Origin of the sequence: Streptomyces sp. NPDC059256 (assembly GCF_042753785.1) — a bacterium.
Taxonomy (GTDB): Bacteria; Actinomycetota; Actinomycetes; order Streptomycetales; family Streptomycetaceae; genus Streptomyces.
Genome location: NZ_JBHYZO010000010.1, coordinates 115,344 through 173,014, shown reverse-complemented (window position 1 = coordinate 173,014; position 57,671 = coordinate 115,344). Strand labels below are relative to the sequence as shown.

46 protein-coding genes (2 of these 46 cut by a window edge) are annotated in these 57,671 nt (G+C 68.1%); 27 read left to right on the top strand and 19 right to left on the bottom strand.

Annotated features, from left to right (window positions below):
• On the top strand, positions 1-419 hold the 3' end of the coding sequence (locus tag ACFXJL_RS22405; RefSeq protein WP_384695045.1) for a lipase maturation factor family protein. It extends 991 nt beyond the left edge of the window; only the last 419 of its 1,410 coding nucleotides appear in the window; its start codon lies beyond the left edge, outside the window; it ends in the stop codon at positions 417-419.
• A gap of 74 nt (positions 420-493) precedes the next feature.
• Here the strand turns inward: ACFXJL_RS22405 and ACFXJL_RS22400 are convergent, their stop codons facing one another.
• The 3 genes from ACFXJL_RS22400 to ACFXJL_RS22390 all read right to left on the bottom strand — a co-directional run bounded on the left by ACFXJL_RS22400 (position 494) and on the right by ACFXJL_RS22390 (position 3,458).
• On the bottom strand, positions 494-676 hold the full coding sequence (locus ACFXJL_RS22400) for a hypothetical protein (protein ID WP_329025473.1): 183 nt from the start codon (positions 674-676) through the stop codon (positions 494-496).
• Positions 677-1,131: 455 nt separating this feature from the next.
• On the bottom strand, positions 1,132-2,595 hold the full coding sequence (locus tag ACFXJL_RS22395) for an SDR family NAD(P)-dependent oxidoreductase (RefSeq protein ID WP_384695041.1): 1,464 nt from the start codon (positions 2,593-2,595) through the stop codon (positions 1,132-1,134).
• A 116-nt stretch (positions 2,596-2,711) separates the two neighbouring features.
• Complete coding sequence (locus tag ACFXJL_RS22390) at positions 2,712-3,458, bottom strand: (2Fe-2S)-binding protein (protein WP_384695038.1); 747 nt, start codon at positions 3,456-3,458, stop codon at positions 2,712-2,714.
• A gap of 208 nt (positions 3,459-3,666) precedes the next feature.
• Here ACFXJL_RS22390 and ACFXJL_RS22385 point away from each other — a divergent pair, with 208 nt between their 5' ends.
• On the top strand, positions 3,667-4,749 hold the full coding sequence (locus ACFXJL_RS22385) for a DMT family transporter (RefSeq protein ID WP_384695035.1): 1,083 nt from the start codon (positions 3,667-3,669) through the stop codon (positions 4,747-4,749).
• On the opposite strand, the gene ACFXJL_RS22380 is transcribed toward ACFXJL_RS22385, so the two are convergent.
• Complete coding sequence (locus ACFXJL_RS22380) at positions 4,630-5,952, bottom strand: transglycosylase family protein (RefSeq protein ID WP_384695032.1); 1,323 nt, start codon at positions 5,950-5,952, stop codon at positions 4,630-4,632. The genes ACFXJL_RS22385 and ACFXJL_RS22380 overlap by 120 nt on opposite strands.
• A gap of 526 nt (positions 5,953-6,478) precedes the next feature.
• On the opposite strand from ACFXJL_RS22380, the gene gndA reads away from it, so the two are divergent.
• A complete protein-coding gene (gndA, locus tag ACFXJL_RS22375) occupies positions 6,479-7,921 on the top strand; it encodes an NADP-dependent phosphogluconate dehydrogenase (RefSeq protein ID WP_384695028.1) in 1,443 nt (480 codons plus the stop codon).
• Between the two features lie 418 nt (positions 7,922-8,339).
• On the opposite strand, the gene ACFXJL_RS22370 is transcribed toward gndA, so the two are convergent.
• The 8 genes from ACFXJL_RS22370 to ACFXJL_RS22335 all read right to left on the bottom strand — a co-directional run bounded on the left by ACFXJL_RS22370 (position 8,340) and on the right by ACFXJL_RS22335 (position 21,460).
• Complete coding sequence (locus ACFXJL_RS22370) at positions 8,340-9,029, bottom strand: aspartate/glutamate racemase family protein (protein WP_384695025.1); 690 nt, start codon at positions 9,027-9,029, stop codon at positions 8,340-8,342.
• A 158-nt stretch (positions 9,030-9,187) separates the two neighbouring features.
• A complete protein-coding gene (locus ACFXJL_RS22365) occupies positions 9,188-9,550 on the bottom strand; it encodes a GNAT family N-acetyltransferase (protein ID WP_358881224.1) in 363 nt (120 codons plus the stop codon).
• Positions 9,551-9,638: 88 nt separating this feature from the next.
• Entirely contained in the window at positions 9,639-10,055 is a 417-nt protein-coding gene (gene panD, locus ACFXJL_RS22360) for an aspartate 1-decarboxylase (protein WP_384638194.1), read from the bottom strand.
• 1,302 nt (positions 10,056-11,357) lie between these two features.
• Positions 11,358-12,068, bottom strand: coding sequence for a hypothetical protein (locus ACFXJL_RS22355; protein ID WP_384695021.1), 711 nt, complete (start codon positions 12,066-12,068; stop codon positions 11,358-11,360).
• The gene (locus ACFXJL_RS22350) at positions 12,040-18,330 is read right to left on the bottom strand and encodes a hypothetical protein (protein ID WP_384695018.1); all 6,291 of its coding nucleotides are present in this window, start codon (positions 18,328-18,330) and stop codon (positions 12,040-12,042) included. Before ACFXJL_RS22350 ends, ACFXJL_RS22355 begins: the two co-directional genes overlap by 29 nt.
• 563 nt (positions 18,331-18,893) lie before the next feature.
• Positions 18,894-19,592, bottom strand: a complete 699-nt coding sequence (locus ACFXJL_RS22345) for a tyrosine-type recombinase/integrase (protein WP_384695015.1) — start codon at positions 19,590-19,592, stop codon at positions 18,894-18,896.
• Positions 19,589-20,029, bottom strand: a complete 441-nt coding sequence (locus ACFXJL_RS22340; protein ID WP_384695012.1) for a hypothetical protein — start codon at positions 20,027-20,029, stop codon at positions 19,589-19,591. Before ACFXJL_RS22340 ends, ACFXJL_RS22345 begins: the two co-directional genes overlap by 4 nt.
• 825 nt (positions 20,030-20,854) lie before the next feature.
• Positions 20,855-21,460 carry a dihydrofolate reductase family protein gene (locus ACFXJL_RS22335; protein WP_384695009.1) on the bottom strand — a complete coding sequence of 202 codons (606 nt, stop codon included), beginning with the start codon at positions 21,458-21,460 and terminating at the stop codon, positions 20,855-20,857.
• Between the two features lie 320 nt (positions 21,461-21,780).
• Here ACFXJL_RS22335 and ACFXJL_RS22330 point away from each other — a divergent pair, with 320 nt between their 5' ends.
• From ACFXJL_RS22330 to dmpG, 16 genes are all read left to right on the top strand, one after another.
• Positions 21,781-22,044 (top strand): hypothetical protein, encoded by a 264-nt coding sequence (locus ACFXJL_RS22330; RefSeq protein WP_384695006.1) that lies wholly within the window; start codon positions 21,781-21,783, stop codon positions 22,042-22,044.
• Between the two features lie 565 nt (positions 22,045-22,609).
• On the top strand, positions 22,610-24,739 hold the full coding sequence (locus ACFXJL_RS22325) for a hydantoinase/oxoprolinase family protein (protein WP_384695003.1): 2,130 nt from the start codon (positions 22,610-22,612) through the stop codon (positions 24,737-24,739).
• Positions 24,736-26,949, top strand: a complete 2,214-nt coding sequence (locus ACFXJL_RS22320; protein WP_384695000.1) for a hydantoinase B/oxoprolinase family protein — start codon at positions 24,736-24,738, stop codon at positions 26,947-26,949. Before ACFXJL_RS22325 ends, ACFXJL_RS22320 begins: the two co-directional genes overlap by 4 nt.
• The gene (locus ACFXJL_RS22315; protein WP_384638209.1) at positions 26,949-27,773 is read left to right on the top strand and encodes a hypothetical protein; all 825 of its coding nucleotides are present in this window, start codon (positions 26,949-26,951) and stop codon (positions 27,771-27,773) included. The genes ACFXJL_RS22320 and ACFXJL_RS22315 overlap by 1 nt, the downstream gene beginning before the upstream one ends.
• Positions 27,770-28,027, top strand: coding sequence for a hypothetical protein (locus ACFXJL_RS22310; RefSeq protein WP_384638212.1), 258 nt, complete (start codon positions 27,770-27,772; stop codon positions 28,025-28,027). Before ACFXJL_RS22315 ends, ACFXJL_RS22310 begins: the two co-directional genes overlap by 4 nt.
• Positions 28,024-29,538, top strand: coding sequence for a sugar ABC transporter ATP-binding protein (locus ACFXJL_RS22305; protein WP_384694996.1), 1,515 nt, complete (start codon positions 28,024-28,026; stop codon positions 29,536-29,538). Before ACFXJL_RS22310 ends, ACFXJL_RS22305 begins: the two co-directional genes overlap by 4 nt.
• Positions 29,535-30,509 carry an ABC transporter permease gene (locus ACFXJL_RS22300; protein WP_384638218.1) on the top strand — a complete coding sequence of 325 codons (975 nt, stop codon included), beginning with the start codon at positions 29,535-29,537 and terminating at the stop codon, positions 30,507-30,509. The genes ACFXJL_RS22305 and ACFXJL_RS22300 overlap by 4 nt, the downstream gene beginning before the upstream one ends.
• Positions 30,510-30,542: 33 nt before the next feature.
• Complete coding sequence (locus ACFXJL_RS22295) at positions 30,543-31,517, top strand: sugar ABC transporter substrate-binding protein (RefSeq protein ID WP_384694993.1); 975 nt, start codon at positions 30,543-30,545, stop codon at positions 31,515-31,517.
• Positions 31,518-31,530: 13 nt separating this feature from the next.
• Positions 31,531-32,325 (top strand): IclR family transcriptional regulator, encoded by a 795-nt coding sequence (locus tag ACFXJL_RS22290; RefSeq protein WP_384694991.1) that lies wholly within the window; start codon positions 31,531-31,533, stop codon positions 32,323-32,325.
• 18 nt (positions 32,326-32,343) lie between these two features.
• The gene (locus tag ACFXJL_RS22285; RefSeq protein ID WP_384694988.1) at positions 32,344-33,090 is read left to right on the top strand and encodes a dienelactone hydrolase family protein; all 747 of its coding nucleotides are present in this window, start codon (positions 32,344-32,346) and stop codon (positions 33,088-33,090) included.
• Positions 33,087-33,953, top strand: a complete 867-nt coding sequence (locus tag ACFXJL_RS22280; protein WP_384694986.1) for an alpha/beta fold hydrolase — start codon at positions 33,087-33,089, stop codon at positions 33,951-33,953. The genes ACFXJL_RS22285 and ACFXJL_RS22280 overlap by 4 nt, the downstream gene beginning before the upstream one ends.
• Positions 33,937-34,812, top strand: a complete 876-nt coding sequence (locus ACFXJL_RS22275) for an alpha/beta fold hydrolase (RefSeq protein ID WP_384694983.1) — start codon at positions 33,937-33,939, stop codon at positions 34,810-34,812. Before ACFXJL_RS22280 ends, ACFXJL_RS22275 begins: the two co-directional genes overlap by 17 nt.
• Positions 34,809-35,567 carry a class II aldolase/adducin family protein gene (locus tag ACFXJL_RS22270; RefSeq protein WP_384694980.1) on the top strand — a complete coding sequence of 253 codons (759 nt, stop codon included), beginning with the start codon at positions 34,809-34,811 and terminating at the stop codon, positions 35,565-35,567. Before ACFXJL_RS22275 ends, ACFXJL_RS22270 begins: the two co-directional genes overlap by 4 nt.
• 85 nt (positions 35,568-35,652) lie before the next feature.
• Positions 35,653-36,465, top strand: coding sequence for a 2-keto-4-pentenoate hydratase (locus ACFXJL_RS22265; protein WP_384694977.1), 813 nt, complete (start codon positions 35,653-35,655; stop codon positions 36,463-36,465).
• A complete protein-coding gene (locus ACFXJL_RS22260; protein WP_384694974.1) occupies positions 36,459-37,349 on the top strand; it encodes an acetaldehyde dehydrogenase (acetylating) in 891 nt (296 codons plus the stop codon). Before ACFXJL_RS22265 ends, ACFXJL_RS22260 begins: the two co-directional genes overlap by 7 nt.
• Positions 37,346-38,392 carry a 4-hydroxy-2-oxovalerate aldolase gene (gene dmpG, locus ACFXJL_RS22255; protein ID WP_384694972.1) on the top strand — a complete coding sequence of 349 codons (1,047 nt, stop codon included), beginning with the start codon at positions 37,346-37,348 and terminating at the stop codon, positions 38,390-38,392. Before ACFXJL_RS22260 ends, dmpG begins: the two co-directional genes overlap by 4 nt.
• 294 nt (positions 38,393-38,686) lie before the next feature.
• On the opposite strand, the gene ACFXJL_RS22250 is transcribed toward dmpG, so the two are convergent.
• On the bottom strand, positions 38,687-40,957 hold the full coding sequence (locus ACFXJL_RS22250) for an MMPL family transporter (RefSeq protein ID WP_384694969.1): 2,271 nt from the start codon (positions 40,955-40,957) through the stop codon (positions 38,687-38,689).
• A 176-nt stretch (positions 40,958-41,133) separates the two neighbouring features.
• Here ACFXJL_RS22250 and ACFXJL_RS22245 point away from each other — a divergent pair, with 176 nt between their 5' ends.
• Both ACFXJL_RS22245 and ACFXJL_RS22240 read left to right on the top strand, forming a co-directional pair.
• Positions 41,134-42,303 carry a sensor histidine kinase gene (locus tag ACFXJL_RS22245; RefSeq protein ID WP_384694966.1) on the top strand — a complete coding sequence of 390 codons (1,170 nt, stop codon included), beginning with the start codon at positions 41,134-41,136 and terminating at the stop codon, positions 42,301-42,303.
• Positions 42,278-42,940 (top strand): response regulator transcription factor, encoded by a 663-nt coding sequence (locus ACFXJL_RS22240; protein ID WP_358879595.1) that lies wholly within the window; start codon positions 42,278-42,280, stop codon positions 42,938-42,940. Before ACFXJL_RS22245 ends, ACFXJL_RS22240 begins: the two co-directional genes overlap by 26 nt.
• A gap of 609 nt (positions 42,941-43,549) precedes the next feature.
• On the opposite strand, the gene ACFXJL_RS22235 is transcribed toward ACFXJL_RS22240, so the two are convergent.
• Complete coding sequence (locus ACFXJL_RS22235) at positions 43,550-44,290, bottom strand: SDR family oxidoreductase (RefSeq protein ID WP_384694962.1); 741 nt, start codon at positions 44,288-44,290, stop codon at positions 43,550-43,552.
• 213 nt (positions 44,291-44,503) lie between these two features.
• Here ACFXJL_RS22235 and ACFXJL_RS22230 point away from each other — a divergent pair, with 213 nt between their 5' ends.
• Positions 44,504-45,100 (top strand): HD domain-containing protein, encoded by a 597-nt coding sequence (locus tag ACFXJL_RS22230; protein WP_384694960.1) that lies wholly within the window; start codon positions 44,504-44,506, stop codon positions 45,098-45,100.
• 156 nt (positions 45,101-45,256) lie between these two features.
• Here the strand turns inward: ACFXJL_RS22230 and ACFXJL_RS22225 are convergent, their stop codons facing one another.
• From ACFXJL_RS22225 to ACFXJL_RS22205, 5 genes are read right to left on the bottom strand one after another with little or no spacing between them, the layout of a single operon-like run.
• Complete coding sequence (locus ACFXJL_RS22225) at positions 45,257-45,967, bottom strand: hypothetical protein (RefSeq protein WP_384694957.1); 711 nt, start codon at positions 45,965-45,967, stop codon at positions 45,257-45,259.
• Entirely contained in the window at positions 45,955-47,541 is a 1,587-nt protein-coding gene (locus ACFXJL_RS22220) for an ABC transporter permease (RefSeq protein WP_384694954.1), read from the bottom strand. The genes ACFXJL_RS22225 and ACFXJL_RS22220 overlap by 13 nt, the downstream gene beginning before the upstream one ends.
• Positions 47,538-48,437, bottom strand: a complete 900-nt coding sequence (locus tag ACFXJL_RS22215) for an ABC transporter ATP-binding protein (RefSeq protein ID WP_384694951.1) — start codon at positions 48,435-48,437, stop codon at positions 47,538-47,540. The genes ACFXJL_RS22220 and ACFXJL_RS22215 overlap by 4 nt, the downstream gene beginning before the upstream one ends.
• Positions 48,434-49,261: a zf-HC2 domain-containing protein gene (locus ACFXJL_RS22210; RefSeq protein WP_358879600.1), complete on the bottom strand. Its 828-nt coding sequence runs from the start codon at positions 49,259-49,261 to the stop codon at positions 48,434-48,436. The genes ACFXJL_RS22215 and ACFXJL_RS22210 overlap by 4 nt, the downstream gene beginning before the upstream one ends.
• Positions 49,261-49,902 (bottom strand): RNA polymerase sigma factor, encoded by a 642-nt coding sequence (locus ACFXJL_RS22205; protein ID WP_384694947.1) that lies wholly within the window; start codon positions 49,900-49,902, stop codon positions 49,261-49,263. Before ACFXJL_RS22205 ends, ACFXJL_RS22210 begins: the two co-directional genes overlap by 1 nt.
• 159 nt (positions 49,903-50,061) lie before the next feature.
• Here ACFXJL_RS22205 and ACFXJL_RS22200 point away from each other — a divergent pair, with 159 nt between their 5' ends.
• From ACFXJL_RS22200 to ACFXJL_RS22180, 5 genes are all read left to right on the top strand, one after another.
• On the top strand, positions 50,062-50,400 hold the full coding sequence (locus tag ACFXJL_RS22200; protein WP_384638266.1) for a PadR family transcriptional regulator: 339 nt from the start codon (positions 50,062-50,064) through the stop codon (positions 50,398-50,400).
• Positions 50,397-51,275: a hypothetical protein gene (locus ACFXJL_RS22195; RefSeq protein ID WP_384694944.1), complete on the top strand. Its 879-nt coding sequence runs from the start codon at positions 50,397-50,399 to the stop codon at positions 51,273-51,275. The genes ACFXJL_RS22200 and ACFXJL_RS22195 overlap by 4 nt, the downstream gene beginning before the upstream one ends.
• 264 nt (positions 51,276-51,539) lie before the next feature.
• Complete coding sequence (locus ACFXJL_RS22190) at positions 51,540-52,514, top strand: DUF4184 family protein (protein ID WP_384694941.1); 975 nt, start codon at positions 51,540-51,542, stop codon at positions 52,512-52,514.
• 309 nt (positions 52,515-52,823) lie between these two features.
• Positions 52,824-56,201: a S8 family serine peptidase gene (locus ACFXJL_RS22185; RefSeq protein ID WP_384694938.1), complete on the top strand. Its 3,378-nt coding sequence runs from the start codon at positions 52,824-52,826 to the stop codon at positions 56,199-56,201.
• 354 nt (positions 56,202-56,555) lie between these two features.
• A protein-coding gene (locus ACFXJL_RS22180; RefSeq protein ID WP_384694935.1) for a SpaA isopeptide-forming pilin-related protein crosses the window boundary here: on the top strand, positions 56,556-57,671 show its beginning. 2,436 nt of this gene lie beyond the right edge of the window; only the first 1,116 of its 3,552 coding nucleotides appear in the window; its start codon is at positions 56,556-56,558; its stop codon lies beyond the right edge, outside the window.

The following is a 57,671-nucleotide window of genomic DNA, read 5'->3' as shown; positions in this document are numbered from 1 at the left end:
TCGGCTCCGTGAGCCGGGTGCGCCACGAGGTGGTGGTGGAGGGAACGGACGAGACGGTCCTGCACCACGGCACGCGGTGGCGGGAGTACGGCTTCCGCGGCAAGCCCACGGACGTGTACCGACTACCGCGGCAGTTCGCCCCGTACCATCTGCGCCTCGACTGGCTGATGTGGTTCGCCGCGCTCTCCCCCGCCTACGCCCGGCCCTGGTTCGGCCCCTTCGTCGAACGGCTGCTGGCCGGCGACCGGGACGCCCTGCGCCTGCTCGGGCACGACCCCTTTCCCACCACCCGGCCGGCATGGGTACGGGCGCGCCTGTACCGCTACCGACTGACGACCGGGGCTGAGCGCAGGGAGACGGGCGCGTGGTGGCACCGGGACTTCGTCCGGGAGTACCTGCCGCCGACGCGCCTGGAATGAGTCACCACAAGGGTCCCGACACCAGCGTGCCCCCCTGCCCGATCGGGCAGGGGGGCACGCTATGGGCGATTCGATCAGTCGATGCCCTGGAGGATGTGCGGCTCCGCGAGGTCTTCCTCGTAGCCAGCGAGCCGGATCGGGGCGGATCGCGCCCACACTTCGAGATTGCCGAGCTCGTCGGGCCGCACTGCCCGACCGGCCGCTCGTTCCGGCGGACGCTTGTCGTAATTCTTAGGGGGTTTGAGATCAGATGTCACCGCGCACTCCTCTGTGTCGCGTAACTGGGACGGGGGCGGTTCGGTCGCGGTGGCGCCGGCACGAGGGCGGGACCGCGGCCTGGTTGCAGACCTGTCCCAGGACGGTCAAGGGGCTTTTGTGAGCCCTTTGGTGGCGTCCGTGCCCATCAGACTAACCAAATGAGCGAAACGCCGCTCGATGGGGCTCACTCAACTCCTTATTTCAGGCCAACAAACCACATGGCTATGGAACTTGCGGCCATGGTGACGTGCGCCACTAAAACCCGGATGGAGTAATCGGGATCGGCATCGGCCAACCCAGCGCTGGGCCGTGGTCCACGCCGGCGCCGGGTCCGGGGCATCCGCCAGTGGAGTGAAAAGCCCGGCCCCTCCCACAAGGGGACGGACCGGGCTTCACAGGAGTGGTCGACAGGATCCGGAGTGGACTCCTCCGAAGAGCGGTGGCGGCGATCCGGCTACCAGTTGGCGGGCGCGTAGTCCTTGAGGAAGCAGCCGTAGAGCTCCTCGCCCGCCTCGCCACGAACGATCGGGTCGTAGACCCGGGCAGCACCGTCGATCAGATCGAGGGGGGCGTGGAAGCCCTCGTCGGCCAGCCGCATCTTGTCGGGGTGCGGGCGCTCATCAGTGATCCAGCCGGTGTCCACGGCGGTCATCAGAATGCCGTCGGACTCGAACATCTCCTGGGCGCTGGTGCGCGTCAGCATGTTCAGGGCCGCCTTGGCCATGTTGGTGTGCGGATGACCTGCACCCTTGTAGCCGCGGCTGAAGACGCCTTCCATCGCGGAGACGTTCACGACGTACGTCCGTGGGGCGGCTGCCGCAGCCATGGCCGACCGCAGCCGGCTGATCAGGATGAACGGCGCGGTCGAATTGCAGAGCTGGACCTCCAGCAGCTCGACCGGGTCGACCTCGGAGACCGTCTGCACCCAACTGTTGGTGTCATGGAGATCGGGGACGAGACCGCCCGCGTCGATCGCGGTGCCCGCCTCGATCCTGGCCGGCGTCGCGGACCCGGACACGAGGGCGAGCCCGGTGACATCGGCGGCGGTCAGCCCCTCACCGCCAGCGGAGGGGAGCGCCGCCACGGACTCCACCGCACCGCTGCCGAAGGTGCCGATCACCTCGGCCGGCGGGAGGACGCCGGCAGGCAGCGGGGCGCTCTCCGCGACCACGAGCTCCCGGTACGCCTGCGGCGAGCGGCGCACGGTCTGCGCGGCGTTGTTGATCAGGATGTCCAGCGGGCCTTCGGCGGCCACCGAATCGGCGAGCGCCACGACCTGCGCCGGGTCACGGAGATCGATGCCGACGATCTTGAGGCGCTGGATCCACTCGTCGCTGTCCGGCATGGCCTTGAAGCGGCGGATGGCGTCGTTCGGGAAGCGGGTGGTGATGGTGGTGTGGGCGCCGTCCCGCAGCAGGCGCAGCGCGATGTACATGCCGATCTTGGCTCGACCACCGGTGAGCAGGGCGCGCTTGCCGCTCAGATCCGTCCGGGCATCGCGACGGGCGCGGTTCTCGGTCGCGCACGCCTGGCACAACTGGTGGTAGAAGGCATCGACCTCGGTGTAGCGGGTCTTGCAGATGTAACAGGAACGGGGGCGCTGGAGTATCCCCGCGATCTCGCCCGTGGTGGACGACGAGGGCAGCAGACCCTCGGTCTCGTCGTCGATGCGGTCGGCGGAACCGGTGGCGGTGGCCTCGGTCACCGCCTTGTCGTGAGCGGTCTTGGCGGCGCGGCGTTCCTGACGGCGGCGCTGCTTGACCGTGCGGTAGATGCCGGCCGTGGCGCGCCGAACGATGATCGCGTCCGGGTGGTCGACGTCTAGTTTGTCCAGCTCATCGAGCACGCTGAGGCAGACGGCAAGCCGCTCGGGGTCGATGCCCGGTCCGTACACCAAGCTGTCCTCTGTCACCGTCATGACCGCAGTCGTTCCTCAATCGCTCAATACGCTGGGGGTTTCAAAAGCGCAACTTTACTGAGCAAAAGGGTGACGGCAAAATGCGCTTCCGGCTCGGACCCGGGGGCCAGCCGGAGTCAGCGCACCGCCCGGGCGGGCGGGTGGTCGAAGACACAGTCACCGCAGAGCCCACCACCTGGAACCCGGTAGTAGAGGCAGCACGTGGCTCGCCGCAGCGCGGGCCCGCGGACCGTGCCGACGAGCGGGGGTTCGCGCAGCAGTTCGCGGACCAGGACGGCGGCCCGTTCGGCGACGTCGATCCGGCCTGCGTTGCGGGCCCAGGTGTCGAGTTGGCGCCCGGCTCCGGCGAGCGCCGAGCCCGCGTTGCCCCACAGGAGCCCGCGGGCGACGGACGTGTCCCGGCAGATCGCGTCGGCGAGCGGTTCGAGATGGGCGACGCGGACGGTGGCCTGGATCAGGGCCGGGGTGCCCGGCACGGTCCTGACGGTCGCGGGGGCGCTCGGGGTGTGCAGCCAGAGGTCGTCGGGGGTACCGCGGTCCGGTGCCCAGTACAGCTGGTCGGGGTCCAGTACGGGTAGTTCGCCGAACAGTGCGGCAGAGCCCACGGCGATGGACCACAGTCGGGCCGCCAGACCCAGTTGCGCAATAGAGACCGCGATCCGGCGCTCGGGCGTACGCAGTGCGCGTTCGACCGTGTCGACACGGCCGGCCAGGAGGTGATCGTCCCCGGCATAGAGCCTGGCCAGCGGGGTTCCGGGCCCCTCGGGAGCCGAGGTCGGCACTCCGTGCGCCCCGGACGTCGACGCATCGAAGGTCCGCAGGGCGAAGAATCCACCGATCGAACTGAGTTCCCCGAGATCCATGCGCCCCGTATGCAATCCGTCACCCCTTAGTGGTTACCCGTGGTCATGCTCAGCGCGGGAGGATTGTCTGACATTTCCCCACCCCCTCTGACCTGCTCAACCATCGCACATGGGACTTTTGGCCTACGCTCGTACTCCGTCGGCAGTACGTCCAATTGCCTGCTCAAGGACGACGCGGTGAGCGCCGAACAGAGAGATCGTGGTCTCTATGAGTTCCCTCATGCTGGCCGTGCTCCTCTCGCTGGTCTCCGCGGTCGCCTATGCGGCCGGGGCGATCATGCAGGAGCATGTCGCCGCAGCCACACCTGCCCGGCCGTACGCCCCCCTGCACCACGCAGGGTGGTGGTTCGCCGTCGCTCTGAACGGGTTCGGGGCGTTGTTGCACGTGGTGGCGCTGGCCTACGGTCCGCTGAGCCTGGTGCAGCCCCTGGGCGCCCTGACGATCGTCTTCGCCCTTCCGATGGCCGCCCTCTTCGTCCGGCGCAAGGCGGGGGCCACCGCCTGGCGTGGCGCCCTGATGGCGACGGTCGGACTCGCCGGCCTCCTGGCCCTGGCCGGAGACGCCGGATCGCACACCCTCGGCACCGGTCAGCGCGGGGTTCTCGCCGCCGCCACCCTCGGGGCCATCGCCCTGATCTTCCTGGTCGCCCAGACCATCCACCGGCCCGTGCTGCGCAGCGTGCTGCTGGCCGCGGCGGCCGGCGTGGCCTTCGGAATCGCCTCGGTGTTCACCAAGACGGTCGCGATGAGTTGGGAGTGGGCCAGACCGCTGGTCCAATGGCCGACCCTGGCGCTGATCGGCCTGCTGGCCATCGGTGGCCTGCTGCTGTCGCAGGCGTCCTATCGGGGTGCGGGGCTCGCCGCCCCGCTGGCCACGGTGACGGTCGTCAACCCGGTGGTGGCAGCCGCCGTGGGCATCACCATGTTCGGCGAGGGCTTCCGTTACGGCGCACTGGGTACGGTCCTGGCGCTCGGCTTCGGCGCGTTGGCCACCAGCGGTCTGATCCTGCTGACGACGGAACGGCTGTCCGCTGGGCGCAAGGGCGACCCCTCGGCCGAGTCAGCGGCACCTCAGGAGCTTCTTGCGGAACTCGATCCCGACGCGGGCCCGGTCGAGCAGACCGTGGTGTTCGGTCCGCCCACCGGGCCCCAGCCCCGTACGCCGCTGGTCTCAGAGCGAGACGCCGCCCGACCTGAGGTAGGCGAGGGGGTCGATGTCGGAACCGTACCCAGGACCCGTGCGAACCTCGAAGTGGAGATGCGGTCCCGAGCTGTTGCCGGTGGATCCTGAGCGGGCGATCCGCTGGCCGCTGCCGACCTCCTGCCCCGCACGCACGCTGAGGGCGGACAGGTGCGCGTACTGGCTGTACTTGCCGTCGTGGTGCCGGATGACGACCTGGTAGCCGTAGGAGCCGGCCCAGCCCGCCGAGATGACCCGGCCCGATGCGACCGCCTTCACCGAAGTGCCGGTGGCGACGGGGAAGTCCACTCCCGTGTGGTAGCCGCTCGACCAGGCGGAACCCGACTTCCGGTAGGGCGTACCGGTCGGTGCGTCGATGGGCGAGCTCAAGGTGGAGGTGCGGGCCGGCTTGCTGGCGCTCGCCGGCCGGGTCTCCTGCTTCTTGACCTTCACCGCCTGCTTCTTCGGCGGTTGCTGCTTGGGCGTCTGCTGCTTCGGCGCAGGACGCGGGGTGGTCTGCCGCTTCTCCGTCTTGTCGGGGGCCCTGTCGGGGGTCTTGTCGAGCCCCGGGGACTGCTGGCGCTCCTTGGTCGGAGCCTGGATGCGGAGGATGAGGCGCTGCCCGGGGTGGATCATGTCCGGATCCGAGCCGATGACGGGCCGGTTCTGGCTGTACAGCCGCTGCCAGCCGCCTCTGACCTCTTCCTTCTTCGCGATCTTGGACAGCGAGTCACCCTGGGTGACGGTGTAGCCCTCGCGCTGGGTGGGAACCGTCGTCGGAGTGGCCTTGGGCTGCGCCGCGGGCGTCGACGCCCGCTTGGGCGTGGCCTGCTTGGGTGTGCCCTGCTTGGGCGAGGTGCGCTCGCTCTGCGACCCCGCGCGTTCGCTGCGCTCAGTCGACTCACGGCGCTCGGGCGTCGTCTGCGGGGCCTCGCCACCGCGGGTGAGACCGGCGCGCACCGAGCAGGTGGGCCATGCCCCAGGACCCTGTCCCTTGAGGACCCGTTCGGCGACGACGATCTGCTGGGCCTTGCTGGCGAGGTCGGCACGCGGGGCGTACTCGCGACCGCCGTACGCCTCCCAGGTCGACTGGGAGAACTGAAGACCGCCGTAGTAGCCGTTGCCCGTGTTGATCGTCCACTGGTTGGTGGACTCACACGCCGCGACCTTCTCCCAGACATCCACGGAGGCGGCCTCGGCGGTGCCCGCTCCCATCAGGGGAATGGCCATTCCCGCACCGCTCGCGGTCACGGTGAGGGAGGCTCGGTTGATACGGCTCGGCTGATATCGGCGGTGCCGACCGGTTGCGGCCATGGACAGGACTCCCCCACTGAACAGTTGGTCAGGTCACAAAAGGATCACGTTCAAATGGTCAACTTAAGTGCTCCATATGGGTGATGACAAGGGCTCAGTCCGGGCGCACCGAGGCAGAGGGGGCGGGAGAGCATCAAGCGCCCGCACGGAACGGGCCCGGACAAGATGCCGACGAGCAGCGTCCCCATGAGCTGCCGCCTCGCACAAAGGGATGCTGGTCAGGGCAGTTTCCCTACCCGAAAGGTGGCTGCCGCGGTCCGTCTCTACGGGTCCGAGGTGGTCTGCCAGAGGTCTCGGCCGTGGCTGCACAGACCAGTTGGGACGGCGGGCGTACGCCCCCGCCAGGCGAAACCATCGCGGTGAGCGGGCCCAGGCGCCTTGTCCCATCCCCCCTTGCGGCCGAGTGGCAACGGTGCATCGCCACCCGTCCGGCCTCCGGGCCGGAGTGCGGCCACCGCCCGAGTCCCGCAGGATCGGTGCGTGACCGAAGTCACGGACGGGATCTCCGAGATCGAGGAGCGCACAGATGAGTGGAACGGCCCAGATCGGCGTCACCGGGCTCGCGGTGATGGGACGCAACCTCGCCCGGAACTTCGCCCGCAACGGCCTGACCGTCGCCGTTCACAACAGGACGGCAGCCAGAACCCGTGAGTTGGTCGACTCATTCGGCACTGAGGGCACCTTCGTCGCAGCCGAGTCACCCGAGGACTTCGTCGCGGCCCTGGAACGCCCGCGACGACTCGTCATCATGGTCAAGGCGGGTGAGCCCACGGACGCGGTGATCGAGGAGTTCGCCCCACTGCTGGAGGAGGGCGACGTCATCATCGACGGTGGCAACGCCCACTTCGCCGACACCCGACGCAGGGAGCAGGAGTTGCGGCGGCGCGGGATCCACTTCGTCGGCACCGGAATCTCCGGTGGAGAAGAGGGTGCCCTGCACGGCCCCAGCATCATGCCGGGCGGATCGGTCGAGTCGTACGCCTCGCTCGGACCGCTACTGGAGTTGATCGCGGCCAAGGCACCCGACGGTGCGCCCACGGTCGCGCACATCGGGCCGGACGGCGCGGGCCACTTCGTGAAGATGGTCCACAACGGCATCGAGTACGCGGACATGCAACTGATCGGGGAGGCGTACCACCTGTTGCGCTCGGTCGCGGGCTACTCCCCCGCACGTATCGCCGAGACATTCCGGTCCTGGAACACCGGCCGGCTCGACTCCTACCTCATCGAGATCACCGCGGAGGTCCTCGCCCACACGGACGCCGCAACGGGCAGGCCATTCGTCGACGTCGTCCTCGACCAGGCCGAGCAGAAGGGCACCGGCCGCTGGACCGTGCAGATCGCCCTGGACCTCGGTGTCCCCGTCTCGGGCATCGCGGAAGCCGTCTTCGCCCGGTCGCTCTCCGGCCACGCGGAGCTCAGATCGGCGTCGCAGGAGCTACCGGGGCCCACACCGAAGGCGCTGGGCGGCAGCGACGCCGAACGGTTCGCCGAACGCGTCGAGCAGGCTCTGTACGCCTCGAAGGTCGTCTCGTACACGCAAGGGTTCCAGCAGATCAGAGCGGGCAGCGACACCTACGGGTGGAATGTCGACCTCGGTACGGTCGCCTCCATCTGGCGTGCGGGCTGCATCATCAGGGCCGCTTTCCTCGACCGGATCCGCATCGCCTACGACGGACGGCCCGATCTGCCGAGCCTGCTGTCCGACCGTGAGTTCGCCGCCGAGATCGGGGCCGCGCAGGGCGACTGGCGCGAGGTGGTGGCGACGGCCGCACGGGATGGTGTGCCCACTCCCGGATTCTCCGCCGCGCTCGCCTACTACGACGCGCTGCGGGCGGACCGTCTGCCCGCCGCCCTGACCCAGGGACAGCGTGACTTCTTCGGGGCCCACACCTATCGACGGACCGATCGGGAAGGGGTCTATCACACGCTGTGGGGCGGCGATCGCTCGGAAGTCGCAGTGCAGTGATGCGAAAGGGTGGTGTCCAGACCTCCCGGTCCGGGACACCACCCTCAGGAATCCGCAGCTCAGATGGGCCCCGGAGCGGGTTCCGGCTCGGGTGGCCGGGGCTCAGGGCTAGGGGTGGGAGGCCCCGGAATGGGGTCGGGCGCGGGTCCGGGTGGTGGCGTCGGACGGGGGACGGGACCGGGCAGCGGCCCCGGGTCCGGCCCGGGCGGCCCCGGACTGGGCACAGGTGAAGGCGGTACGGGTGGTTGGGTCATGCCAGACCTCCATGGTGCAAAAGTCATGCGTTCCCACTGTCTCCCCATCCGCGTTCCCCCGCCTGCGGGGCGCACACCCCTCGCCCGCTGGGGCCCCGGCCGATCGCGTACGGTCACGGCCAGCAGATCGGGCCCGAAGCGCCCCACGGGTCACCATCCTCCGCTCAGGTCGAGGAGCCTCGATGCGCCCGAGCGGCCTCCACTGCGCCCCGAAGACCGGACCGGGGGCTGGAGAGCACGGGAACGGCCGTCCGGACCCGTCCGCCGGCGTCCGCCATGGACGCCTGGGCCAGTACAACGACATCGACATCGGCGTCGGCATCGGCATCGGGGGCGCACAGGGCATCGACAGCAGCCGCCACGGAATCGAGATAGCCCTCGCGGTCCCCGTCCAGGAACCGTTCCCAAGCCCCTTCGACCACAACGGAACACACATCAGGGTCCCGGCCGCCCCGCCCTACAGGCAGGGCTCGGGCCTCCTCCTGGATCAGCGCCACGGTGGGTTCGACGGTGCTGGCCAAGGCGGCGACCACAGCCACACGAGGCATCCTCGCCGCAGCGGCTGCCATCGGTCGATCGACCCGCACCACTGGCACACCCACCGCTGCGGCGCTTGCTTCCGCGACCGCGCCCAACGTCGAGCAGGTGCACAGCACCGAGGTCGCCCCCTGGCCTACGGCCTCGGTGAGCGCTTCGACCAACGCAGGCGCCACGGCGTCGGGCCCTTCCTTGACCGCCCGGTCCAACAGATCAACCCGAACGATGTGGAGCAGTTGCACACCTGGGTGGTCACGGTCGCGTAGTGCGTCGAAGACCGGGACGTGGACCGGGGAGGTGTGCAGCAGGGCGATCATGGTTCGCAGCGTAACCACTCCCGTCCCGGCGCAACGAAGCGGTTGTCACGGGCACACCGATGACGACGACACCGTGCAGCGATGGGCCGCCCCTGACAGCGGCCCACGGCGAACGCCCGAGGCTGTCAGCCCCCTGAGGGCTCATCCCGTCTCCGGACTCACCACATCTGCGGATTGGACCGCAGTTGCTCCTTGGCCGCGGTGACGAGTTCCACCGGCGCCTCGGGGGCCTCGTCGGGATGGCGCAGTGCCCACTTGGCCGCGTACGGACACAGCGGCACGACCGGGACGCCTTCCCGAGCCGCGATCGCATAGAACTCGCGCACCAGGGCGCCCGCGATCCCCCGCCCTTCGAACTCGGGCTCGACCACGGTGTGCACGGCGACCAGCGCGGCGGGCGCCCCGGCCAGGGTGAAGTACGCGATACGGCCGGCTACCCGGTCCGTGTCGTACGCCTCCAACAGGCCCCGGCTCCTGTTGTCACGGATGTCGATCTTCTGTTCCGGGCGCTGTTCTGACATGGTGGGCGCTCCTCGCTCCGATACATGGACACAGCAGGACGACTCCATCCTCATCCATGAACGCCACCAGGGCGATCACCGGGCGGGGTCAGACGAGGACGTGGGGCCCGCGTCGGGTGTCACTGCCGGGTACGGGTGCAGAAGCGTCCGTACCCAGTTCCACGATTCTGTTGTCGGCATCGACATGGACGACCCGGGGAACCAGCGCCCGCGCCTCGGTGTCGTCGACCTGGGCGTAGCTGATGAGGATCACCAGATCTCCCGGCTGCACCAGATGGGCTGCCGCGCCGTTGATACCGATGACCCCGGACCCCGGCTCGCCCTCGATGACGTAGGTCTCCAACCGCGCACCGTTGGTGATGTCGACGATGTGCACCAACTCGCCGGGCAGTAGATCGGCCGCAGCCATCAGCTCGGCATCGATGGTGACAGATCCGACATAGTGCAGATCGGCCTGGGTAACGGTGGCACGATGAATCTTGGACTTGAACATGGTGCGCAGCACTGTGAACTCCTCTGAGACGGCTCCCTGCCTGCTTTGTGCAGGTCAAGGGCGGTCTCGACTGTACACCGGCACGCTCGAACGATGTTTGTGAGGAACATCGCTCCGGCCTGACTCGACGGCTTCCCGCCTGAGGTTTCCCTTCGCATCGGCGCCTGTTGGGGCGACCGTCCCGGAACGCGAGGGGACTCATGCTGACCGGATGCTGACTTACCTGATGATCTATCAGGTAAGCGGGAGGCCACTCTGCACACACGGACGACGCACGCACATCACCGCCCTGTCGAGCACGGCATCGCTCCGGTTCACGGAACACGGCTCCTTCGGCTATCAGCCGGTCGACGCTCGGCCGCTCAAAAGCCAGCTCGCTGCCTGCCACCCGCCCGAGGCCCCTCGGCAGCGCGGAACTCACAAGGCGGGCCCAAGGCGCCCACGCCAGCCCGCCCGGCACGAAGCCAAAGTCACATGCCCCTGCGCACTCGCGTGCGCCGCTCCTCCCTTCCGTAGGGTCTAGCCCGATGGCGAACCGCCCGCGCACCGTGAAGGAGAGCTGTTGAAGCCGACCGAGGAAGTGCTCCAGGACCTGACTCAGCCCTCGAACGTCTCCGTGCACTCCGATGACGCGCTCGTCGGAAAGGTGAAGGCCGCCATCGCAGCGGACGACGAGAGGCGGAAGGAGAACGAGAACGGGCCGCTCCGCCGGAAGCCCGCCCTCGTCCCGATCCTGCCGACGGAGCTGTCCCGGCAGTTCGAAATGACCCTCTGGGACGTGCTCCACTCCCTCGCCCGGGCCACCGCTCTGTCATGGCGGGGTGCGGGTCGGGGACTAGCGGAGCACTGGGGCGCACTCAAGTACACCCAGGCCCTGGCAGGCGGTCGCGACTCCCTTCTCGCCCTCACCGACGAGGGCTACCGCATCGGCCGAGTTCAACCACGGCGCCATCGCGATCGTGGAGCGGGTGTCCGATCAGCTCAAGACGAGCGTCTACAGCCGCGAGAACGTGATCTTCGGTCTGGGCACCCATTTGAACCGACATCCGAACGACGAGACACGCAGGGTGGGCGTCCAAGCCCTCATCCAGCGACGCAGTCGCACAGTCTGGATGGACCTCCCCGACGCCGGCTATCACGAAGCAGTCCGCTGCCACGACTCCGGCATCCCGTGCGCGTCCGCAGGGTGCTCAACAGCCCGCCCGGTGGATCCGCCACCATGCAGGTCGCCGACTTCGGACCGGATCCGTCCTTGGGGCAGTAGCGGCGTTTACGCCTCTCGGCGCCTCTTTGGCGTCAAAAAGGCCCCTACCCTCACACCGACCCGTCGGGTTCACCCTCCGACGGCATCGCGGGCAGAGCGTCTTCGAGGGCCCGCCGAGCTTCTGCGAGCTGCGACTCGGCACGTTGCAGAGCAGCGATCAGCTTCGGGAGCCCTGTGCGTGCGGCGGGATCGCCATCTTCACCATCGGTGTACGCCTTGAGGGTGTGCGCCAGCCGAAGGAAGGCGTCCCGCGCCGCTCGTTGTTCGTCCGGTTCGAGATGCTCCGAGAGCTTCAACCACTTGGCCTCCTTATCGTCGGCCTCTTGGGCAGCAAGCGCGACAATCTCACCTACCACCCCACGGACGGTCTCCTCAAGGCTCAGCGCCACCCGAAGCAGTGGTGCTCCGGCCATGTCGTCCTCACTGGGTTCACTCCCATACGGGAACATCCGGTAAAAGCTCCAGCGGTCCTGGGGCTCGCCCAGTCGTTCCAATGCCCTGAACACGGACTCGAACGCGCGCAGCGGTGGAGTTTGGGATGGGAATACCGTCCGGTGGTCCCAGAGTGCGAGGATGACGGTCGTCGCTTCGCGACGAACGCCATCCGCCTCTGCTCCCGTGGCGTCCTCCGCCTGCACGATCAAGTCACCGATGCGGTGGGCCATCCAGCGGCCCAGGACATCACTCTCAGAGAGACTGTCGGCGATCTCCTTGCCAAGTTCGAGGGTCCGCTCAAAGCTCGCCGCATCTTCCGGAGTCATCGAAGAGGTAAATCTTGTAGGACCGTTCGTGTGGGGGGAGGGATTCGTCATCGCTTTGGCGGGACCTCGTCGTGTAGCTCTGCTTGTGGTCTTTGTGTGTGCGGTCGATCATCACTTCGACGATCATGCTCTGTTCGGCCAGAGCCAGCAATTCTTGAAGGGCGTCCCGCTGAATTTCCAGCCGCCGTCCCTGAGTACCCGTCACACGGTCCGAACCGGTCGTAGAAGTATCGTCCCAGCAGGTGCTACGAAGAGCGATATCATCAGCCCGAGTCCATTCGCGCATATCTGCGTCCGCTTCCAGCCCTAGCAGATCGATGACTTCATCAGAAGGTGTATAGGGCGGGTACTTGATCCCTGCGGCCAGCGGATCCTTACTATCCATCCCCTCACGCCCGTCAGGATCGACGACCCAACCGGTGAGCCGGAAACCTTGGACGTCGAACTGGTAGTCGCTGTCATTGGCATCGGGAATGCGGTAGCCCATGTACGAAGGGGCTGTCTGCAGGGCAAGTACCAGTGCCCTGGCCCTCTCGGGAGTGACGAGGGCACTACGGATCAACACGCTCTGCTCAGCTTCATATCCCGCGTCATCGGAGCTTTCCCAGACTGTGACCCATCCGCCACCCGCCACGAGACGCTCACTGAAGTGCCTGCTGTTCAGCCGCCAGACCCAGTCGGCGTCCGGGGATTCGTTCTTTCCTCTCAAAACGCTCTGCGGAGAGGGGTCCCGTCGGTCGGCAAGCCACCTGCCGTCGTCTCGAGTGACGCGGAAATCACGAAGCCAGTCAGTAAACAGGTCCATGTCCGCCTCGCTCTCCCGGTACACGGGATGTACCTTGAGCAACTCCCCGGCCACGGTCCACAGGGCGTGAGTCGTGAGGTAGAAGTCCAGGTCGTCGGCGTCCGGCCGGGTCGTACGGTAGGCGAAGGTGCTCCCGTCCTTGTACAGCCTGAGGGTGTGGCGCGGGTCGTCCTCGTGGGTGCCGCGGTAGGGGAGCCGCCAGGTGTCCGTGATCGTGCGCCCAGCGAGACCTATGACGGTCTCCTCGGAGACCCCGAAGGCTTCGCCGAGGGGCTTGCACCAGTCATCCTTGAAATCCCAGAAGAAGCGAAAGTCGCTCGGTTCGGATTCGTGGGCTTCGTCCTCCATACGGCTTCGATTTCTTGCTGCTCGTTCCTCCCACGACTCAGTGAGGATTTCCGTCGGGATGTTGATCTCGCGTACGGTGGCGAACTCCTCTGCGCTCAGGATCTCAGGGCGGGACGAGGCGAGGGCCAGACAGATCCTTTTCGCGCTCTCCTGCATCACAACGTGCGGTCCGTCGTCGAAGAGCACTCTCCGCAGCAAGGGCTCGAACTCTGCAAGTGTCCGATGCGTCGCGGGGTTCTGAGCGGCCCGCGCGAGGGCGAAGAGCAGCCATTGACGGGCGTGCCGATCGTAGAAAGGCAGACGGGTATCATGAAACGGAGTCACATCGATCGTGCCGAGCGCGAATCGTAGGAGGGCGTCAAGTTCTTCTTGGCAGTTGAGTTCGGCCAGGAGCCTGACACAGTGTGCGGCCCGCCACCTGACGTCCTGCTCGGGGTCACCCAGGAGTGCCCACAGATAGCCTGCGAAGCACTCCACAACTCCGGTCGGCCCAGTGGGAAGGTCGGCGAACCCACCGTCGCCCGAATCCTCGGGGCAGAGGTCAGCCAGCATGGTGCCGAAGTCGTCGAGGACGGCCTGCGCCTGCTGACCGGTAAGGCGTGGGGCAAGTCGAGCTGCCAGGTGATAGCACTCCTCGGGGGGAAGCACGGCCGACTGCGAACCGAGTTCTCGAAGAGCCGTCGAGAGCAGATCCGCATCGCGCTCGTCGGCCAGACGAGCGAGTTCGGACAGGCCGATGGGGTCGTAGACCTTGGTGGTCAGCTCCCGACTGAACCGGGTCGCGGCCGTGTTCGCGAGATGCCTCAATTGCTGGCGCGCCGCTCGTGGCAGCAGCGGCAGAGCAGCCAGCCTCTTGACCATCTGCGCGTAGGCGAAAGCGTCGAGGTTGGGATGGGACTGGAACGCGGCCAGCATGTCGTCAAGTTCACGCAGGGGCACCCTTACTGCGTGGGCTATGACCTGCTCCATATACAGCAGGTGGTCGGACGTGCGAACGAGGTGGCGGGCCTGCTCCCAGCCTTCGGCGGTGGAGAAGTCGCACTCTGCCAGAGCGTCCTCAGCCTGCCGTGCACGAGCCGCTCGCGCTGCGTCCTGCTCATTGTCCGGGGTCCATCGGCCCGAGCTGTAACCGCCCGATGCGGAGAAGGCGATGTGGCGCTTGCCAGGGGCGAACACTGTTCCGGAGATGTCGACGTCCAGTTCGGCGGCGGTCCGGTCGAGGTGTTCGAAGGATGCGCTGCTGAAGCGTCGTGGCCGTAGGAATTGTCCCAACGTTCCAGCGATACGCTCACCGTCTCGCGGAGTCTCGCGCAGTGCTCGTTCGACGAGACGGAGTTCATCGACGCGGTGCTCGTCGAACGGCACCAGCGCTGCGGCGGCAACGGCGGACGGAGCGAGCGGGCCGGCCTCTGCGTCGAGCAGTGCCTGGATGAATGAGCCCACGGAGCAGAAGCGGCGGTCGCGCCAGCGGGAGGCGACGGTCGTCGCGGTCGCGGCGCTCAAGCGGCCCATGGCGGCCAGTACCTCGGAGTGATTCGTTGCGTCCCCAAGGTAGGGTTCCAGGCTTTCGGTGAGTTGGGCGACGCGATAGGCACGACGGTCGTCGTCGTGATTGCCGTCGGATGCTCGGCGGGCGACGGAGAGGAAGGCCCGCCACAACGCGTGTACGTCGTCGCCCACGCGGTCGGTCAGATCGATCGCCTGGGTGAAGTAAGCGTGAGCTTCGCTTCTGTCGAATCGCTGGACGGCGCGAGTAAGTTTCACCATCTGCTCCGCCTTGTACTCGGCACTCTCCTTAGCCGCGTCGAGCGAAGCGGCCACGGATTCAGCGAGCTCGACGGCGATGTGCTGCAACTCATCGACAGGAGCCGCTGCTCGGACAGCGTCGATGAGGACCCCATCAGGAAGGTGCCGCTGCGCGCTTCGGTACCAGTCGAGCAATTGCTGGCGCGTTCCCTCGGACGAGCCGAAGGCTAGGATCCGGACGCCGAGCCCGGCAATGCCTCTGTGCAGGAAGTGGGGCACCTCCTCAAGGGTCCGGTGGGACGGGGTAGGGGGTACGAGTTCCGGGAAAAGACTTTCCGTGTCGCTGGCGGTTCCGACGAGGCAGTCGATCCACAGGCTCGCCCAGGCGCCGAGGGGCACGACATTCCGCTTGTGGTCGTTTGCGGTACTTGAGTACGTGTGCGGCTTCTTTCGCGCTTCCCGGACGTCTTCGCCGGCGAACTCGTCCGCGTCGAAGGGCTGTCTCCGGATCTTCGACAGCAACGCGAAGCCGCACAGCAGCGTGATCGTGTCGGTGCCGCGCCCCCAGCGGCTTCCGGCTCCCCTACCCAGGTCGCCCGGGAGATTCAGCCGCAGGATCCGCTCGGCTTCCCCGTCCGAGAGAAGTCCGTGGCGCAGGCCCATCGCGACGATCCAACCGACCGCTGGAAGCTCCTTGTTCTCTGCGGAGTATCCCGGGTGCCGACGAACGGAGACGGATCGGCGCTGGCGCTTCAGCATTCTCACCAAGCGCCGCGCAAGGGGCGCCTGGCAGACGAAGTTGGCCTGCCAGGCGGCAGAAGCGACCGCGAGCTGAAGGTATTTCAAGGACACGGCCGCAAGGCCGAGAGCCTCCAGATCCTCGGTGCGACCCGAGTCGGCAAGCCGGGTGGCGATGATCAGTCCGGCCTCGAAGGCCACCCAGTTGGGGCTCCACCGAGCAAGATGGCTAACACATGCTTCTACACCGTCGGTGTTGAGAAGCCCGAAGGCGACCTCGGCAATATCCGTCGCGGTGACTCTGTGCCGGTTCGCATCGTTGTCGTCCGACTGCTGCACCCATGCCCCGAGCCATTCCGAGGCGCTGCGCAGCCGACTGCGGGCGAAGTCGGTCTGGCCGGCAGCGAACGAGAGAAGGGCGCCCTCGCAGTGAAGATTGGAACCGGGCCAGTCGCCAACGAGGCTGCGGTTCGCGACGATGTCCTCGATCGTGACGGCATCCAGGAACTGCCCCGCCAGATCGGTGTTGGACCGCAGCAGTTGAAGGCGGCGGGAGTGGCCGGCGGCCAGGCCGCCGGCCTTGACGGCCAGCCGGGTTGCCTCCCACTCCTTTCCCACGCGCAGTGTGGCTTTGAGAGCGAACTGGGCCCGTTGCTGGGCGATCTCCCGTTGTTCCAGGTCATCGCCCTCGGGTAGGGCGCCGTCGGTCATCGCGAGTTCGACGAGGGTGTCGACCTGGCCGGCCTCCCAGAGCAGTTGGGGCAAACTGGCAGCCACGTACGGTTCGTTGGCGGCGAGCGGGGTCAGTCGGTCGATGAAATCGATCAGGGAGCTGCCGGTGGGACGGTACTTCGTCCGGAACCAGGTCTCGGTCGGTTCGTCACGGAACTGCAACGTGTCACCGTCGACGAGGAGCGGGCGTCCGAGATCGGCCGCGAAGCTGTGCACGAGGGCGGCCGGTACTCCGCACAGCTCGGTCAGAACCTTGACGGGCAACCTCGGCCGTAGCGCAGCCAGGGCCTCGCACAGACGGTCGATCTCCGCGCTCAGGTGGTGGGCGTCTTTGCATCGGTCCACCATGTCATGGAGGAGTTCGTCGAAGAGGGAGCCGTCGGGGTGCTGCCTCGCCTCCCCGAGAGAGACCAGACAGGACTCGATGTCCGAGGCCATACCCAGAACGAGGGCCTGGATCCGAGGGTTGCCGCCGGTACGCCGATGGAACTCGGCCGCCTGTGCCTCCGAGACCGGCCCGAGTACCGACTCAAGATGCTGCTTGGACTCGGCCACGCCGAAGCCCTCGAGCTCGATTCTGTGCACGTTGGGCGGCGGTTTCAACAGATCGATGCGTTCGCTGCGGCACAACATCACGAGCCGCACGTTGTCCGGCAGCGTCTCGCGCAGCACGTCCGTGACGAAGGTCCGCTCCCCGCAGTCGTTCGCGATGAGCGCCGCGTTGTCAGCCGCGTCCACGACAAGAACCAGAAGCGCCCCGGGAGCGGAGGCCGTGACAGCCTCCGCAGCGCCCCGGACCCTGGCCATGAACGCCCTCGCGTAGTCGGCCGGCTGAGCTGTGCCCACCGGGATCAGCGGATCGCAAAGGGCATGCGCAGCAAGCTCGTTCGCCAACTGCACCAAACCTTGGCGATGTTGATGGCGCGGTGAACTGGAACGCCGGTACCCACCGTTTCCGAAGCAGTCGTAGACGAGTGCGACCGAGCCGGAAGGCAGATTCGGTTCGATCTGTGTCGTGAGCACCGACTTGCCCACGCCACCGGCCGCGTGAACGACGACGGGCCGCCCGATGAGTCCGACGATGTCGTCGACGACCGCGCGAGTCTGGTCCGTCACGATGACATGCCCGGGTTGGTCGATGAGCTTGGGCGCGGGCAGCACATGCTCAGGTGGAACTCCGAGAGCGGCAAGTACCGTGGAGCGTTCAACGACGTGGTTCGCCTCGAGCGAGGTCGCGCGTCTGGTGATCATCTCCTTCAGCAGCAGGGGCTGCACATCCGGCGCACCGGGAAGAAGACCGGTCAAGTCCAGCCGGAACAGCCCTTCGAGCCGCAGAAGGCCCGGGGCCGTGGCATCCACCTCCAGGCGACTGAAGAACGCGGCTTCACCGGCTACATCGTCGGAGAAGTCCGCATACTGCCTGAGGTACTTGACTTCGTGCGCATACTTACCGGGCTCTCCACGGGCAGCCAGGACCTCGATCGCTCGAAGCACGGACTCGCGGACCGGTCGGTTGGAAAGGAACTCGAAGGTCACCTTCTCTTCGAGCCCCGGGGACTCCTGACGAATCTGCCTGAACTTCTCCGCGAACCCCTTGACCGTCTTCGAGAGACCCGACACAGTCCACTCTTCCGCGGCCTGTACGGTCGAGTGCTTCAGCTGCCGGTACACCACACGGTTGGCCTCGTGAAGGCCGGTCGCACCGTAGTACTCGGCGATGTCGACTACGTCCTCGCCAGCTTCGCCCTGGGTGTCGTCGGGCGACACACCCTCGACAGCGATCGCGGTCAGATCGGCGTCGGGAAGCAGTAGTTTCAGCGCCTGGCGAGCCGCCCAGTGGTAATGGAACTGATCACCATCCCGGCTGGCACGCAGAAGATCGGTGTCAGGCATACCCACTCCCGACAGTCTTCACAGCGATGGAAGGGGGCAAGGGACTCCTCACATCACAGCAGACCAAGACGGTGTAAGCGCACATACAATACCCACCCCTCTCGGACTCGGGCAACGCATCCACTGGCGCACCCTGCCTTCGGCTCCAGGCGGGCGGAGTAAGCCAGGGCCAGATACCCCGACCCCCGACCCCGTCCTCCAGACCGTGCTGATCGCCCTCAGCACGGACGATGCCGGCAGACGACGAACCTTTAGACAGGCTCCTGCCCTGCCTACGGCAGCCACTCAGCGTGCACACGGCCGCGCCCGAGTTGGACTGGCTCCCCCCTCGCCTGTGGCCGCAGCTCGGGTCATCTCTGGGGAGAATTTGGGGAGCACGAGCAGCTCTGGGGAGAGCGTGGGGAGAATCGACTACCCAAGCGGGTACGAGCCTGAAAGAACGCGAAAGAAGGATCAACGCAGGCCAGGTACCTGATCGCTCACATTCCTGCAGGTCAGGGCCACCTGGATGACTTTAAGAAGACCTCCTCGCCCTTGTAGACCATGCGGCACGTACGCGCTCGTCAGGCTGCTTCCCAGAGGCCGGCGTCGAGGATCCGGGCGGCCTTGGTGATGCTGCCCGGCATCAGGTGCCGGTAGGTGCGGTACGTCTCCTCGATGGACTTGTGGCCCATCCACTCCGCCACGTCGGTGATGGGAATGCCGTTGCCGAGGGCGTTCGAGGCGAAGTAGTGCCGGAACCCGTACATGCCCACACCCTCCTCCGGTGGAAGGTTCGCGAAGAACTTCCTCACCCGACGTCGCTCCATGCCCTCGGTGAAGTAGCCGCCGGGGCCGCGCAGCAGGTAGCCGTCCTTCGTGGTGCCATGCTTGGTCTCATACCGCTCCATCGCCTCCCGCACCGACCGGGGCAGCGGCACTTCCCGGAACTCCCCCGTCTTGCGGTGCTTCCGCTTCGCCGGCCTCAGCGTGTTGGAGTGGATCTGCTCGCGCACCCGGTACCCGTCCTGGGCCACGACATTGTGGACGTTCACCGCCCGCGCCTCGCCGTTGCGCAGGCCGCATCCCGCCATCATGACAATCTCCAACGCGAGGTCCTCGTCGGCGACCAGCAGCGCCTGCTTCACGTAGGCGAGGGCCGGGATCGCCACCTGCTCGCGCACGTACTCCGGCTCCTGGACCCCCTTCACCGGGTCGTCCGCCATGGCCCCCTTGGTGTACGCGTCCCGCAGGATCGTCTTGAGGACGCGCAATATGCTCACCTGGTTTCCCGACCGACTCCGTCGCCCTCCATCTCGTCCAGGAACCGTTCGACCACGATCCGTGTGACCGAGTTCAGCTTCCGCGATCCCAGACGCGGGACAATGTGCACGTTGATCGAGCTGTCGACGTGCTCTCCCGTGGAGTAGTCCGTCATCTTGAGCTGTCGGGGACGCCACTGCTTCGCGTACTCCTCGACCGTCAACTGACCCAGTTCACGGCGGGCCGCCGCCACGGAGGGCGCCGTGGTCTTCTTCACCGCGTAAAGCTGCGTAAGGCGTTCGATCGCATCATCCTGCGTGGCGTATCCGGACTCCTCGCGCTGCTTGCCCAGCGCGTCGCGGAAGCGGATCGAGTACGGGTGGGGGCAGCGGGTTGGCTTCGCGCAGCCGCAGCCCTTGAAGAAGGAACCCATACCGCGGGCGAGCTGTCGGGCCATGTGTCGTGCACCATCCGTTCCGGCCTAAGAAGCATGCTCAGGCGCCGCACTGCAGGTCGCAGGTCAGCAAGCAGGGACACGTCCGGGACGCATACTGACCGGTTGCTGACCTGAGGGGGGAACATGATGCTGCTGACCTGCGGCAACGCCAAATAGCTAGATCTTGGACTTGAACATCGTGCGCAGCATCGAGGTACTCCCAGAACTAGGCTCCCTGCCTGCGTTTTTGCAGGTCAAGGGCGGTTTGAATACCTTACAGCGAGTCGCACGTTCAGGCATCATTCCCTAGGTTCTTCAGGACTCATGCTGACCGATTGCCGACTTTCCTGACGCACCACCAAGGGCCTGGAGCGGCCGACCGCCCTCAACGCCGAGCACCGCCAGCGAACGAGAACGGCGCCCGATGGTGCCGCGGGCCTTGGCTATGGCGGACGTCCGACACGTGCCCTGTGAGGAGGTCGTGGGTGTTCAGCCGACGGGGGTGCGCACCCGAGGTACTTGACGAGTCCCTGGGCACAGGGCCAATGACCCTCCTGGAAGGTGCTGTTGGGGAGTCGGTAGCTCGGGAGGTTCGTGGCGGACCTGGAAGGGTGACGACCGTTTGCGCCGAGACCCGCCACGGCCTCCTCCGGCCCGGCCCGCTTTGAGGTCATCGGTTGGTAGGGCTGCACGGAGCGGCTTGAATCGCTCTGTTTGGTGGAGGAGGGCCGGATGCGGTTGCTCCTTGTAGCCGCTCGATAACGCCTCCTGTGGGAGGTGCGGTACTGGAGATCGACCGGATCGTCGGTGGCCGCTGGGAGAAGGCGCGGCACCGTCGGGGCGATATCACGCAGGGGTGCCGAGCGGTGGATGGTCGAGCACGCGGGGCTTGTACTCGACCAACTGGATGCGGCCGTCGAAGGTGTGGTGCTCGATCATCTCCAGGGCGACGTCCGGATAGCCGTCGTAGATGCGTTCTTCGCCCGTGGCTCCAGTGATCACCGGGAACATGACGACACGGAAGCGGTCGACAAGTCCGGCTCGCAGCAGGGACCGGCACAGGCTGAGGCTGCCGATCGTGCTCAGGAGCCCCGAGCCACTCGATTTCATGGCGCGGACCGACTCGACGGCGTCGTCGCGGACGAGTGTGGAGTTGGCCCACGTCAGTGGCTCCTTGAGTGAGGAGGAGAACACCACCTTGGACGCTTGTGTGAGTTCGTCGACGGATGCCTCCTCTTCGGGCCTGAACTCGTCCTGGCCCTGCGGGACCTCGCCCGCGGCGAAGCCCGACATCAGGCGGTAGGTGTTCGCTCCCATCAGGTAGGTGGGCTCGGGCTGCTTGCCGAGCCATGCGAGGTACTCCGGGCCTTCGAGGCCCCAGAACCCGGGCCATCCCTCTCCCGACGCATGGCCGTCGAGGGAGGTGATGAAGTCGACGAGAAGCTCCGACATGGCGGTGTCCCTTCCTTGGGTGTCACAAATGTGGACCGGCCTCACGTCACAGATTCATCGGTCACGCTCAGTTCGGCTGAGTGCACCGCCCAGGGGCCAGCCGAATCCTGGCAACCGGCGCAAGTCCACGGACTCCTCCGAGTGAGCTCGACGTCACACCGCGCTGGGTTGCGTGTCCATCTTCCGCGTACCTTCCAGCTCTTCCACCGCGAGCACCGCACCAAAGGCGGGGTGGAAGGAAGTGGTCGCGGGTGCGGCTTCAAGGCTGGTGGCTGAGACCGACTCGACGTTGCCGGACGGTCGCCCTGCACCGTCACGGCATGCCGATGTGCTCCACTCGCCCTCTGAACTCCTGCGACGCCGTGCCCCAGTCCCTCGGGGCGGGGGACGGGCAGCAGTCGGTGCTGCTGGCGATGGATGCGGTCGTCGGGCGTCGTGACGTCGAGCTTCATCCGGCTGTGGTCCTCGATGAGGAGCATCTCGACGGCCTGCGCTGCGGTCTGCAAGGCGGCGCCTGGTCGGAGATCGCAAGGCGCCGCCCGGGCCCGGCGGCCAGACGTCCGATCGGATCTGGGACTCCGTAGGCGCACGGGTCAGCCGCGCGTCACGGTCTGGTCGTCGGCCGTCTCTGCCTTGGGCGTAGCCGGCCGTTGACCTTCGGCCATTCGGGCGGTGCCGTCATAGCGGTCCTCTGCCCGGTCGTCATAGCGGTCCTCTGGGCGATCGTCTCAGCGGGCCGGCCCAGTGAGGTCGGCCGCAAGGCGAGTGGGTGAGACGGTGTCGGGCATGTCGGGCATTCGGACTCGGGGCCTCGGCGAGCAGGTACCAGCGCCAGAATCCATACCGCCCCTCACATCCACCGTCACGAAGTCGTGGATGAAGACCTAGGCGACGGAAACGAGCAGCCGCGCTCTTGCATCGCAGAGCCATCCGATCGCTGCGCCATGGCTTGATTTCACGTGTTCCAACTCACTTCTCACTAAATGATCAAGGTTCTAGCTGCGGCGTTTCGCCATGCGGACTGAGGCATTGATCCGATACGGCCATCGGCTCACAGTAATCCCGGGATGCAGCGCATATGCCGGACTTCGTTGCTTGCCCGACTTCTCAGTAGTTCTCGCGTCATATTTCCTTTTCTTGTGAGGCAGCGTGGAAAGAAAGCATGGTGCCGCGACGGGCTTCTTCGTGGGCACGGACGTCGGTGGGACCTTCACCGATCTCGTCGTCCTCCAGGACCAGTGCGCGCCACGGATCTTCAAGTCTCCGACCACTCCGCACGATCGCTCGGAGGGAGTCCTCAACGCCCTGCGGTTGGCTGCCGAGTCCTACGGTCTGGATCTGCGGTCCTTCTGCGCCGACATCGTCTACTTCGCCCACGGCACCACGGCGGCGACGAACGCTCTGATCGAGCGGAAGGGCGCCGTGACCGCTCTGCTCACCACGCGCGGCTTCACGGACACGATGCTGATCCAGCGTTCGATGACCTCGTGGGTGGGCATGGGGGCGGCGACCGGTCACTACAGCCGCCGCCGCAACCCCGGGCAGATCGTCCCCCGGTCCCGTCTCGCCGGTATCACCGAGCGTATCGACGCCTCGGGCGCGGAAGTCGTCCCGATCGATGAGCAGGAAGTACGGGCGACGCTGCGTCTGCTGCGCGACGACGGCGTTGAAGCACTCGCGGTGTCGTTCCTGTGGTCCTTCGTCAACAGCGACCACGAAGCGGCGGTGGCCCGGATCGTGCGGGACGAGTGGCCCGAGGCGTATCTGACGCTGTCGCACGAGGTCGCCCCCGTCATCGGGGAGTACGAGCGTTCGGCGACGACCGTCGTCAACAGCTACCTCGGTCCGGTGATCCGCGACTACGTCGCCAACCTGGAGAACCGACTGCGGGGCTCGGGGTTCACCGGAGACTTCTCGATCATGGACTCCGGCGGTGGCGTCATGCGGGCGGAGGACGCCGCACGGCGCTCCGCTTCCATGCTCACCTCGGGCCCGGCGGGCGGGGTGCTGGCGTCGACCGCCCTCTCGCGCCGTCTGGGCCACCCTCATGTGATCACCTCCGACATGGGTGGGACCAGCTTCGACGTCGGTCTGATCATCGATGGGGAGCCGGTTGTCGAGCGCGTCAGTGAGGTTGGCGACCTCCATCTGGCCCTGCCCCGTATCAAGGTCACCGCCATCGGCGCGGGTGGCGGCTCCATCGCGGGAGTCGACGAGTCCGGCGTCCTGGTCGTCGGCCCACAGAGCGCTGGATCGGTGCCGGGGCCCGCCTGTTACGCCCGGGGCGGCGACCGCCCCACGGTCACCGACGCAGATGTGGTCCTCGGGATCATCGACCCTTCCCGCTTCCTCGGCGGCCGGATGCCACTGGACCGGTCACTCGCCGAGAAGGCCATCCGCGAACACGTTGCCGATCCGCTCGGCCTCACCGTCGAGGAGGCGGCGGCCGGCATCAAGCGTGTTGCCGACAACCAGATGGCCGACCTGCTGCGCAAGGTCACCGTCGAGCAGGGTCACGACCCGCGTGACTTCGCCGTCTACGCGTACGGCGGCGCAGGCCCGACCCATGCGTACGCCTACACCGAGGCAGCTGGCATCGCGACGCTGGTCGTGCCGCCCACCTCCACCGTTCACTCGGCCTACGGCACGGTCACGTCGGACCGCTACCGCGCGGTGCAGACCACGGAGGTCCACCGCACCCCGCCCGGCGTGACGGACCCTGCGGTCCACCTGGACGCGGAGAGGATCGACGGCACCCTGAACGAGTTGGCCGCGCGGTGCCGCGACGACCTCGACGGGGACGCGCGGATCAGGCTGAGTCGCATCGCCTACCTGAAGTTCCGCAGACAGTCCCATGAACTGCCCATCGCCGTCCCTGAGGGCGAGGTGACCACCGAGGTCCTGCGGAGCCTGATCAATGAGTTCCGCACGGTCTACGAGCGCATCTACGGCGCCGGAACAGCTCTGCTGGGAGCCGGTGTGGAGATCCATACGCTGCGGGTCGAAGGCCGGGTCGGTGTCACCGAGGTCTCCGAAGGCGGTTACCCCGGCGTCCCGGACGTCGCGGCGGCCTGGCTCTGCGAGCGCGATGTCCACTTTCCCGGTATCGGAAGCCACCCCACCAGTGTCTACCGCGGCGAGGACCTAGGCGCCGGAGCCGCCCTGCGGGGCCCGGCGATCCTGGAGTTCGCCGGCACCACCGTGGTGGTCGGCCCCTCCCAGTCGCTCGTTGTCGACCGTCACAGCAATCTCGTCATCGACTGCAAGGGGGACGCGTGACCGCCACCGACACGCCCACCAGGCCCATCGACCCCGTTACCTTCGAGGTCATCCGCCACCGACTGCTGGCCATCACCGACGAGCAGGGCGCGACCCTGGCCGCGATCTCCGGCTCCACGCACGTTGTCGAGGCCAGCGACTACAACGTGGGGCTCTACCTCCCCGACGGCTCCGTCGCTGCGATGGGCCGCACGATCCTCTCGCACTCCTCCTCCATGGCCGCCATCACCCGCTCCGTCATCGAGGACTGCACCGAAGACCCCGGCATCAACCCCGGCGACATGTTCATCGTCAACGACCCCTGGAAGGGCACGGTCCATGCACAGGACGTCGGGCTCATAGCGCCGATCTTCCACGACGGCGAACTCCTCGCGTGGACCGGCGCCATGTGTCACATGGTCGACGTCGGCGGCATGACACCCGGCAGCTTCTGCATCGACGCCACCGACTCGTACCAGGAAGGGCTACAGATGCCGCCGACCAAACTGGTCGACGGCGGACGGGTCCGCACCGACGTGTGGAACCTGATCCTGGCCCACACCCGGATGGCTCCCACCGTCAACCTCGATCTGCGGGCCCTGATCGGTGCCAACAACACGGCGATCCGCGCCATGACCGCGCTCGCTGAGAAGTACGGAGCCGATACCGTCCGCACGGTGATGAGCAACCTCATCACCCTCTCGGAGCGACGGCTGCGCAACCGGCTGGCCAAGCTGCCGGACGCACGGGTCCACTCCCGGGCCTTTCTGGACAACGACGGCGGTCTGGCCCTGTCGACCGAGAGTGCCACCTATGAGGTCGACCTGGTCGTCACCAAACGGGGTGAGACCCTGGAGTTCGACTTCTCCGCCTCGTCGCCGCAGGCCAAGGGCTACATCAACTGTGCCTACTCAGGCATGATGGCCGGCATCGCGGCGGCCCTGCTGCCGACGCTGGCCTTTGACGCGCCCTGGAACGAGGGCCTGTTCAAGCCGGTCGAGGTCATCTGTCCCGAGGGCCTGATCTGCAACGCGACCCGCCCGGCCGCCGTCAGCGGCGGCGCGCTGGAGGCCGGCTGGCTGGTGGAGATGACTGCCATCGAATGCCTGTCCAAGCTCGCCGCCTGCTCCGACGAACTGCTCTGCGAAGCCCAGGCCGTCCCGGCCGGCGGACCCGACAAGTTCGTTCTCACCGGGGCCGGTGAGAACAGGGCCCGCCAGACATACGTGATCATGGACTGCTTGGCCACCGGCGGCGGCGCCTACGCACACCGGGACGGAGCCTGGACCCAGGGACAACACAACATCGAACGGCAACGGATCTCCAACGTCGAGGCGGTGGAGATGGATTCGCCGCTGCTGTACGTGTGGCGTGGCCTGGTCGCCGACTCCGGTGGAGCCGGACGCCGCCGTGGCGGTATGAGCATGGGCGCCGTCTACACCGTACGCGGCGGGCGGGACGTCACCGCGCTGAACTCGGCGCACGGCTGGGAGGTACCCAACTCGACCGGCATCTTCGGCGGATACCCGGGAGCGCAGAACACCCGTACCGTCCTGCATGACACGGATCTGGCCGACCGGTTCGCCGCGGGGAGGATTCCCACGGTCTCCGAACTGTCCGGCGACCAACCGGCAATGCGCGGCCGACAGGGCCTCTACCACCTCAACGACTACGACGTCCTCGCCACCGTCCCCCAGGCAGGTGGCGGCTGGGGCGACCCGCTGGAGCGCCCCGCCGAGGAGGTACAGGCCGACCTCGACTTCGGGGCGGTCACCCCCGATGCCGCTCGACGGATCTACCGGGCGGTGCTCGGCGAGGACGGCCGGGTGGACCCCCAGGCCACCGCCCGGCAACGCGAGAAGATCCGCGAGGAGCGCAGGGCCTGGCCCGCATCCCGGTCCCAGCCACAGGTTCCGGACGGACCCGCCACCCGTGTCCACCCCCTCGGCGACGTCCTCCACATCGTGGAGATCGCCGGCAGCCGCTTCACCGCGTGTACCTGCTCGCGGGTGCTCGCACCGGCAGGCGAACCCTGGCGACTGTACGCGGCGACCCGGGCCACCAGAGCAATTCACGAACTGAGCCACGCCACCCGCCTGGACCAGGGCCTTGAGCTGCGCCAGTACGCCTGCCCCGGCTGTGGAGTGCTGCACTCCACCGATGTTGTACGGCGGGACGCCCCGCACCCCGACGACGTCCGGCTCACCGCAGACGGCGGAGGTGGGCGCTGATGGGACGCGTCGTACTCGCCGCCGCCACTTCCCACGTCGGCGCCATCGTGAAGAACCCGGACGCCGACCCCGAGCGCTCCGCGGTACTCCACGCGGCCTGGGAGCGGCTCGACCGCGAGATCGCCGAGGCAGAGCTCGACGCGGTGATCGTCGTGGCCACCGACCACTACGAGACGTTCGGTCTGGAGAACTACCCGGCTTTCTGCATCGGGCTGGCCGATGAGCACCAGGGCTGGGCCGAGTTCGGCAATCCGGGCGGAACGGTGCCCGGCAGGCCGGTCCTCGCCGAGTATCTCCTGAAGGGGCTCACCGAGCGGGGCTTCGAGATATCGCGCTCCCACACCATGCACCTGGACCACAGCTTCATGGTGCCGTTGACCAAGCTGCCTTCGGCCCGAGCAGCCGGCGTCGTCCCGCTCTTCGTCAACTGCAACACCGAACCCCTGCCCGTCCTGGGGCGCTGCCTGGAACTGGGGAAGGCGATCGCCGCAGCCGCGGGGGGCCTGCCCGGCGGCGCCCGGATCGGTGTTGTCGCCACCGGGGGGCTCTCCCACTGGGTGGGCCTGCCGCGGTTCGGGGAGATCAACGAGGAGTTCGACCGCGACTTCCTCGCCCTGCTCACCGAGGGACGGGCGGACGAAGCGGCCTCCTGGAGCGATGAGCGGATTCAGGACGAGGCGGGCAACGGCGCGCTGGAGGTGCGGACCTGGCTGATCGCCGCTGCCGCCGCTGGCGGTCCGGCCCGTGTCCTCGCCTACGAGGCCATGCCCTCCTGGACCGTCGGCATCGGCATCTGCGGATTCGACGTCCAGGAGGCGCCATGAGCATCGTCGGCCTCAACCGGCTCGCCCGCGAACTGGAACACGACCCCGCGCTCCTGGAGCGGTTCCACCGATCCCCGTCGTCGGTGCTCGGCGCCTACACCCTGAGCGAGGCCGAGAAACGGGCGGTCGGCAACACGGACGCCACCTGGCTGCTCGCCCACGGCATGAACCCGGTGGCGCTGCGCAACCTCATGGTCGTCCTGGGCATCGCCCACCACGCGATGTACCCCTCGCAACGGAGGAGGGACAGATGACGACCGGGCGCCAAGAAGCGGCCACCGTCGAGCCCGCGCTCGAACTGCGCGGGGTCAGCAAGTCCTTCGGTGGCGCGCACGCCCTGCGGGAGGTGGACTTCACCCTCCTCCCCGGCGAGGTACATGCCCTCGCCGGCATGAACGGAGCGGGCAAGTCGACACTCGTTGAGGTCGTCTGCGGGGCGCTGGCCCCCGATGACGGCGAGATCCTGGTCGGCGGCGCGAGCTGTCCGACGCTCACCCCCCGGCGAGCGCGGGCCCTCGGGGTGAGCATCGTTCACCAGCGGCGCACTCTGGTGCCCGATCTGACGGTGGCGGAGAACCTGCTGCTGGGGAGGCTCCCCCATCGGGCGGGCCGGGTGGACTGGTCCACCGTACGCAACGAGGCGGCAAGCGCCCTTGACGATCTGGGTGTCGAGGTTCCCGTGCAGGCCGCTGTCGGCGATCTGACCCCCGCGCAGCAGACGCTCGTCGAGATCGCGCGGGAGGTGCACGTGGGCGGGCGGATCCTCATCCTGGACGAGCCGACCGCCGCGCTCGGCGGCGCGGACGCCGCCCGTATCCACGACCTGGTCCGTGAACTGCGTTCCCGCGGCACAGCGGTCGTCTACATCTCCCATCACCTGGACGAGGTCTTGGCCCTCGCCGACCGGATCACGGTGATGCGGGACGGTCGGACCGCGCTGACCGAGGCGATCGAGAACGTAGATCTCCCCGCCCTGGTCCGAGCCATGATCGGCGACCGACTGGTCGCCGAACCGGTGGTGAGGAAGAGGACCTTTGGGGTGGCCGCCCTCGAACTGGACCAGCTCGGCGGGGACCGGTTGCGGGACTTCGACCTCACGATCAGGGCGGGCGAGATCGTGGCTGTGCTCGGCCCTGCAGGGGACGCGCAGCGCGAACTCTTCCCGCTGCTCAGCGGGGTGCGACAACCCTCGACCGGCACCGTCCGGGTGGGCGGGAACCGGTTGCGGACCGGCAGCATCCGCGCATCGCTGTCCGCGGGGCTGCGCTGTGTCACCGGCGACCGGCTGGTGAACGGGTTGGTCCCCGGCCTGAGCGTCGACGAGAACCTGGCCTTGGCCGACCGGGGCATGAAACGGCCCTGGTTGGTGCGGTGGGCAGTGCTGCACCGCAGGGCCGCTGATACCCGCCGGCGCTACGGAGTCATCACCCTGGCGGCCGACCCCGCCGTCGACTCCCTGTCCGGCGGCAACCAGCAGAAGGTACTGCTGGCGAAGTGGCTCGACACCGAGACGACGGTCTGCCTGCTGGAGGAGCCCACCAGCGGCGTGGACGTGGCGGCCAAGGCCGATATTCACCAGATGGTTGACGAACTCGCCGACCGAGGTGCGGCCGTACTCCTGACCTCGGCCGACGTCGACGAGGTCAGACGACTGGCCGACCGGGTGGTCGTCATCCGCGGCGGACGCGCCGTCGCCGAACTACACCGGGGCGAGCTGTCCCGGGACGATCTCGTCTCGCTCACCGTAGGAGGACACGTCTCATGAGCGCCGCATCCGCCTTCCGCGACCGGACCGGCCTGAGCCTGCCGCCCGGTGTCGCCCGCCACTTCGGACTGCTCAGCGTCCTGCTGCTGATCGGCATGTTCACCTCACTCAACAGCGATGTCTTCCTGACCACGCCCAATCTGGTCAATGTCTCACAGCAGATCGCGGTCGTCGCCGTACTGGCCGCCGGGCTCACCTTGCTGATGACCGCGGGCGGCATCGACTTCTCGCTCGGAGCGATCGCGGCCGTCTCCCATGCCGTTGTCGCCAAGCTCATCCAGAGCGGTGTGAACGAATGGGTTGCGGTCCTGATCGCCCTGGTGTTGGGTACCGCCATCGGCCTGGTCAACGGGGGCGTCGTCACGGTTTTCTCCGTCGCTCCCTTCGTGGCGACCCTGGCCTCCTCCACCATCCTGACCGGGTTTGCGCTGCTGCTCCTCGACGGCATGAGCGTCAGCATCGGCGACCACCTCTCCGTCCTCGGCTTCGGTGAACTGTTCGGCGCAATTCCCTCATTGGTGGTCCTGGCCGTACTGGTGTGCGTGGCGGTGGGACTGCTCATGCGCTGGTCCGCGTTCGGCCGCAACGCCTTCGCCATCGGCGGCAACGAGAGCGCCGCGCGCCTCTCCGGCATCCCGGTGGTGCGCAGCAAGCTGCTCCTGTACGCACTCGGCGGCTTTCTGGCGGCTCTCGGCGGTGTGATGCTCGTCGCGCGACTCGGCGCGGCCAGCCCCGGCACGGGCGGCCTGCCACTGGAACTCACCGTCGTCGCCGCCGTCGTCATCGGAGGCACCTCGCTGCACGGCGGCAGCGGAACACTGGTCGGCACGGTCCTGGGTGTCCTGCTGCTCGGCCTGGTCGCCAACTCGCTCAATCTCCTCCAGATCGACCCCGTCTACCAGGACATCGCCGTCGGCACCGTTTTGATGATCGCCGCGATTGTGAACCACCAGCGCGGCCGTCGCACCTGAGCCACCCCCCTTCCCCCGGTGAAAGGAAACGTCATGAGCCGCACCACCACCCGACGCCTCACCGCACCACTGGCCCTCACCGCAGCCCTCGCACTTCTGGTCGGCGCCTGCTCCGTGGACAAGGGCAAGGGCACGAACGCAGCTCCGGTCGACAAGGAAAAGAAGCTCACGATCGGCTTCGTCAACGGAAACAACATCGAGTTCCACACCTGTCTGCTCAGAGCGATGCAGGCGCGTGCCGACAAGGACAAGGTGGAACTGCTCACCGCCAACTCGGCGATGGACCCGGCCAAAGAGCTGTCCAACATCGACGACATGATCGCCAAACAGGTTGATGTGATCATCGTTCAGACGGTGAACATGGACGCGCTGGAGGGCGGTATCACCCGTGCCAACCGGGCGAACATCCCCATCTTCCTCACCTCGGTCGCCGCCGTTGACCAGTCCAAAATCCTCGGCGCCGTCGTCACCGACGTCGCGGGTGTGGGCAAACAACTCGGCGAATGGCTCGGCAAGGACCGCGCGGGCAAGCCCGTCGAGGTCGGAGTCATCGGCGGGGCGCCCGGGGCCGCGGCCGACCTGATGGACGCCGCGTTCAAGAAGGCGCTGCCGAAGCAGGCCCGTGTCGTCTTCGACCAGCCCGCGTTCTGGCAGCGGGCCAAGGCACAGGACGTGGCCGAGAACATGCTCCAGGCCAGCCCCAAGGTGCAGTACATCTTCGTCCACAACGAGGACATGGCGATCGGCGTCCTCGCAGCACTCAAGGCGGCCAAGCGCCACGACATCAAGGTCGTCACCAACGGCGGCAGCCCCGAGGGCATCGAGGGAATCCGGGACGGCGAGATCGCCGCGACCGTCAGTAACACCCCGAGGTCCGTCGGCGAGATGGCCATCGACAACGTGGTGGGGCTCATGCACCGACAGGAAGGGGTACAAAAGATCTCCACCGTGCCGAACCTGCTGATCACCCAGGCCAACGTCAGCGAGGCACCCCCCTACTGCGCATAAGGCGGACTCCCCGATGGCACACCACAGCACCGGTCCGCGTCGCCGCGGCGTCCAATCGGTCGACCGAGCACTGGACATCCTCAGCGCCCTGAGCGCGGCCTACCCCCGTCTGCAGCTCTCCGAGCTCGCCGAGGTCGCCGGACTGCCCAAGACCAGCACCCATCGCATCGCGGTGACTCTGGTCGCACGGGGATTCCTGCGGCAGGAGGACGACGGAGCCTATGTGCTGGGCACCCGGCTGCTCGAACTGGGCAGCCTGGTGTCGACCACGACGGCCCTGGCCCACCTCACGCAAGGCGTCGCCGCGGAACTGGCCCGTGCCACCGGGGAGACCGTACTGATCGCCGAGGTCGACTGGCGGGACCGCTCGCTGATCATCACCGGCAGACGTGAGTTGGGTCCCAGCCCCGAGGCACTCTCCTCGATCGGTCAGCGCTCCGTCCTCGCCAACGGCTGCATCAGCGGCGCGATCCTCAGCGCCCTGCCCCCGGAGGAGACGAAGAGGATCGTCCCGCAACTGCGGCTGGCCCAGCGCACCCCCCTGAGCATCACCGATCCCGGCGCACTCCTCCAAGAGATCGAAGCGAGCCGAACCAGGGGCTACGCAATAGAGAACGACCAGTTCATCGAAGGCATCGCGGGAGTGGCCGTCCCCATCCTCGTCGCGGGACGCCCCGCGGGCGCGGTCGCTGTCTGCGGCCCCACCGTCCGGATGCCCCGTCGGCGCCTTGAAAGCATCGCCGCCCTGATACAGGAGCTGCGAAGCCGCGCCGCCCACTCAACGGTCCCACCCAGGACCGGAACCTGACAGCGTTAAGGAGAGACCATGGATGCAGTCACCGCGGACTGGGTGACCTTCCGCAGCGGGGACACAGAGATCCGCGGCTATCTGGCCCTGCCAACGCTGGGCGCCGAACGCCCCCCAGCGGTGATCATGGTGCACGAGAACCTCGGGGTCATTCCCCACCGACAGCGCGTCACCGAACAACTCGCCGCCGAAGGCTACGCCGTCCTGACCGTCGATCTGTTCAGCCGGATCGGTGGCAGGCCGCCCCAGGACTACACGACTCAAGAAGAACGCCGGGCCAAGGCGTTCCTGGCCGCCCGCGACGAACAGGCGATCCCCGACCTGGACGCCGCACTCGACTACCTCGCCGCCCGCGCCGACGTCGACGCAGACCGCGCTGCAGTCGTCGGTTTCTGCCTCGGGGGCGGTCTTGCCATCGTCTGGGCCACCCAGTCGGACCGTCTGTCGTGCGCAATACCGCTGTACGGCATACCCGAACTGCCCGCCGCCTACAGCCCGACCGGCGCGGTCCGCTCCCGCATCGACATCGCCGACCGGGTCCGCTGCCCCATCCAGGCGCACTTCGGTGGAGCCGACGCGGTCATCCCGCTCGACCAGGTCGCCCGACTCACCGAAGCCCTCGGGCGCAGCAGCCATCCGACCGATGTCCATGTGTACGAGGGCGCGGGGCACGCCTACCACGACGACACCCACCCCAACCACCGGCCGGAGGCCGCCCGACTCACCTGGGAGCGGACCCTGGGCTTTCTCCGGGACCACCTGTGAGCCTGTGGACCGACCTGCTCGGGGCCGAGGTCAGACACATCAACGCCGGTGGAGTACCCACCCGCACAATCTCCCTGGGGTCCGGGCCCGCCGTGCTCTTCCTCCACGGACGCGGGGGACATCTGGAGACCTTCACCCGCAATGTGGCCGCCGTCGCCGCACCCGGCCGCCGGGCGATCGCGATCGACCTCCTCGGGCACGGACTGACCGGCCGCAGTACCGAAGGTCAGTACACGATCGATGAACTCGCCGGCCATGTACGGGCCGTACTGGACGCGCTCGACCTCGCCGAGGCCGATCTGGTCGGCCAATCGCTCGGCGCCTGGGCCGCCGCGCTGACAGCGCTGGAGGCTCCCGACCGGGTTCGCAGGCTCGCCCTGATCGAACCCGCCGGGCTCCAGTCGGAGGCCGAACGGCTGGCGGACAGCACGGTGCGGGCCGCATATCAGCGAGGTGGTCGGGCCTATGAGGAGCCGACGGCCGACGCCGTCCGAGCGCGGCTCGGCGGGCTGCTCGCGGACCCGGCCAGTGTGGACGAAGAACTGGTCGAGGTACGCACTCGGCTCTACGGGCCGCCCGAGGCCCGGGACGTCCATCGGCGGGTGCGTGCGGCGGACAACACCCGCTGGCTCCTCACCCAGGAGCGGCTGGCGGGGCTCCTTGTCCCCACGCTCTTCCTGCGCGGGGAACTGGGCCACACCCCGCTGACGGTCGTCGAGGCCGCTGCCCGCGCTGTCCCCGACGCGGCGGTCGCCACCGTACCGGGCGCCAAGCAGTGGCCCCAGTTCGAGCGGCCCCGGCAGGTCAACGAACTCCTCAACCGATTCCTGGGAGAAGGAAACACCGATGTCATTCTGGACTGATTCACTCGGCGCCGAGGTCCGCTTCCGCGAGGCCGCCGGCTGGCGGACCCGTTCCATCGAAGCCGGCGAAGGACACCCCGTCATCCTGATGGGCGGGCTGACCGGTCACGCAGAGGGATTCCTTCGCAACGTCGTCCCGCTTGCCGAGCGAGGACTGAGGGTGTACGCCATCGATGCCATCGGGCACGGTCTGAGCGCCCGGCCCACCGATGTCACCTATCACGCGCCGCTGTTCACCGAACACCTCATCGGGTTCCTCGATGCGATCGGCGCCGAACGCGCCCATCTCGTGGGCCAGTCACTGGGAGGTTGGACGGCGCTCCACACCGCGCTCCACCACCCCGACCGGGTCGGCAGGGTCGTCTCCGTCACCGGCGCCGGTCTGTTGCTGTCGGACGAGGGGCGCAAGGAGGAGAGCGAGCGAGTCCACGCCCAGGTCAAGGCGGTCACCGCGAAGGCGGCGGCGGCGCCGACCCGGGAGAGCGTCCGGGCGCGTCTGGAATGGCTCATGGTCGATCCGGGCGTGGTGACCGACGAACTCGTGGAATGCCGCTACCGGTACTACACCCTTCCGGGCACAGAGAAGGCCCAGGCCAAGCTTGTCGCCGAGCAACCCGGCGAGGGGAACCGGGCCTACATGCTGGGTGACGCGGAGCTGGCGCGGATCACGGCAAAGACACTGGTGGTGTGGACCGACCACAATCCGACCACGCCCGCCGAGGTGGGGCGCAGGGCGTCTGAGATCATGCCGAACGCACACTTCGACATGATCACCGACGCCGGTCACTGGCCGATGTTCGAGCAGCCCGAGCAGTTCAACACCGTGGTCGGGAACTTCCTCGCCGGGGACCCGACGTGACACCCGCGCAGGAAGTCGCCCTCGGCTGCCGGGTCCTGGCCGCGCACGGCAACGCCGATCTGGTGTGGGGGCATCTGTCCCGGCGCGATCCGGACGGAGAGGACGTGTGGTTGAAGGCGGCCGGGTTCGGCATGGAAGAGATCACTGCCGACCGAGTCGTCCGGATCGACCGCAGAGGGCGGCCGATAGGTGGGAAGGGCCGCGTCCATCTGGAGTACCCCATTCACACCGCGATCATGGCTGCCCGCCCTGATGTGGGGGCGATCGTCCACAGCCACGGGGAGTCGGCGGTGGCCTTCGCGGCCACCGGGCTCCCACTGCGACCCGTGGGACATGAAGGGACCCTCTTCTGGCCGCCCGACATTGCGCGTTTCACCGAGACGGGCGACCTCATCCACACCCCCGAACTGGGCGAAGCCGTCGCCGCAGCGCTCGGCGACCGCAACGCCCTGCTCCTGCACCGGCACGGGCTGGTGACGGTGGGTCCCGATGTGCCCACGGCGGTGATGACGGCGATCTTCTTGGAGAAGGCGTGCCGTATGCAGCTGGCCGTCGCAGCCGCCAGCGGAAGCTCCCCTTACTTCAAGAACGCTGACGCCGAAGACGCCGAGAACGCTAAGAACGCCGAACACACCGAGAACGCCGCCCACTTCGACCCGGCCGAGGCACTGGCCAAACGCGACCGCTGCTACGGCCCCCGTCAACTCGCCGACGCCTGGGCGTACCTGGTGCGCTCACTGAAGGCACGCGGCTGACCGGGCGGCGCCCCACTTCGCGCATCCCTTCGCACCCGGCTCGCCCGGGCCGCCGGGAGCACCCGACTCGACACAAAGGACCGTCATGGACGGAACCCGTATGAACACCCACGCCCGGGAGAAGGCCGCGGCCGAACTGCTGGACGCTTACGCGACGCGGACTCCCGTCCGCCCGCCATCAGAGGCCCTTCCCGGACTTGGGGCAGCCGACGCCTATGAGATCCAGCGACTCCAGGTGGAGCGGTGGCTCGCCGACGGAGCCCTGATCAAAGGACACAAGGTCGGCCTCACCTCAGCTGCCATGCGCCGCCAGCTGAAGGTCGATCAGCCGGACTACGGCCATCTCATGGACTCGATGTTCCACATGGACTCGGCGCCCATCGACCCCGGACTGTTCCTCCAGCCGCGGATCGAGCCGGAGTTCGCGTTCGTCCTCAAACGCCCGCTGGAGGGCCCCGGCGTCACCGCGGCCGAGGCTGCGGCGGCGGTCGACTTCGTCCTACCGGCCCTGGAGATCATCGACTCTCGAATCGAGGACTGGCGAATCACCCTCGCGGACACGGTCGCCGACAACGCCTCCAGCGGTGGGGTGGTCCTCGGTGCCACCCCCGTCCGATTGGATGCCATCGATCTGGCCTCCACCCCCTGTCTGCTGTACCGCAACGGTGAACTCACCGACACCGGCGCCGGCGCGGCCGTGCTCGGGAATCCCCTCAACGCGCTGGTATGGCTCGCCAACACGCTGACGACGCTGGGCATCGGACTGAAGGCCGGGCACATCGTCCTGCCCGGCTCACTCACCGCCGCGCTGCCGGTCGCCGCAGGTGACGTCGTCACCGCGGCCTTCGCCGGACTCGGCACGGTCACCGCCGTCTTCTCCAAGGAGTACCCATGCTGACCGCCGCCATCGTCGGCCCCGGGCACATCGGGACAGATCTAATGGTCAAGCTGCTCCGCAGCGATCTGATCGACCTTCGCTCCATGGTCGGAGTGGACCCGGACTCCGCAGGTCTGGCACGCGCCCGGGAGTTGGGTGTCACCACGTCGGCCGGGGGCTTGGACTGGCTGCTGAGCCAGGACGGCCTACCCGATCTCGTCTTCGATGCGACATCCGCCGGCGCGCATCTCGCCCACGCCCCCCGCTACGCCGAAGCCGGAATCCGGGCCATCGACCTCACTCCGGCGGCCACAGGGCCGTTCGTCTGCCCGCCCGTCAATCTCGACCGCCTGGCCGACGCCCCCAACGTCAACATGATCACCTGCGGTGGTCAGGCGACCATCCCGATCGTCAACGCGGTCTCCGCCGTGGCCCCTGTGGCGTACGCGGAGATCGTCGCGTCCATCGCCTCACGTTCGGCCGGCCCTGGCACCCGCGCGAACATCGACGAGTTCACCGAGACCACGGCGGCGGCGGTGGAAGAGGTGGGCGGTGCCTCGCGGGGCAAGGCGATCATCATCCTCAATCCCGTGGAGCCGCCCATGATCATGCGGGATACGGTCTACTGCTCGATCCCCGCCGACGCCGACCGCGACGCCATCACCGAATCCGTCGTACGCCAGGTGGAGCGCGTGCAGCGCTATGTCCCGGGCTACACACTGCGCGCCGACCCGCAGTATGACGAGGCACGGGCCGACTGGGACGGCAACGCCCGAGTCGCTGTCTTCCTCGAAGTCCGCGGCAACGGCGACCATCTGCCCCCTTGGGCCGGAAACCTCGACATCATGACCGCCGCCGCCGCGCAGGTCGCAGAACAGCTCGCCCGGAAGAAGGCCCAGGCATGACCATGCAAGCCACCAAGTCCCCAGTCCCCGTGCAGATTACGGACTCGACCCTCCGCGACGGCAGCCACGCTGTACACCACCGCTTCACCGCAGAACAGGTACGCGCGGTGGTGCGGGCCCTCGATGACGCGGGGGTCACCGTGGTGGAGGTGTCGCACGGCGACGGCCTGGGCGGGTCGTCGTTCAACTACGGCTTCTCCGGCACCGACGAGCTCGCCCTCGTCGCGGCGGCGGCGAATGAGGCCCGCCGGGCCCGCATCGCGGTGCTCCTGCTGCCGGGAGTCGGAACCGTGCGGTCGCTGGAGCAGGCTCATGACGCGGGCGCCCGGATCGCCCGGATCGCGACCCACTGCACCGAGGCCGATGTCTCCATCCAGCACTTCGCGGCAGCCAGAGGACTGGGGATGGAGACCGTCGGATTCCTGATGCTCTCCCACCGGATCACCCCCGAGGCGTTGGCCCGACAGGCGAGGATCATGGCCGACGCGGGATGCCAGTGCGTCTACGTCGTGGACTCGGCCGGGGCGCTGCTCCCGCACCAGACGCGTGACCGAGTGGCCGCGCTCGTCGCCGAACTGGGTGCGGACGCGGAAGTGGGCATCCACGCGCATCAGAACCTGTCCCTGGGGGTGGCCAACTCCCTCGCCGCCTATGAGGCAGGTGCTCGGCAGATCGACGGGACTCTGTGCGCCCTCGGCGCGGGCGCAGGCAACGCCCCCACCGAAATCCTCGTCCCCGTCCTGGAGAGGATGGGCGTTCCCACCGGCGTCGACACCCAGGCGGTCCTGGCTGCGGCTGACGAGGTGGTCCGCCCGTTCATCGAGCGCCTGCCGTGGGCGGACCGGGCGGCCATCACCCAAGGGTACGCAGGGGTCTACTCCAGCTTCCTGCTCCATGCCGAACGCGCCGCCGAGCGCTACCGGGTGCCGGCGCACGAGATCCTCCAGCGGGTCGGCGAGGCCGGTTACGTCGGCGGCCAGGAGGACATGATCATCGACGTCGCACTGGACTTGGTGGCCGAACGTAAGCGCAGCGGGGTCTGAAGACCGGTGCCTCCAGGGGCGGTCGCGCACCGCTACCACACGGAGCCCGACTCCGGCCTGTCGATCTGCACAAGGTGCGGACCGCCGTCGAACGTCTGATCAACAAGTCAGAGCATGGCGAGGCATCGCCGCCCGGTACAACAAGACTGCTGACAGCTACCTCGCCGGTCTCCACCTGCGCGCCTCGATGATCTGGATCAAGGGCCTCACCAGGACCGCCCGTTGATCACGATGCGATATGCCCCTAGGTGACGCGCTGAGGTGCCGGACGCCAAGGGCGGGCAGGAGTTGGAGTCAACGGTCAACCAGCCGTGGACGCGGGGCCCCACCCGTGGATTCCGCGTCGGTGTCGCCGGTGCCGACCGGACCGTGGGGGAGGATCCGGTCCAGCCACTTCGGCAGCCACCAGTTGGCCCGGCCGAGGAGTGTCATGGTCGCCGGTACCAGCACCATGCGCACGACCGTGGCGTCGATGAAGATCGCGGTGGCCAGGCCGAGTCCGAACATCTTGGTGGAGGGGTCCTCGGCGACGGCGAAGGACAGGAAGACCGCCACCATGATGAGGGCGGCCGAGGTGATGATCCGGGCGGTGCCTGAGACACCCTCGACGATCGCCGTGCCGTTGTCGCCGGTGCGCAGGTACTCCTCTCGTACGCGGGAGAGGAGAAACACCTCGTAGTCCATCGACAGGCCGAACAGGATGGCGAAGAGGAACATCGGGATGAACGACACGATCGGTACCGTCGATTCCAGCCCGATGAGTGCGCCTCCCCAGCCCCACTGGAAGACGGCGACCATGATGCCGTAGGCCGCGCCGATGCTCAGCAGGTTCAGCAGTACCGCCTTGAGCGGTACGAGTACCGAGCGGAAGACCAGCACCAGCAGCAGGAACGACATCGCCAGCACGGCGGCGACGAGCACCGGCAGGCGTTGGCTGGTGCGTTGACCCACGTCGGAGAGGCTCGCGGTGGCGCCGCCGACGTGGGCCCTGGCCGGGCCTTGCCCGATCGCCGTGGGCAGCACCCCGGTGCGCAGCCGGGCGATGGTGTCGGCCGTGGCCTCGTCCTGAGGGCTGGTGGTCGGGAACACCACGAGGGTCGCGATGCCACTGGACCGATCGATGTGCGTCGGCGCGACGGATGCGATGCCAGGATCCGCCGCGACCGTTGCGACGAGTCGGTCCAGCACTCCCGGGTCACCGGCCGGGTCCGCGGCGATGACGAGGGGACCGTTGGTGCCCGGGCCGAACCCCTCGGCGACGAGGTCGTAGGCGCGGCGCTCGGTACGGCTCTGGGGCATTGAGCCGTCGTCGGGGAGGCCGACGCGCAGGCCGAGCACGGGCAGCGTCGCGGTCAGCAGCAGCCCCGCCGCGCCGATCGCGTACAGCACCGGGTGCCGGCTGACGTGCCCGATCCAGCGCCGCCAACCGGCGGCGGGAGCGGCGCCCGCCGCCGTGTCCCGCCGCCGTGCGAGTCGGCCCGGCTTCCTGGTCCGCAGAGCCCGGCCGATCCGGCCGGTCCGGCCCAGGCGCGGGCCGGCGGCGCCGAGCAAGGCCGGCAGCAGGGTCACCGACGCGACCACCATGGTCAGAACGACGATCGAGACGGCGAGCCCGCCCACCGCCATGAACGGCACGTTCGCGACCGCCAGGCCGAGGATCGATACGACGACGACGCCGCCGGCGAAGACCACGGGTCTGCCCGCCGTGGCCACCGCCTGCCCCGCCGCCTCGTGGGGATCGAGCCCGCGCGCCAGGTACTCCCGGTGCCTGGCGAGCACGAACAGCGCGTAGTCGATGCCCACTCCGAGCCCGACCATGCTGCCCAGGACCGGGGCGAAGGTCGGGACGTCCATCACCCCCGCCAGTACCGTCATCGCGGCGACTCCGATGGTCAGCCCGAAGACCGCCATGCCGATCGGCAGCGCGGCGGCGACGAGCGAACCGAACGCCAGGAACAGGATCGCTGCCGCGGCGAGGATGCCGATCAGCTCGCTCGCGCCGCCGTCGGCCTCGGAGAAGGCGAAGAAGAGGTTCCCGCCCATCTCGATGCGCAGGGGCAGCTCGGCGCGCAGCCGGTCACCGAGATCGACGAGGGCGTCGAGGTCTTCGCCCGACAGCCGGCTCTGGTCGGGATACTGCACCCGGACGACTGCGATCCGCCCGTCGGCCGAGACCAGGCCGCCGCGCACGGCGGTCTCCCCGCCCGCGTCGAGTGCGCCCGCCGGGTCGCTCGTGCCGAGCACGTGCGGCAGCCGCTTCACCTCGGCCTGCAACCGCGTGAGAGCGGTGCGCGCGCTGCCGCGGTCGAAGAAGGTCGCACCGCCGTCGAGGGGGGTGACGACCACTTGGGCGGTCATCCCCTCCTGGCCGGTACCGGCCCGCTCGATCAGTTCCGCGGCCCGTTGGGAGTCCAGCCCCGGAGCGGTCATCGAGTCCGCGGTCCGTCCGCCGAAGGCAATCGCGGCGAGGACGGCGAGCGTGCCGGCGATCAGCCATGCCGAGATCACCCGCCAGGGATGGCGGGCGGCATTTACGCCCAGGCGCAACAGGGCTTTCGAGAGCATCGGGTCCTCCAACCACGTCGTCGGCCGCACTTGTACGGCCGCCGATGCCGAGGCTCGTCGCCACGGCGCTCCGCCACATCGGCTCGCGGGCCGTGGTTCCGTCGGCCCCGGGGTGGAGTGACGCCCCGTCCTTTCGGCCGATGCGCAGCACGGCGTGGTGCCTGAGGCTGAGAACCGTGCTCCGAGACGACCTGCGAACCCTGTGGAACGAGCCCCGGCCGCCAGACGCGCCCGTCCGGGTGTGGCGGGACTGGGCGCTGCTCGCCGTGGGCCTGGGCGGTGTGGCGCTGGAGGCCGCCCTGCGCGAGAACGTCGTGTGGCGGCCGGTGGCGGTGGTGTTCGCCGTATGGCTGTGCCTGCTGCCCATGTGGCGCCGGACCCGCCCACTGGCGATGGCCGTGCTGGCGTTCGGCTCGGTGATCCTGCTTCAGGTGGCCTCGCTCGTCGCCGCACGGCGCGAGGTCGGCCTCACCAGCGGCGTTGTCGTGGTCATGCTGGTGTACGCGCTGACCCGGTGGGGATCGGGACGGGAGATCGTGCTCGGCGGCGCGGTGGCCCTCGCGGCCTGCGCCCTGGCGACCGTCACGGACGGGACCCCGGTCGTCGAGAAGGTCGCGGCCTTCGTCTTCCTGCTGCTGCCCGGAGTGATCGGGGCCGCCGTGCGGTTCCGGGTGGCCGCTCGCGAGCGGCAGTGGGAGCAGGTGCGCTCCCGCGAGCGCGAGCGACTCGCCCGGGAACTACACGACACGGTGGCCCACCATGTGTCGGCCATGGTGATCATCGCCCAGGCGGGCCGGGTGGTCGCGGACACCGACCCGTCCGCCGCCGTCGAGGCGCTGGAGGGGATCGAGGAGGAAGGGGCGCGCACACTGGAGGAGATGCGCGCCATGGTCGCCACTTTGCGGGACCGCGGCGTCGGCGCCGAACTGGCGCCGCCCGCCGGCGTCGCCGATCTGGAGCGCCTGGTGCGGACCCCGGGGGACCGCCTCAGGGTGGACCTGGGACTCGACGGCGAGCTGGACGCGCTGCCCCCGGCCGTGGACGCGGCCGTCTACCGCATCGTGCAGGAGTCGGTGACCAACGCGATGCGTCATGCGGTCGACGCGACCGAGGTCGTCGTCCGGGTCTCCGCAGAACGGCACACGGTACGGGTGAGCGTGCGCGACAACGGCCAACGCACCGGCCGAGGCCGTGCCGGATACGGACTTGCCGGACTACGCGAGCGCGCTGCCCTGCTCGGCGGCAAACTACGAGCTGGTCCCTGCGCCGACCAGGGCTGGCATGTCGAAGCCGAGCTACCGAGAGGAAGGACCGAGAGCAGTGCCCATCCGCGTCCTCGTCGCTGACGACCAGGCCATCATCCGCACCGGGCTGCGGATCATGCTGAACGCCCAGCCCGGCATCGAGGTGGTCGGCGAGGCCGCCGACGGACAGGAATCGGTACGTCTGGCCCGCGAACTGCGCCCCGACGTCTGCCTGTTCGACATCCGCATGCCCGTGATCGACGGGCTGGAGGCCACCCGGTTGGTCGCCGGCTCGGGCGTCGCCGACCCGCTGGCCGTGGTCGTCATCACCACGTTCGACCTCGACGAGTACGTCTACGGCGCGCTGCGTGCAGGCGCCCGCGGATTCCTCCTCAAAGACACGGGACCAGACCTTCTGGCGCAGGCCGTACGGTCGGCGTCCGACGGTGAGGCGCTCATTGCCCCCAGCGTCACCGTCCGTCTGCTCCAAGCCTTCGCGGAGCTTCCCGCCGGCCGGCCCGCGGCCCAACCGGTCTCCCCGGTCACCGCCCGCGAGGAGCAGGTGCTCCTCGCCGTCGCTCGCGGGCTGACCAACACCGAGATCGCCGATGAGCTGCACATCAGCCTCAGCACGGTGAAGACTCATCTGGCCAGCCTGATGGCCAAACTCGGCGCCCGCAACCGGGTCGAGATCGCGATGTGGGCCTACGAAACGCGCCGAATCCTCCCCCGGACCTGAGCCGGGTGCCGGGCCGCGTCCCATGAGTTTCCGCCCGGACCTCAGTGCACCGATCGGCTCGCGTCGGCTCCACGTGCCTCACCCTCCCCGGAGCATGACGTACCAGGAGGCCGGAACTGGGACGGTGAGACACCCGATACGACAGGACTCCCAACAGCTACTCGTCAGTCTCCACCTGCACATCTCGATGATCTGGATCAAAGACCTCACCAGGGCCACCCCCCGATGATCACGACTCGATACGCGCCCAACGAGCCTCCGTGGTCAGCTTCGCCATAGTCACCGCACTCTGCGGCTCCCCCTGTACCACTCACCTCTAAGGCGCTGATGACTCCACCGCCCGTCGCGCCCCTCCCTTCCGAAGGGAACAGCAACTACGGCTCCACAGCCCGCCGCAGCACCCGGCACGAGCTCGAAGATCCCTCCACGCTGTGAAGCCCATGCCGCTGGCTGAAGCGGCAGTCCGGGCGCTGCCCGGAGGGCCCGGGATCTATCAGCTGAGCCGCCGAACTCACGCCGACCGTAGATCGGGTGGGATGGCGCGGCGCGTTGGTACGACCGAATGGCCTGGCGCCGTTCACTACCTTGAAGCGGCGGAACCGCCCATGCTCACATCCCCCCGGCGACCCTCATCACCGTGCCGGTGGCGTAGGAGGCGTCGTCCGAGAGCAGCCAGGCGACCGCGCCGGCGATCTCCTCGGGCCGGCCGGCGCGGCCCATGGGGACGATCGCCGCCACCTTGGCGGGCCGCTGGGGGTCGGCGTGGAAATCGGTCCAGATCGTCCCGGGGGCGACGCAGTTGACCCGGATGCCGTCGGCCGCCACCTCCTTGGAGAGCCCAACCGTCATGGCGTCCACGGCGGCCTTCGCCGCCGCGTAGTGGACATAGGTGCCGGGGCTGCCGAGAGTCGCGGCGGCGGAGGAAATGTTCACGATCGCCCCGCCCATCGTCATATCGCCGATGGCTCGGCGGGCACACAGCAGGTATCCCAGGATGTTGACCTCCAGGGCCTGCCGCATCCCCTCCGGGTCGGCGCTGGCCAGCGGTCCGACCGGACCGCTCACCCCGGCGTTGTTCACCAGTGCGGTGACCGGGCCCAGGTGCGCGGCGGCGGTGTTGAACAGTCGGTCCACGTCCGCGGCGTCGGCGGTGTTGACCGCGACCGCGACGGCCGCCCGGCCCAGTGCGCGCACTTCTTCGGCCACGCCCTCGGCCGCCTCGGCGTCCGACCGGTAGCCGATGGCGACGTCGTGTCCCTCGGCCGCCAGCCGCAGGCAGATCGCCGCGCCGATGCCCCGGCTGCCGCCGGTGACCACGGTCACCCGCTGCCGCTCTCCCTTTTCCGCCATGTCCGGCCCTCCGAGCTGGGCATACGAATGATCGACTCGGGCAGCCACTCTACTCAGATGGCCTCCGCGTCGATCCCCACCTCAGCGCCCGCGGTGCGGCCCTTACCCGGGTGGGCGTTGCGCTACGCGGCCACAGTTGTGTGACTCGGCGCTTCAGGCGGCGGGAGTCGTTGTTGGCGGTCCCGGCAGAGAGTCAGGCCGTACCCTGCCGGAATGATTCTCCCCACGGTCAATGAGGTACGCGCGCTGCACGAGCGGTACGCGCCGTCGCAGGAAGTACTCGATCTTGTGCTCACCCACTGCGAGATCGTGTGCGACCTCGCCGCGCAGCTGGTGGCACGGACCGCCCTCCCCATCGACGGCGACCTCGTCCGTGTCGGCGCCCTGCTCCATGACATCGGCGTCTACCGGCTCTACGACCAGGACGGTCGGCTCGATCACCGCAACTACATCCGCCACGGCGTCCTCGGTTACGAGATCCTTCGCGAGGAGGGCTTCCCGGAGCCGCTGCGCCGCTTCTGCTCCTGCCACACGGGAGTCGGCCTCACCCGGCACGACATACGGGAACAGAAGCTCGACATACCCGAGGCCGACTACGTGGCCGGAACCGTCGAAGAGCAACTGGTCATGTACGCGGACAAGTTCCACAGCAAGACGACACCTCCCACCTTCCTCACCGCGGACTCCTTTGCCGCACGGATGGAGAGGTTCGGCGCGGACAAGGTTCAAGCATTCGGCGTTCTGCGTGCCCAGTTCGGCGAACCCGACCTGACCTCGGCGAGGGCACGGTACGGGCACGCGCTGATATGAAGTCGTCAGCGCCGGATCCGATGGGCCCGACCGCCTCCCTGTGGCGATGAACTGCGCAGTGTGAGGGGGCGCCGGCATCAAGTTGTGCGGGGGGCAGCACGCAGTTGCGGATCGGCCGCCGCAGCCCCTGCGGGCTGTTTCTTCGAGGGTTGGGTGTCACCGCTTGCCTGAGGGGTGCCTCGGCAGGAGGAGGACCGTCAGGGCCAATGCCGCCGCCCCGAGGACCCGCCAGCGCGGCAGGGACTCCGCCCAACCGCGGGGATCGTCCGGATCCGCGTAGAAGGCGAACTCCGGCGGCAACATGGCCAACACCAGCGCAAGAAGGGCCACCGCGCCCCCGCCCAACAGTCCGCCACCGAGCCCGCGGGTGAACCGCAACCCGGCCAGTGCGAACGCCACGGTGACCAGTGCCATGATCAGACACTCGGCGGCCAGATCCACGAGGGGCAGGCCGGCGTGCGCATCAGCCGGCAGTGCCATCGTCAACAGTGCGATGTCGAGCCACCATGCGGTGATCAGGGCCATCAGACCGCCGACGATCCTCAGCAGCCGTCGCAGCCAGCACGGGGAGGGGCAGGCAGCGGTCATATCGCTCGCGGGATCGTCCAGGACGAATGCAAGTCCCAGACCGGCGAGGACGGTCGCGAAGCGCAGCAGCACGACCACACCGCTGGGATCGGACGGCAGTAGGAACACCGGGGCTGCGGCACAGATCAGGGTTCCCAGCAGTACGGCGAACAGCAGGGGTACCGTGTTGGCCGCGCGGAGCTCATGCGGGAGCAGTGGGCGTACGGTCCGCAAGGTGCGGTGCACCGGCACCGAGGCGGTGTGGTGGTTCGATGTGGCCCGCGGGGTCAGTGAGCGCATGAAGTGATGCTCTTCTCGGTGGAACCGGCCGGAGCGGGCGCTGGGACATCCAGGATGCGGGCTGCCTGAGCGGTGGTGGTGGCGGGGTGAGTCAGCTGGTCCCAGTTCCGTTTGACCACTGCCCCGACCTTGTCGGCGGGGCGGTCCAGGAGGGTCAGCGCAATGGTGACGTCGTTCTGTTCCACGGCGGTCGATCCCAGGAACGAGCCGAAGTCGACCGTCAGACCCAACTGGCGTCCCCTCGTCGAGCGGATGGCGGTCTCGCTCTCCTCGGTCGCCTGGCCGGCGAGCCAGAGCGTGAGGATGCCCCGGCTGCCGCAGACCGTGCCGGGTTTGTCTTCGGAGGGGCCCTCGATGAGGCGCCGGGCGAGCGCGGTGACGAAGCCACTGACATCGTCGTCGGCCTGATCGGTGCCATTGCCCCAGTCCGTACCGACCGTTACCGCACCGGGGGTGCCCGCGCGTCGATCGTCCTCGGCCCAGTGATCGGGCCCTATCTCCATGAACACCTCGTTCTCGGGAACGATGGCCTCGACTCGCTGTCGTACCGCGAGGTGTTCTGGTCGTGCGCGATCCGGAATGCGGTGCAGCATGCCGTCCGTGACCCGGGCCCACTGTTGGTGCCGGTCGATGAACTCGGGGAAGGCACAGTAGGTGACCACCCCCTTCCGGACACAGGTGTGGAGCACTGCCGGGGCCTCCACGGCCTGCTTGTTCGCGGTCGACACCGATGCGGGGGCAGGGCGCAGTTGGGCCGCTCCCGCCGCGAGCGCCCCGACGAGTGCCAGTACCGCAATGCCGCGTACCAGCGGCCCGCGCTGTCCGGAACGCAGCAGCGCCGCTGCTGCAAGGACGACCGTGAGCAGGAGGAGATAGAGCAGATGGAGCCCGGCCGGGCGGTCCAGCAGCGCGGTGGGCAGCGTGCCGCGCGCCCCGGAGTCGGAGGCGATCAGCCCCCAGCGTCGCCAGGGGGAATCGGTGTACTTAAAGATGTATTCCCCCATGACGGACAGCCCCAGCAGGACCAGGGTGATCGGCCCTGCCGCCAGGGAACGGGTCATCGTGCCGATGAGTACGCCGAGGACCCCGGTGATCAGTACGAGAGCGGGTCCGGTGGCGAGTTCGGCCGCGGATGGACTGCTCACGGCCTCGGGCAGGAGGGTGAGCCAGCCGAACCGGATGCCCGCGAGGGTCGCGACCACGACCACGACGGGGAGCAGCGCCCATAGATGGGCCGCGGTGCGCTGGGCGGAGGTCAGGACGAGCGTCTCCAGCGAGGCGGTGGTGCCCTCGCGTGCGGAGCGTGTCACCGCGAGATGGGAGGCGAGAAGCACTCCCGCGGCTGGTAGCAGCAGTTCCAGTTGGAGGAGTCGGTCCTCGTCGTGGAGCACCGGGTACTCGGTGGTCCCGCTGGCCGTCGGGTAGCCCCAGGCGATCAGGCAGAGGGCGAGCGATATCAACACGGCCGGGTGGCGCAGCAGTCGGCGTGCCTCGAACCAGGCGAGGGCACGGACGGAGGCCGAGACGACGGTCAGCGGCGTTGTGGTGGGGCGGGCTCGCTCGGTCACGGTCATTCCGCCGCTCCGTCCGAGGTGGAGTTCAGCAGCAGATAGGCGTCCTCAAGGGTGGGTTCGGCCAACTCGGCTTCGGGTGGCGGGGTGCCGATGTTGCGGTAGGTGTTGGTACGGGTGCGCCAGCCGGCGATGGCGCCAGGGGCACGCTCCCGGCTGATCCAGACCCGGCCGCGGGCGATGTCGCATAGCGCTTCCGGGGTGTCGTCGCGGCGGACGCGTCCCCCTCCCATCACCACCACGCGGTGGCAGAGTGCGGTGACGTCCTCTGTCTGGTGGGTGGAGAGCAGTACCGTTCGGTCAGTGCCGAGTTCGGAGATCAGATCGCGGAATCGAAGCCGTTGCTCCGGGTCGAGACCCACGGTCGGCTCATCGAGGATGAGCAGTTCCGGTTCTCCGATGAGTGCGGCGGCGAGGGTGACCCGCTGGCGCATGCCTCCGGAGAGCGACTTCATCTTCTTGCCTCGCTCGTCGCTCAGTCCTACGGCGGCCAGCACCCGGCGGACTTCGTCATGACGTCTGACCCGTTCGGTGTGTTCCTTGAGGATGGCGATGTAGTCGACGAACTCGAAGGCGGTGAAGTGCCGGTGGAACCCCGGCGTCTGGGGCAGGTACCCGAGCCGGCGGCGGATCTCCTGCCGTTCGGCGGGGACCAGGGGATTTCTGCCGACTATCCGAACGTCTCCCCGGTCGGGGACCAGGGCTGTGGCGAGGACGCGGAGCAGGGTGGTCTTGCCCGCGCCGTTGGGACCGAGGAGACCGATGACTCCGGTGGACAGTGTCAGGGAGACTCCGTCGAGAGCGAGCGTCCCACGGAAGCGGACGGTCAGCCCGGTTACGGATGTGCTGGTCGAAAGAGATGCGGTGGTGGCGATGGGTGAGGGTGATGGGTGCTTCACAGACGGATGCCCTTCTCGAAGTCGAAGTCGGCGCGTAGCAGGATCAGCAGGGTCAGGGCGAGGACGAGGAGTACGGCGAGTGCCGACTGCCCGGGGAGGGAGAACAGGGCTCCGGAGTGTCGAGTGAGGGTCATTGCGCTCAGCCAGGCGACCGTGGTGGTGATCGCGGCGGGCAGTGATCCCATGCGGGGCAGCAACAGCAGACTGGTGACGGTCAGCAGACAGGACGGCAACAGCCAGGCGAAGGCCGCCGGACCGAGTTCGGGGAGCGCGAGTGACGCGGCGGCGGTCATGACTGCGGTGGTGGCCAGGACGACTGCGGTACGCAGGAGGACGAGACGGAAGGCGCTGGGCGCCGAGATCCTGCCCAGTTCGAACCCGGGGTCCAGACGGCCGCCGAGTGTGCCGGCGATCCCGGCTGCGGGAAGCAGTGGCGCAACGGTCAGGAAGATGAGTGGCGGCCCTCCGGGTTCGGCGAGCCGCGCGGTCAGTGCCGCGAAGAGCAGGGTCAGACAGGTACCGAGGAGCCAGGTCGCCCGCAGCGCCGGGGTTGCGGTCAGCAGTCGTGCGGCGTGGTCGGGGACGCCGAGGGCGAGGAGCGCCCGCTCCCAGGGGCCGGGGACGGGGATGTCGAGGCTCTGGTCGAGGGCCTGCCAGTTGCGTTCCACTGTGGCGGTGTCGACGAGGGGGGCCAGTCGGGAGCGGCAGGAGGAGCAGTGGTGGAGGTGGGGTTCGAGGCGTTGTCGGGCATCCGGCGGGAGGGTGCCGAGCGCGTAGTGGCGCAGTGCCTCACCGGGAGGATGGGAGGTCGGGGGGTGTTCCATCAACGCTGCCTCTCTGCTGGGTGGTGCGGTACGGCCTCGTCAGGGTGGGGCGGTGGCTGCGCGGGTCCTGGCAGTTCTGTTCCTTCCGCGAGTTCCGCTCGGAGTCGTCTACGGGCGCGCTGGGCTCTCGACTTGACGGTTCCGGTGGGGAGTCGCAGTTTCTGGGCGGTCTGTTGGGTCGTCAGTCCGTCGAGGACGGTGGCCTGGAGGACGTCCTGGAGATCCGGGGGAAGCCTGCCGAGTGCCGCGCGTACCGGTCCGAACTCGCCCGAGTCCAAAGCCTGCTCCTCGGCGGAGGGCGTGGGGAAGCGTCGGAAGGCGTCGAGTGCCCGCTGTATCCGGCTGCGGCTGCCATGGGTGCGGGCGGCATCGGCGAGGCGGCGGGCGGCGATCCGCCAGAGCCACCCGGCGAAGTCCTGTACCTCGGGCTGCCGTCCCTCGGTGCAGCGGCGCCAGATGGAGAGGAATGCCTCCTGGACGATGTCGTCGAGTTCGGCGGGGTCGGCGCACCGGTACTGCAACCGCGCGGTGAGCGAGGGCGCATAGCGGCGGTACAGCGCCTCGAATGCGGCCCGGTCACGCTCTCGTAGCGCGGCGAGCAGCTCGGCGTCGTCGGGTTGGTCGCCCGTTGTGACGTTCACATCTCCTCGTCGGGAACGGAGGCCGGATCGGTTCGCAGAACGGAAGTGACGTGCGTCACTCAGTGAGAGTAGGCGGGGTGTTTGCCGTTGCCCCCAGCCCGGCGGCGTTGGCATGCCGCAGCTCTCCGGTCGCTCCGTTGAGCGGAATACTCTGAGGGAATGACTGAGCGGGCGATGCAGGAACTGGCACTGCTGGTGCTGACGGCCCTGGCCGACGCACCCCGACACGGGTACGCGATCGCCCAGGAGATCAAGGGCATCACCGACGGCCGAGTCGCCCCACGCACCGGGGCGCTCTACGGGGCACTGGACCGGCTGGTCGCGGAGGGGCTGATCGAGGTGCGCCAGGAGGAAGTGGTCGACGGCAGGGCGCGGCGAGTCTTCGCCCTCTCCCCCGACGGCAGGGAGCGGCTGACCCTGGAGACCGAGCGGCTCGCCACGGCCGTACGGGAGGCCAGACGGCGCTTGGGGATCGACGGCACACCGGTGATGAGGTGATCGACCGGCTGCTGTTGCTGTATCCCTCCGGCTATCGGGCCGCGTACGGATCGGAGATCGCCGACACCTACCGGGAGATGACGAGGGGGGCGCCGCGCGGGGCGCGGCTGCGAGAGGGCCTCGATCTGGCAGCACACGCGGTGCGGGTTCGATTCCAGCTCAGGTCGGCCGATCCGCTGGGGCGTTTCCTCGCATCGGCCGCACCGTTCGCGCTGGCCGCCGCGGCGGTGAGTGCCGCCAGCCAATTGTTGCGCTGGTGCACCTCGATCGTTGTCTCTCCGACCCCGTGGATGCTGTCGATTCGAACTCTGGACCACGTCGGCGCGCTGAGCCTGCTGTTCTCCCTCCTTGTGTGCATCGGCGCCATGGTCGCCCTCACCGGGCGCTGGGCCGTGGGCGTGGCAGCGGCGGTGTGTGGGCTGTGCGGAACGGCCGGCCTCGCGCTGTCGGTGGAGTGGCTCTTCGGGGATCGGGTGATCGTCCCACTTGCGGCGTTGCTCACGGTCGCCGTGGTGCTGGCCTGCCCCGCTGACCTGCGCCCCGATGGAAGCGCATCGGCAGCGGCCGGAGCCATGGCATGGGCCGCTTGGCTGCCCGCGGCCGTGGTGGAGACACGGATCGTCCAGGGCGTGAGCACGCACTACGGCGCCTGGCCACTGTTGGCCCTCACCATGACGGGAGTCGTGCTTGCCCTGCGTGCGAAATCATCCGGCGTGTGCACGTTGGGTGCCATGGCCGTGGCCTCCCCACCCTTCATCGCCCATGCCTATGTCATGGCCTGGCACGACCTACGACCTGTGGCCGCGATGGTTCTGGTGTTCCCTGCCGCTGTGGTGATCACTGCGACCGTCGCGCGAGCGCGCCGCTCCCCCTGAGCCGGTCCGTCCCCTCAGCCGCCCTTCCGCGAAGGGCGGCTGTCGTCATCACATGGACAGGTCTCGGTTCACAGGGGCGTGGGCCGACCCTCCTCCGAGTGCGGGCCAACCCTCCTCGACATAGTCACTTCAACGGAATACTCTCGTGAGCGTTCTATGCGGTGTCCCTATCCGGCCACCGTTCCGGACTCACCGTCCCGGCCGAATCGATGGAGCCGGCGGCCGTGCGCAACCATTCCGACCCACGCGAAAGGGCGCCCCGAGGTGCCGTTCACCCTGTCCCACCCGGCGGCGGTCCTCCCGCTGCTGCGCCGCCCCTTCGTACCCGTTGCCCTGGTCATGGGCGCGATGGCACCTGACGTCCCGTACTTCCTTCAGACCCTGCGCATATCGGTCGCCGCCGGTGACTGGTACGGCCCCTTCCTCAATGCCACCACGTCCCACTCGCTGACCGGCGTCCTGACGGTCACACTGCCCTGCACGCTCGTCCTGGTCGCCGGCTACTGGCTGCTACGAGGACCGGTCACCGGATTGCTTCCCGCGCGCCTGGTACGCCCGGCACCCGCGTTGCCGAACAGCGCAGTTGCGAGGGCCCACTATGGGGCATGGCTCCTGCTGTCCGCCCTGATCGGTATCGCAACACATCTTGTGTGGGACTCCTTCACACACTTCGATGGATATGTCGTTGACCAGGTGGCGTTTCTGCGGGAACCGGTGGCAGGCGGGCTGACGCCTGCCCGGCTGCTCCAGCACCTGAGCACCGCGATCGGGCTGACGGTCCTCGGCGCTCACCTCTGGCGTCGTCGAGTTGATCGGCGCACTCCGCGATCAGCCGGATCCCATGCGCTCACTCCCGCGATCAGATGGAGCGTGACGGCGTTTCTCGGAGGGGCCGCTCTCCTGGGCGCCGCCGCCCACAGCCGAGGCATCGACGCCCATCGTCAGTTGACCATCGTGGACACCAGCCGTCCGCTCATGACAGAACTCGGCGATGGCGCGACCTCGATCACCTATCCCACCCGGACGGAGCCCGCACCCTGGCACACGGTCGCCGAAGGCATGCTGTCCGACGCCGCAAAGGGTGCGGGAGCCTCCCTCGCAGCCGCCCTGGTGTTGTACGCAATCGCCTGGCATCTCCATCGAGTGCTGCGCCCGTCACGGAGGGCTGGAACCGAAGCACGACCCGCCACGGCATCTGTGCCCGGGGGCAGCGACACCGAGAAGACCATGCCAAGTTGATGCCTCGCATCACGGCCCGATCGATATCACCGGGGGATGGCAGTCCTCGTCCTTCCGCATTGTCGCCCTCACGTTTCCCCTGTTGATTGCGTGATAGCCAGAAATCCGCAGTTCGCATACGTGAGCGCCGCGAGATCGCGGACGAGGTCGTCTTGGGGGCGGTCAGCCAGATGTGTCCTTTCATTGAGCCCGACTCCCTTCCTCGGCATACTGCGTCGCCTTGGGGCGAGGTGCGCTCACTTCCCCGCTCCCTTGGTCTCATCGATGCCTTTCTGCTTTCTAGACATCTGGAGAGATATGCGCAGACGAATGAGAAGACAGTGCGCCGTGACCGTGGCGATGGCGACCTCCGTGGCCCTTGCCCTGGGCTTGACGACCATCGCTTCAGCAGACGGGGCAAACGGTGCCGCCGAGCCCTTACGGGCCCTGCCCCACTCCGCCCTGGGCCTCGCCGCGAAGCCCGCCGACCAGAGCACGGACCTCGCATCCCAGCACCGCATCACCCTCATCACCGGCGATCAGGTCCTCGTCGACGCAGAGGGACGGGCAGTGGGTTTCCAGCCGGCCAAGGGCCGTGAGCGGATACCCGTACAGACCCGGACCGTCGACGGTCACACCCTGGTCATACCGGTCGACGCGCGACCGCTGGTGAAAAGCGGCCAGATTGACCGGCGATTCTTCGACATCACCGAGTTGGGCAAACCCGCCTATCGCACGGCCCATCGCAATGGTCTGCGGCTGATCGTGGCCTACCGGGGTGCGGCCACCGGCACCAAGGCCGAGGTGCGTTCGGCTGACGACACCGATGTTCGTAGGTCCCTCCAGTCCCTGAACGCGGACGCCGTCACAGCTTCGCCCAGCGGTGCGTCCGACCTCTGGAATGCGCTCACCGACACCTCGGTCCGCGGCCAGCGGAGCACAGCCGCTGGTATCCGTCAGATATGGCTGGACACCGTTCGTCAGGCGACGCTCAAGACCAGTACCTCGCAGATCGGTGCTCCCACGGCATGGGCCGCCGGCTATGACGGCAAGGGCGTCAAGATCGCCGTGCTGGACACCGGTGTCGACACCACGCATCAGGACCTCAAGACCCAGGTGAGCGCGGAGAAGAACTTCAGTACGTCCGCCGACGCCAAGGACCGCTATGGGCATGGAACCCATGTGGCGTCCATCGCCGCGGGTACGGGTGCCACAGCGGGCGGCCTATACAAGGGGGTGGCGCCGGGGGCCACCCTACTGAGCGGCAAAGTCCTCGACGACCAGGGCGTGGGCGACGATTCCAGCATCATCGCCGGGATCGACTGGGCGGTCTCACAGGGCGCCGACATCATCAACCTCAGCCTGGGCGGCCGGGACAGCGCCGGGATCGACGCCTTGGAAGCACAGGTGAACCAGGTGTCCGAGGCCAAGGGCGTCCTCTTCGCCATCGCGGCGGGCAACAGCGGTACACAGTCCCTCAATTCACCGGGCACCGCTGATGCGGCACTCACCGTCGGTGCAGTGGACAGTGCCGACAAGCTCGCGCGCTTCTCCAGCACCGGACCGCGGCTGGGCGATGGGGCGATCAAGCCGGATGTGACCGGACCCGGGGTCGACATCACGGCCGCAGCCGCACCCGGCAGCGTCATCGAGCAGAGCACCGGCCAGAACCCGGACGGATACCTCTCCATCTCCGGTACGTCCATGGCCGCCCCGCACGCCGCCGGCGCAGCCGCACTCCTGAAGCAGCGCCATCCGAACTGGACCTACCGCGAACTGAAGGCGGCGCTGACCGGGTCGACGAAAAGCGTCTCGGGAACGCCGTTCGAGCAGGGCAGTGGCCGTATCCAAGTGGACCGGGCACTGTCCCAGACAGTGATCGCCGATCCGGTGTCAGTGGGATTCGGGGAGGTGCAGTGGCCGCACACCGATGACATCCCCATCACCAAGGCCGTGACGTACCGCAATCTCGGCACCGAAGACATCACCCTCGATCTGGTGGCCACGGGGCTCGACCCCCAGGGCAGTCCCGCCCCAGCCGGATTCTTCACACTGTCGGCTTCACGGCTGACCGTTCCGGCCGGAGGAAGCGCATCGGTCGACCTCACGGCCGACACCAGACACGGTGGTGGCGTTCACGGCACGTACTTCGCGCATGTCACCGCCAGTGGAGGTGGTCAGACCGTACGCACGACGGCGGCTGTCGAGCGCGAAGAGGAGTCCTATGAGTTGACCATCAAGCACATCGGGCACGACGGCAGCACCACCCGGATCTACTCCGATGACATCATCGGCATCAAGGGTCCGGCCCAAGGGACGGGAGTTTGGACGGGGTACGACCCCTCGGGCACGACCAAGGTCCGTGTGCCGCCGGGGACCTACATCCTCAACACCGACTTCTATGATCCGAGGGATGCGAATCAACGAGTCGACTGGATCAGCCAGCCGAGACTGAGCATCACGGGAGACACCGCGGTGACCGTCGATGTGCGGACCGCCCGACGGGTCGACATCACCGTGCCGGACCCAACTGCCCGCTCGATCCTCGCGAGGCCGGGCTTCGACGTGATCGTGACTGAAGATCGGTACCATGGATTCGGGTGGCTGCTTGACAGCTATGACCACTTCTACCGAGGCCATCTCGGCCCGCGGATCACGGACGGTTCGCTGAGGCAGCAGTGGGACGGACACTGGGTGAGACCGGACGCCACCTCGTACCACACCATCGCATCCAGTCATGTGCAACGCATCGCAACGGGATTCACCAAACGATACGGTGCCCATGAGTTCGCCACGATCAAGCCCGTGGCGGGAGCCTCCGCACCGCAGAAGCGCGGCGCGGTGGCGGCCACCGGTTGGGCGCCCGGGTCGGATTTCCCCTCGTCCACCTCCATCGCCATTCCCAAGACACTGCCAGGCACCCGTACGTTGTACGTCTCGACGGCGGACGGCGTCCGATGGGATCTCCTGTTCCAGCAGGTCGACGAGACTGACACTCCCGAGGTGGAGTTCACACTCGCAGAGCCCCAGAAGTTCACGGCTGGCAAGACCTACGTCAAGACGTTCAACGTGGGAATCTTCGGCCCTCGGATCGACGATGAGTACGGTCTGTTCCGCGAAGGCGACCTGCTCCACGGCCGACTGCCGGTCCATGCCGACGGTCGGTCGCATCCGGGGTCATCGCAGTTCACCTCGGCGAAGACGACCCTCTACCGGGGATCGACCAAGATCGGTGAGAACGCGATCCCACCATTCGGCAAGGTTTCCATGTTCAACATGCCGGCCGAGCCGGGGAACTATCGCCTCACCACATCCGTGACCCGCAGCGCACAGGTGGGTCGGGCATCCAGCAGGGTCGATGCCAGCTGGTCGTTCCCGTCGAAGAGCACTACGGCTCGTACCCAGCTCCCCGCCTCCACGGTCCACTTCGCCACAGCCCTGGGCCTGGACAGCACGGCACCTGCCCGAAGGACCCAGTCCGTCTCGGTTCAGGTCCAAGGTGCGGCCGAGGGGCGCAATCTCGCGTCACTCGCGGTGTACGCGTCGTACGACCACGGCAAGAGCTGGAAGAGGCTGACCGTCGCCAAGGGCAAGGTGTCCGTGCGGAACCCGGCCAAGGGCAAGGGCATCTCCTTCCACGCCGAAGTCACCGACAAGAAGGGCAACAAGTCCACGGTCTCAATCTTCGACGCCTACTTCGGCAGCTGAGATAAGCGCCCGAAGACAACGGTGGTAGGGCGGTCCGTCAGAATCACCGAGCTTCTGACGGACCGTCCCACGACGAGCGGCTCGCGTCACCGCACCAGGAGCCCTCCCGTTCGGCTCCGCCTGCTCCCACACGAGCGGCGGCGGACGCGCACTCACGACCGGGGCGAGGTCGCATGCGCGGGTCACCGTGGTGGCCGGCCGTGTCCGCAGCCTCGTCACGCGGACGGGTAGCGCGCGTGCGGCAGTCGCCCTACACCCGGGCGCGTCAGATGTGGGAGGTGGCGGCCGTCTGCTTTGTTTCGGGTCATCGCGCCGCCCCTGCCACGGGGTCGCCGAAGTGACCTGGAGACGTCCTTGAACCGTAGATTCTCATCGGCCACGGCCAGATCGGTGCGGGCCGCGCTGATCTGTCTGCTGGTCTGGGGGATGTGGGGAGCCACAGCCATGGCTCCCGCATCGTCAGCAACCGGACCGACCGTGGTGGTCGGGGACATAGACCACACCCACTCCACCGGCCAGAACGTGGGTGAGCACGCCCGTCCCACGGACAGCGGACGTGCCAAGGCTGCGTCACATGCCGTGCCCCGGCCGGTCTCGCACCGCTCGGTCGCGGTGAGCCGACGCGTCGTCAACCCCGCCGACGACGCCCTGATCGCCTGGGTCGGCCCCACCCAACCCCCGACGCTGCTCACCTTGCAGCAGGCGATGAATGCGGCCGTGGTCGGGGACACCGTCCACATCGTCCCCGACAGCTATGTGTTCACCAAGACGATCACCGTGCCCCGTCGGGTGACGCTCACCAGCGCCTCGGACTCGGTGGTCACCGCGCTGTTCTCGGTCACCGGCAGCGGGCTGACCGCCAGCGGTGTCACCTTCGAGCCGACCGCGGCGAGCAAGACGGTGGTGACGGTCGCCGCGACCTCCGCCGACACCGTGCTCGACGGCATCCGCATCACCAACACGGCGAACCTGGCCACGCTCACCGGCATCACCTTCTCCGGTACCCCGACGACCGGCAGAACCGTCGAGAACTACGTCTTCGACAATGGTGACAACGCCGCCAACGGCATCTCCACCGGCATCAACGCCGGCAACTCCACATCCGTCGTGGTGCACGACACGGAGATCACGGGGGCCACCCGAGGCTTCTTCATGTCATCCGCCGCCACCGGCACCGGCCCCGAGTTCTCCCATGTGGACATCGAGGCGACCCTTCAGGGAGTGCTCACCGGCAGAACGGTCGGGGCGTCCTTCACCGAGGTGCACATCACGGGTACGTCGCTGGCCGGCTCGTACGGAATCAACCTGGGCGGCTCCACGGGTGTCGTGATGACCGACAGTTCGGTCACCGGCTATGTCTATGGGATCGCCACCGCCGCGGCCACCACCGGCGACGGGCCCCAGTTGACCCGGGTGACGGTCTCGGATGTGGGCACGACCGGCATCAGCCTCGGGGCGACGACCGGTGCG

Excerpts from the sequence above, each read along its gene's own strand:
- dmpG (WP_384694972.1), top strand. The coding sequence starts at position 37,346 with ATGACCATGCAAGCCACCAAGTCCCCAGTCCCCGTGCAGATTACGGAC.
- ACFXJL_RS22355 (WP_384695021.1), bottom strand. The coding sequence starts at position 12,068 with ATGACTCCGGAAGATGCGGCGAGCTTTGAGCGGACCCTCGAACTTGGC.
- ACFXJL_RS22295 (WP_384694993.1), top strand. The coding sequence starts at position 30,543 with ATGAGCCGCACCACCACCCGACGCCTCACCGCACCACTGGCCCTCACC.
- ACFXJL_RS22350 (WP_384695018.1), bottom strand. The coding sequence starts at position 18,330 with ATGCCTGACACCGATCTTCTGCGTGCCAGCCGGGATGGTGATCAGTTC.
- ACFXJL_RS22210 (WP_358879600.1), bottom strand. The coding sequence starts at position 49,261 with ATGGAACACCCCCCGACCTCCCATCCTCCCGGTGAGGCACTGCGCCAC.
- ACFXJL_RS22220 (WP_384694954.1), bottom strand. The coding sequence starts at position 47,541 with ATGACCGTGACCGAGCGAGCCCGCCCCACCACAACGCCGCTGACCGTC.
- ACFXJL_RS22225 (WP_384694957.1), bottom strand. The coding sequence starts at position 45,967 with ATGCGCTCACTGACCCCGCGGGCCACATCGAACCACCACACCGCCTCG.
- ACFXJL_RS22335 (WP_384695009.1), bottom strand. The coding sequence starts at position 21,460 with ATGTCGGAGCTTCTCGTCGACTTCATCACCTCCCTCGACGGCCATGCG.
- ACFXJL_RS22300 (WP_384638218.1), top strand. The coding sequence starts at position 29,535 with ATGAGCGCCGCATCCGCCTTCCGCGACCGGACCGGCCTGAGCCTGCCG.
- ACFXJL_RS22370 (WP_384695025.1), bottom strand. The coding sequence starts at position 9,029 with ATGATCGCCCTGCTGCACACCTCCCCGGTCCACGTCCCGGTCTTCGAC.
- ACFXJL_RS22390 (WP_384695038.1), bottom strand. The coding sequence starts at position 3,458 with ATGGATCTCGGGGAACTCAGTTCGATCGGTGGATTCTTCGCCCTGCGG.
- ACFXJL_RS22290 (WP_384694991.1), top strand. The coding sequence starts at position 31,531 with ATGGCACACCACAGCACCGGTCCGCGTCGCCGCGGCGTCCAATCGGTC.
- ACFXJL_RS22285 (WP_384694988.1), top strand. The coding sequence starts at position 32,344 with ATGGATGCAGTCACCGCGGACTGGGTGACCTTCCGCAGCGGGGACACA.
- ACFXJL_RS22395 (WP_384695041.1), bottom strand. The coding sequence starts at position 2,595 with ATGACGGTGACAGAGGACAGCTTGGTGTACGGACCGGGCATCGACCCC.
- ACFXJL_RS22185 (WP_384694938.1), top strand. The coding sequence starts at position 52,824 with ATGAGAAGACAGTGCGCCGTGACCGTGGCGATGGCGACCTCCGTGGCC.
- ACFXJL_RS22380 (WP_384695032.1), bottom strand. The coding sequence starts at position 5,952 with ATGGCCGCAACCGGTCGGCACCGCCGATATCAGCCGAGCCGTATCAAC.
- ACFXJL_RS22305 (WP_384694996.1), top strand. The coding sequence starts at position 28,024 with ATGACGACCGGGCGCCAAGAAGCGGCCACCGTCGAGCCCGCGCTCGAA.
- gndA (WP_384695028.1), top strand. The coding sequence starts at position 6,479 with ATGAGTGGAACGGCCCAGATCGGCGTCACCGGGCTCGCGGTGATGGGA.
- ACFXJL_RS22385 (WP_384695035.1), top strand. The coding sequence starts at position 3,667 with ATGAGTTCCCTCATGCTGGCCGTGCTCCTCTCGCTGGTCTCCGCGGTC.
- ACFXJL_RS22275 (WP_384694983.1), top strand. The coding sequence starts at position 33,937 with ATGTCATTCTGGACTGATTCACTCGGCGCCGAGGTCCGCTTCCGCGAG.
- ACFXJL_RS22310 (WP_384638212.1), top strand. The coding sequence starts at position 27,770 with ATGAGCATCGTCGGCCTCAACCGGCTCGCCCGCGAACTGGAACACGAC.
- ACFXJL_RS22330 (WP_384695006.1), top strand. The coding sequence starts at position 21,781 with ATGCCGATGTGCTCCACTCGCCCTCTGAACTCCTGCGACGCCGTGCCC.
- ACFXJL_RS22265 (WP_384694977.1), top strand. The coding sequence starts at position 35,653 with ATGGACGGAACCCGTATGAACACCCACGCCCGGGAGAAGGCCGCGGCC.
- ACFXJL_RS22200 (WP_384638266.1), top strand. The coding sequence starts at position 50,062 with ATGACTGAGCGGGCGATGCAGGAACTGGCACTGCTGGTGCTGACGGCC.
- ACFXJL_RS22230 (WP_384694960.1), top strand. The coding sequence starts at position 44,504 with ATGATTCTCCCCACGGTCAATGAGGTACGCGCGCTGCACGAGCGGTAC.
- ACFXJL_RS22315 (WP_384638209.1), top strand. The coding sequence starts at position 26,949 with ATGGGACGCGTCGTACTCGCCGCCGCCACTTCCCACGTCGGCGCCATC.
- ACFXJL_RS22235 (WP_384694962.1), bottom strand. The coding sequence starts at position 44,290 with ATGGCGGAAAAGGGAGAGCGGCAGCGGGTGACCGTGGTCACCGGCGGC.
- ACFXJL_RS22340 (WP_384695012.1), bottom strand. The coding sequence starts at position 20,029 with ATGGCCCGACAGCTCGCCCGCGGTATGGGTTCCTTCTTCAAGGGCTGC.
- ACFXJL_RS22250 (WP_384694969.1), bottom strand. The coding sequence starts at position 40,957 with ATGCTCTCGAAAGCCCTGTTGCGCCTGGGCGTAAATGCCGCCCGCCAT.
- ACFXJL_RS22365 (WP_358881224.1), bottom strand. The coding sequence starts at position 9,550 with ATGTCAGAACAGCGCCCGGAACAGAAGATCGACATCCGTGACAACAGG.
- ACFXJL_RS22260 (WP_384694974.1), top strand. The coding sequence starts at position 36,459 with ATGCTGACCGCCGCCATCGTCGGCCCCGGGCACATCGGGACAGATCTA.